General features: G+C 61.8%; 61 protein-coding genes and 1 tRNA gene (2 of these 62 running past the window's edge). 28 read left to right on the top strand and 34 right to left on the bottom strand.

The genetic code is table 11. The features are described 5' to 3' along the window. Both recQ and B6V72_RS09440 read right to left on the bottom strand, forming a co-directional pair. On the bottom strand, nt 1-1,058 hold the 5' portion of the coding sequence (gene recQ, locus B6V72_RS09435; protein WP_088735408.1) for a DNA helicase RecQ. 1,006 nt of this gene lie to the left of the window's left edge; the window shows 1,058 of its 2,064 coding nt (coding positions 1-1,058); its start codon is at nt 1,056-1,058; its stop codon lies off the left edge, out of view. After that, complete coding sequence (locus B6V72_RS09440; RefSeq protein WP_075775346.1) at nt 1,058-1,357, bottom strand: YggT family protein; 300 nt, start codon at nt 1,355-1,357, stop codon at nt 1,058-1,060. Before B6V72_RS09440 ends, recQ begins: the two co-directional genes overlap by 1 nt. Before the next feature lie 127 nt (nt 1,358-1,484). Here B6V72_RS09440 and B6V72_RS09445 point away from each other — a divergent pair, with 127 nt between their 5' ends. From B6V72_RS09445 to dxs, 9 genes are all read left to right on the top strand, one after another. After that, nucleotides 1,485-2,018: an acyl-CoA thioesterase gene (locus B6V72_RS09445; RefSeq protein WP_088735409.1), complete on the top strand. Its 534-nt coding sequence runs from the start codon at nt 1,485-1,487 to the stop codon at nt 2,016-2,018. Nucleotides 2,019-2,121: 103 nt separating this feature from the next. Further along, nucleotides 2,122-3,477, top strand: a complete 1,356-nt coding sequence (locus B6V72_RS09450; RefSeq protein ID WP_075775344.1) for an MFS transporter — start codon at nt 2,122-2,124, stop codon at nt 3,475-3,477. After that, a complete protein-coding gene (gene mepA / locus B6V72_RS09455; protein WP_088719846.1) occupies nt 3,474-4,370 on the top strand; it encodes a penicillin-insensitive murein endopeptidase in 897 nt (298 codons plus the stop codon). Before B6V72_RS09450 ends, mepA begins: the two co-directional genes overlap by 4 nt. Next, the gene (locus B6V72_RS09460; RefSeq protein ID WP_075775342.1) at nt 4,343-5,272 is read left to right on the top strand and encodes an esterase-like activity of phytase family protein; all 930 of its coding nucleotides are present in this window, start codon (nt 4,343-4,345) and stop codon (nt 5,270-5,272) included. The genes mepA and B6V72_RS09460 overlap by 28 nt, the downstream gene beginning before the upstream one ends. Before the next feature lie 87 nt (nt 5,273-5,359). Further along, nucleotides 5,360-5,992: a queuosine precursor transporter gene (locus tag B6V72_RS09465; protein ID WP_075775341.1), complete on the top strand. Its 633-nt coding sequence runs from the start codon at nt 5,360-5,362 to the stop codon at nt 5,990-5,992. A 347-nt stretch (nt 5,993-6,339) separates the two neighbouring features. Then, the gene (locus tag B6V72_RS09470; RefSeq protein WP_088735410.1) at nt 6,340-6,735 is read left to right on the top strand and encodes a c-type cytochrome; all 396 of its coding nucleotides are present in this window, start codon (nt 6,340-6,342) and stop codon (nt 6,733-6,735) included. A gap of 125 nt (nt 6,736-6,860) precedes the next feature. Further along, a complete protein-coding gene (locus B6V72_RS09475; RefSeq protein ID WP_075775339.1) occupies nt 6,861-7,097 on the top strand; it encodes an exodeoxyribonuclease VII small subunit in 237 nt (78 codons plus the stop codon). Beyond that, on the top strand, nt 7,098-7,964 hold the full coding sequence (locus tag B6V72_RS09480; RefSeq protein ID WP_088735411.1) for a polyprenyl synthetase family protein: 867 nt from the start codon (nt 7,098-7,100) through the stop codon (nt 7,962-7,964). A 19-nt stretch (nt 7,965-7,983) separates the two neighbouring features. Next, a complete protein-coding gene (gene dxs, locus B6V72_RS09485; RefSeq protein ID WP_088735412.1) occupies nt 7,984-9,906 on the top strand; it encodes a 1-deoxy-D-xylulose-5-phosphate synthase in 1,923 nt (640 codons plus the stop codon). 42 nt (nt 9,907-9,948) lie between these two features. Here the strand turns inward: dxs and B6V72_RS09490 are convergent, their stop codons facing one another. The 5 genes from B6V72_RS09490 to mbfA all read right to left on the bottom strand — a co-directional run bounded on the left by B6V72_RS09490 (nt 9,949) and on the right by mbfA (nt 13,877). Next, nucleotides 9,949-10,566 carry an HAD family phosphatase gene (locus B6V72_RS09490; protein WP_088723139.1) on the bottom strand — a complete coding sequence of 206 codons (618 nt, stop codon included), beginning with the start codon at nt 10,564-10,566 and terminating at the stop codon, nt 9,949-9,951. Beyond that, nucleotides 10,559-11,017 carry a YaiI/YqxD family protein gene (locus B6V72_RS09495; protein ID WP_088735413.1) on the bottom strand — a complete coding sequence of 153 codons (459 nt, stop codon included), beginning with the start codon at nt 11,015-11,017 and terminating at the stop codon, nt 10,559-10,561. The genes B6V72_RS09490 and B6V72_RS09495 overlap by 8 nt, the downstream gene beginning before the upstream one ends. Then, nucleotides 11,014-11,844, bottom strand: a complete 831-nt coding sequence (gene fghA / locus B6V72_RS09500) for an S-formylglutathione hydrolase (RefSeq protein WP_088735414.1) — start codon at nt 11,842-11,844, stop codon at nt 11,014-11,016. The genes B6V72_RS09495 and fghA overlap by 4 nt, the downstream gene beginning before the upstream one ends. A gap of 10 nt (nt 11,845-11,854) precedes the next feature. Next, nucleotides 11,855-12,772 carry an AEC family transporter gene (locus B6V72_RS09505; RefSeq protein WP_088725212.1) on the bottom strand — a complete coding sequence of 306 codons (918 nt, stop codon included), beginning with the start codon at nt 12,770-12,772 and terminating at the stop codon, nt 11,855-11,857. A gap of 127 nt (nt 12,773-12,899) precedes the next feature. Then, nucleotides 12,900-13,877: an iron exporter MbfA gene (gene mbfA, locus B6V72_RS09510; protein WP_075775332.1), complete on the bottom strand. Its 978-nt coding sequence runs from the start codon at nt 13,875-13,877 to the stop codon at nt 12,900-12,902. Between the two features lie 155 nt (nt 13,878-14,032). Between mbfA and B6V72_RS19180 the strand changes: the two genes are divergently transcribed. After that, a complete protein-coding gene (locus tag B6V72_RS19180) occupies nt 14,033-14,197 on the top strand; it encodes a hypothetical protein (protein ID WP_157771528.1) in 165 nt (54 codons plus the stop codon). On the opposite strand, the gene B6V72_RS09515 is transcribed toward B6V72_RS19180, so the two are convergent. After that, nucleotides 14,194-15,099, bottom strand: coding sequence for a rhodanese-related sulfurtransferase (locus tag B6V72_RS09515; RefSeq protein WP_088723141.1), 906 nt, complete (start codon nt 15,097-15,099; stop codon nt 14,194-14,196). The two genes, B6V72_RS19180 and B6V72_RS09515, sit on opposite strands and share 4 nt — an antisense overlap. A 98-nt stretch (nt 15,100-15,197) precedes the next feature. Here B6V72_RS09515 and pncA point away from each other — a divergent pair, with 98 nt between their 5' ends. Together pncA and pncB are read left to right on the top strand one after the other, a co-directional pair. Further along, complete coding sequence (pncA, locus tag B6V72_RS09520) at nt 15,198-15,797, top strand: bifunctional nicotinamidase/pyrazinamidase (protein WP_088735415.1); 600 nt, start codon at nt 15,198-15,200, stop codon at nt 15,795-15,797. 3 nt (nt 15,798-15,800) lie between these two features. Then, nucleotides 15,801-17,108, top strand: a complete 1,308-nt coding sequence (gene pncB / locus B6V72_RS09525) for a nicotinate phosphoribosyltransferase (protein WP_088723143.1) — start codon at nt 15,801-15,803, stop codon at nt 17,106-17,108. 4 nt (nt 17,109-17,112) lie between these two features. Here the strand turns inward: pncB and B6V72_RS09530 are convergent, their stop codons facing one another. The 7 genes from B6V72_RS09530 to dapF all read right to left on the bottom strand — a co-directional run bounded on the left by B6V72_RS09530 (nt 17,113) and on the right by dapF (nt 23,909). Continuing rightward, on the bottom strand, nt 17,113-18,594 hold the full coding sequence (locus B6V72_RS09530) for an inorganic phosphate transporter (RefSeq protein WP_075775461.1): 1,482 nt from the start codon (nt 18,592-18,594) through the stop codon (nt 17,113-17,115). Between the two features lie 88 nt (nt 18,595-18,682). Next, entirely contained in the window at nt 18,683-19,126 is a 444-nt protein-coding gene (locus tag B6V72_RS09535; RefSeq protein WP_088719854.1) for an NUDIX hydrolase, read from the bottom strand. After that, complete coding sequence (locus B6V72_RS09540) at nt 19,123-20,100, bottom strand: phosphotransferase (RefSeq protein WP_088719855.1); 978 nt, start codon at nt 20,098-20,100, stop codon at nt 19,123-19,125. The genes B6V72_RS09535 and B6V72_RS09540 overlap by 4 nt, the downstream gene beginning before the upstream one ends. Then, a complete protein-coding gene (locus tag B6V72_RS09545; RefSeq protein WP_088735416.1) occupies nt 20,097-21,359 on the bottom strand; it encodes an aminotransferase class III-fold pyridoxal phosphate-dependent enzyme in 1,263 nt (420 codons plus the stop codon). The genes B6V72_RS09540 and B6V72_RS09545 overlap by 4 nt, the downstream gene beginning before the upstream one ends. Then, nucleotides 21,349-21,771, bottom strand: a complete 423-nt coding sequence (gene arfB / locus B6V72_RS09550) for an alternative ribosome rescue aminoacyl-tRNA hydrolase ArfB (protein WP_075775325.1) — start codon at nt 21,769-21,771, stop codon at nt 21,349-21,351. The genes B6V72_RS09545 and arfB overlap by 11 nt, the downstream gene beginning before the upstream one ends. A gap of 42 nt (nt 21,772-21,813) precedes the next feature. Then, on the bottom strand, nt 21,814-23,076 hold the full coding sequence (mtaB, locus tag B6V72_RS09555) for a tRNA (N(6)-L-threonylcarbamoyladenosine(37)-C(2))-methylthiotransferase MtaB (protein WP_088719857.1): 1,263 nt from the start codon (nt 23,074-23,076) through the stop codon (nt 21,814-21,816). Beyond that, nucleotides 23,073-23,909: a diaminopimelate epimerase gene (gene dapF, locus B6V72_RS09560; protein ID WP_088735417.1), complete on the bottom strand. Its 837-nt coding sequence runs from the start codon at nt 23,907-23,909 to the stop codon at nt 23,073-23,075. The genes mtaB and dapF overlap by 4 nt, the downstream gene beginning before the upstream one ends. 106 nt (nt 23,910-24,015) lie before the next feature. On the opposite strand from dapF, the gene B6V72_RS09565 reads away from it, so the two are divergent. The 3 genes from B6V72_RS09565 (at nt 24,016) to B6V72_RS09580 (ending at nt 27,599) form a co-directional block, all read left to right on the top strand. Beyond that, nucleotides 24,016-24,091, top strand: a tRNA-Lys gene (locus tag B6V72_RS09565). A 261-nt stretch (nt 24,092-24,352) separates the two neighbouring features. After that, nucleotides 24,353-25,807 (top strand): ATP-binding protein, encoded by a 1,455-nt coding sequence (locus tag B6V72_RS09570; RefSeq protein WP_088735418.1) that lies wholly within the window; start codon nt 24,353-24,355, stop codon nt 25,805-25,807. A gap of 1,264 nt (nt 25,808-27,071) precedes the next feature. Then, nucleotides 27,072-27,599, top strand: a complete 528-nt coding sequence (locus tag B6V72_RS09580) for a helix-turn-helix transcriptional regulator (RefSeq protein ID WP_088735420.1) — start codon at nt 27,072-27,074, stop codon at nt 27,597-27,599. An 81-nt stretch (nt 27,600-27,680) separates the two neighbouring features. Here the strand turns inward: B6V72_RS09580 and B6V72_RS09585 are convergent, their stop codons facing one another. From B6V72_RS09585 to B6V72_RS09605, 4 genes are all read right to left on the bottom strand, one after another. Then, a complete protein-coding gene (locus B6V72_RS09585; RefSeq protein ID WP_240497711.1) occupies nt 27,681-28,145 on the bottom strand; it encodes a thermonuclease family protein in 465 nt (154 codons plus the stop codon). 286 nt (nt 28,146-28,431) lie between these two features. Then, on the bottom strand, nt 28,432-28,935 hold the full coding sequence (locus B6V72_RS09595; RefSeq protein ID WP_088735423.1) for a hypothetical protein: 504 nt from the start codon (nt 28,933-28,935) through the stop codon (nt 28,432-28,434). Between the two features lie 73 nt (nt 28,936-29,008). Next, nucleotides 29,009-29,740 (bottom strand): hypothetical protein, encoded by a 732-nt coding sequence (locus B6V72_RS09600; RefSeq protein WP_088735424.1) that lies wholly within the window; start codon nt 29,738-29,740, stop codon nt 29,009-29,011. 46 nt (nt 29,741-29,786) lie between these two features. Further along, nucleotides 29,787-30,407, bottom strand: coding sequence for a hypothetical protein (locus tag B6V72_RS09605; RefSeq protein WP_088735425.1), 621 nt, complete (start codon nt 30,405-30,407; stop codon nt 29,787-29,789). A 125-nt stretch (nt 30,408-30,532) separates the two neighbouring features. On the opposite strand from B6V72_RS09605, the gene B6V72_RS09610 reads away from it, so the two are divergent. From B6V72_RS09610 to B6V72_RS09620, 3 genes are read left to right on the top strand one after another with little or no spacing between them, the layout of a single operon-like run. Continuing rightward, on the top strand, nt 30,533-30,760 hold the full coding sequence (locus B6V72_RS09610) for a helix-turn-helix transcriptional regulator (protein WP_088735578.1): 228 nt from the start codon (nt 30,533-30,535) through the stop codon (nt 30,758-30,760). Beyond that, nucleotides 30,757-31,293 (top strand): hypothetical protein, encoded by a 537-nt coding sequence (locus B6V72_RS09615; protein ID WP_146696186.1) that lies wholly within the window; start codon nt 30,757-30,759, stop codon nt 31,291-31,293. The genes B6V72_RS09610 and B6V72_RS09615 overlap by 4 nt, the downstream gene beginning before the upstream one ends. Nucleotides 31,294-31,309: 16 nt before the next feature. Continuing rightward, nucleotides 31,310-31,597, top strand: coding sequence for a hypothetical protein (locus tag B6V72_RS09620; protein ID WP_146696187.1), 288 nt, complete (start codon nt 31,310-31,312; stop codon nt 31,595-31,597). A gap of 17 nt (nt 31,598-31,614) precedes the next feature. Here the strand turns inward: B6V72_RS09620 and B6V72_RS09625 are convergent, their stop codons facing one another. The 12 genes from B6V72_RS09625 to fliF form a co-directional block, all read right to left on the bottom strand. After that, entirely contained in the window at nt 31,615-32,307 is a 693-nt protein-coding gene (locus B6V72_RS09625) for a hypothetical protein (protein ID WP_146696188.1), read from the bottom strand. A gap of 504 nt (nt 32,308-32,811) precedes the next feature. Next, nucleotides 32,812-33,312 (bottom strand): helix-turn-helix transcriptional regulator, encoded by a 501-nt coding sequence (locus tag B6V72_RS19500; protein WP_088735429.1) that lies wholly within the window; start codon nt 33,310-33,312, stop codon nt 32,812-32,814. 80 nt (nt 33,313-33,392) lie between these two features. Then, entirely contained in the window at nt 33,393-35,120 is a 1,728-nt protein-coding gene (locus B6V72_RS09635; protein ID WP_088735430.1) for a hypothetical protein, read from the bottom strand. 300 nt (nt 35,121-35,420) lie between these two features. Next, nucleotides 35,421-35,972 (bottom strand): hypothetical protein, encoded by a 552-nt coding sequence (locus tag B6V72_RS09640; protein WP_146696190.1) that lies wholly within the window; start codon nt 35,970-35,972, stop codon nt 35,421-35,423. 90 nt (nt 35,973-36,062) lie between these two features. Further along, the gene (locus tag B6V72_RS09645; RefSeq protein ID WP_088735432.1) at nt 36,063-36,419 is read right to left on the bottom strand and encodes a hypothetical protein; all 357 of its coding nucleotides are present in this window, start codon (nt 36,417-36,419) and stop codon (nt 36,063-36,065) included. Nucleotides 36,420-36,521: 102 nt separating this feature from the next. Beyond that, a complete protein-coding gene (locus B6V72_RS19525) occupies nt 36,522-36,776 on the bottom strand; it encodes a helix-turn-helix domain-containing protein (protein WP_346394089.1) in 255 nt (84 codons plus the stop codon). 49 nt (nt 36,777-36,825) lie between these two features. Then, nucleotides 36,826-37,533 carry a hypothetical protein gene (locus B6V72_RS09655; RefSeq protein WP_088735433.1) on the bottom strand — a complete coding sequence of 236 codons (708 nt, stop codon included), beginning with the start codon at nt 37,531-37,533 and terminating at the stop codon, nt 36,826-36,828. Nucleotides 37,534-37,571: 38 nt separating this feature from the next. Beyond that, a complete protein-coding gene (locus B6V72_RS09660; protein ID WP_088735434.1) occupies nt 37,572-38,807 on the bottom strand; it encodes a site-specific integrase in 1,236 nt (411 codons plus the stop codon). Nucleotides 38,808-39,169: 362 nt separating this feature from the next. Further along, nucleotides 39,170-39,961 carry a flagellar type III secretion system pore protein FliP gene (fliP, locus tag B6V72_RS09665; RefSeq protein WP_088735435.1) on the bottom strand — a complete coding sequence of 264 codons (792 nt, stop codon included), beginning with the start codon at nt 39,959-39,961 and terminating at the stop codon, nt 39,170-39,172. A 1-nt stretch (nt 39,962) separates the two neighbouring features. Next, nucleotides 39,963-40,241, bottom strand: coding sequence for a FliM/FliN family flagellar motor switch protein (locus tag B6V72_RS09670; RefSeq protein WP_075775273.1), 279 nt, complete (start codon nt 40,239-40,241; stop codon nt 39,963-39,965). Then, on the bottom strand, nt 40,234-40,830 hold the full coding sequence (locus B6V72_RS09675) for a flagellar biosynthesis protein (protein ID WP_088735436.1): 597 nt from the start codon (nt 40,828-40,830) through the stop codon (nt 40,234-40,236). Before B6V72_RS09675 ends, B6V72_RS09670 begins: the two co-directional genes overlap by 8 nt. Then, nucleotides 40,830-42,458, bottom strand: a complete 1,629-nt coding sequence (fliF, locus tag B6V72_RS09680; RefSeq protein ID WP_088735437.1) for a flagellar basal-body MS-ring/collar protein FliF — start codon at nt 42,456-42,458, stop codon at nt 40,830-40,832. The genes B6V72_RS09675 and fliF overlap by 1 nt, the downstream gene beginning before the upstream one ends. A gap of 121 nt (nt 42,459-42,579) precedes the next feature. Between fliF and B6V72_RS09685 the strand changes: the two genes are divergently transcribed. The 10 genes from B6V72_RS09685 (at nt 42,580) to B6V72_RS09730 (ending at nt 52,431) form a co-directional block, all read left to right on the top strand. Further along, nucleotides 42,580-43,071, top strand: a complete 492-nt coding sequence (locus B6V72_RS09685; RefSeq protein WP_075775270.1) for a flagellar basal body-associated FliL family protein — start codon at nt 42,580-42,582, stop codon at nt 43,069-43,071. An 11-nt stretch (nt 43,072-43,082) separates the two neighbouring features. Then, nucleotides 43,083-43,436 carry a hypothetical protein gene (locus B6V72_RS09690; protein ID WP_075775269.1) on the top strand — a complete coding sequence of 118 codons (354 nt, stop codon included), beginning with the start codon at nt 43,083-43,085 and terminating at the stop codon, nt 43,434-43,436. Nucleotides 43,437-43,531: 95 nt separating this feature from the next. Further along, nucleotides 43,532-44,035: a hypothetical protein gene (locus B6V72_RS09695; protein WP_146696192.1), complete on the top strand. Its 504-nt coding sequence runs from the start codon at nt 43,532-43,534 to the stop codon at nt 44,033-44,035. Between the two features lie 76 nt (nt 44,036-44,111). Beyond that, on the top strand, nt 44,112-44,981 hold the full coding sequence (gene motA / locus B6V72_RS09700; protein ID WP_075775267.1) for a flagellar motor stator protein MotA: 870 nt from the start codon (nt 44,112-44,114) through the stop codon (nt 44,979-44,981). Then, entirely contained in the window at nt 44,978-47,284 is a 2,307-nt protein-coding gene (locus tag B6V72_RS09705; RefSeq protein ID WP_146696193.1) for a hypothetical protein, read from the top strand. The genes motA and B6V72_RS09705 overlap by 4 nt, the downstream gene beginning before the upstream one ends. Before the next feature lie 84 nt (nt 47,285-47,368). Then, nucleotides 47,369-48,118 carry a transglycosylase SLT domain-containing protein gene (locus tag B6V72_RS09710; RefSeq protein ID WP_088735440.1) on the top strand — a complete coding sequence of 250 codons (750 nt, stop codon included), beginning with the start codon at nt 47,369-47,371 and terminating at the stop codon, nt 48,116-48,118. Beyond that, complete coding sequence (gene flhA, locus B6V72_RS09715) at nt 48,118-50,202, top strand: flagellar biosynthesis protein FlhA (RefSeq protein WP_088735441.1); 2,085 nt, start codon at nt 48,118-48,120, stop codon at nt 50,200-50,202. The genes B6V72_RS09710 and flhA overlap by 1 nt, the downstream gene beginning before the upstream one ends. Next, nucleotides 50,199-50,987: a flagellar biosynthetic protein FliR gene (locus tag B6V72_RS09720; protein WP_088735442.1), complete on the top strand. Its 789-nt coding sequence runs from the start codon at nt 50,199-50,201 to the stop codon at nt 50,985-50,987. The genes flhA and B6V72_RS09720 overlap by 4 nt, the downstream gene beginning before the upstream one ends. Continuing rightward, nucleotides 50,984-52,075, top strand: coding sequence for a flagellar type III secretion system protein FlhB (locus tag B6V72_RS09725; protein ID WP_088735443.1), 1,092 nt, complete (start codon nt 50,984-50,986; stop codon nt 52,073-52,075). Before B6V72_RS09720 ends, B6V72_RS09725 begins: the two co-directional genes overlap by 4 nt. Beyond that, entirely contained in the window at nt 52,063-52,431 is a 369-nt protein-coding gene (locus B6V72_RS09730) for a hypothetical protein (RefSeq protein ID WP_088735444.1), read from the top strand. The genes B6V72_RS09725 and B6V72_RS09730 overlap by 13 nt, the downstream gene beginning before the upstream one ends. A 48-nt stretch (nt 52,432-52,479) precedes the next feature. On the opposite strand, the gene B6V72_RS09735 is transcribed toward B6V72_RS09730, so the two are convergent. The 3 genes in view from B6V72_RS09735 to flgA are tightly spaced (at most 24 nt apart) and all read right to left on the bottom strand, a layout consistent with a single transcriptional unit that may run on beyond the window. Next, entirely contained in the window at nt 52,480-53,010 is a 531-nt protein-coding gene (locus B6V72_RS09735) for a flagellar basal body-associated FliL family protein (protein WP_088735445.1), read from the bottom strand. A gap of 9 nt (nt 53,011-53,019) precedes the next feature. Then, the gene (gene flgH / locus B6V72_RS09740) at nt 53,020-53,745 is read right to left on the bottom strand and encodes a flagellar basal body L-ring protein FlgH (RefSeq protein WP_088735446.1); all 726 of its coding nucleotides are present in this window, start codon (nt 53,743-53,745) and stop codon (nt 53,020-53,022) included. A gap of 24 nt (nt 53,746-53,769) precedes the next feature. Further along, nucleotides 53,770-53,996 carry the 3' portion of a flagellar basal body P-ring formation chaperone FlgA gene (gene flgA / locus B6V72_RS09745; protein ID WP_088735447.1) on the bottom strand. Its footprint extends 199 nt past the window's final position, so only the last 227 of its 426 coding nucleotides appear in the window; the start codon falls outside the window, past its right edge; it ends in the stop codon at nt 53,770-53,772.

Genomic DNA, 53,996 nt, shown 5'->3' on the forward strand with positions numbered 1-53,996 from the left:
AGCCCTTCGTCGATCTGGGACCGGCGCAGCTTGATGTCGTCGGGGCCATACAGTGTCAGCGTCTCGGCGGCGGCACCGTCGCGACCCGCGCGCCCGATCTCCTGATAGTAAGCCTCGATGCTCTTGGGCAGATCGGCATGGGCGACCCAGCGGATATCGGGCTTGTCGACGCCCATCCCGAAGGCGACCGTCGCGACCACGATCAACCCGTCTTCCTGCTGAAAGCGGGTCTCCACAGCGCGGCGGTCATCGGCCTCCATCCCGCCGTGATAGTGACAGGCGAGATGCCCGGCCTCGCTCAGCGCCTTGGCCAAGCTCTCGGTCTTCGCCCGCGTGCCGCAATAAACGATGCCGGATTGCCCTTTTCGCGCGGCCGCGAAGCGCAAAATCTGTTGGCGTGGCTGATCCTTGGGCGAAAAGGCCAGATGGATATTCGGTCGGTCGAAGCCGCGCAGGAAGCTCTCGGGGGGCTGCCCGTCGAACAGGCGCGTGACAATCTCGGTCCGGGTTTCTTCGTCGGCAGTCGCGGTAAAGGCCGCAAGCGGTACGCCAAGGCTGCGGCGCAGCTCGCCGATGCGCAGGTAGTCGGGGCGGAAATCATGGCCCCATTGGCTGACGCAGTGCGCCTCGTCCACCGCGATCAGACTGACGCCTGCGCGCTTCAGCAGGTGCTGCGCCCCGCCAGAGGCCAGACGTTCGGGCGCCATGTAGAGAAGCTTCAGCCGTCCTTGGTCGATCGCGGTGAAGACCTCTTCGGTCTCCTCCTCGGTATTGCCCGAGGTCAGCGCGCCCGCCTCGACACCCGCCTGCCTCAATGCGCGGACCTGATCGCGCATCAGCGCGATCAGCGGCGAGATCACCACCGTCACGCCCTCGCGCGCCAGTGCAGGCAATTGATAACACAGGGATTTCCCGCCACCCGTCGGCATGATCGCCAGCACGTTCCGGCCGTCGATCACCGCGCGCACGATCTCTTCCTGACCGGGCCGGAAGGCGTCGAACCCCCAGACCCGCGCCAGTAGCTCTGCGGGTGCCTCGGCTGCCGCAGCCGCTGGCATCAGAAGCTGTTGCCGTAGAAGAAGGCCGCGTTGTTGAACAGCGCCTGACGGATGATGATCAGGATGATGAAGGCCACCAGCGGCGCGAGATCGAGCCCGCCAGTGTCGGGCAGGAAGCGACGGATGCGCCCGTAGATCGGCTCCAGCAGGTTATTCAGGCCGAACCAGATTTGCGCCACCAAGGGTTGGCGCAGGTTCAGTACCTGAAAATTGATAAGCCAGCTCATGATGATATGGGCGATCATGACGAACCAGATGACGTTCAGGATCAGCACCAGGGCCTGAAAGAGCGTGACCATCGAAACCTCCGCTTTGGATCGCAAAGACAGGTAAGCGAGGCGCCGCGGCATTGCAACCGCAGGCTCACGCGCATTTTCCGTAACGTCTCTCTTGACCGTCCCGCGGCGTCGCAGCACCAGTGCCCGCATGTACCCCGTTATCCGTATGGCCAAAGAGATCGTGAAGTTCCGCAACGCCCCGGCGCTGCCGATCACGGGCACGCATGTCAGCCAGCATATCTGCTGGCCGTGGGACATCGACCTCTGGATGGAGCTGAACAACGGGCGCACGCTGACGCTCTACGATCTCGGGCGAATTCCGCTTGCGATCCGCACAGGGCTCTGGGGCGCACTGAAGCGCAACAAATGGGCCATCGTGGTCGCCGGGAACACCACGCGCTATCGCCGCCGGGTGCAGGCCTTCCAGAAATTCGAGATGCGCTCGCGCTGTCTTGGCTGGGACGATCGCTGGATCTGGCTAGAGCATGCGATGTTCACCGAAAGCGGCGAATGCACCTCGCATGTGCTGATCCGTGGTGCCGTGACCTCGAAGAAGGGCATGATCCCACCGGCGCAGGTTCTGGCCGAGATGGGGCAGGACGCGACCTCGCCGCCGCTGCCCGAATTCGTGACCGCCTGGGCCGAGGCCGACCTCAAGCGTCCCTGGCCGCCGCAGATGTGACACTGCCGCGCCCGCGGCATGCCCCGACCGTCGAACCCCTTGCCAGACCGTCCTTTTTCGGGCTTGATCGCCGCAATTGCTGGCGCGGCGGGGAGAGGGCGACATGATCACGGCGAAGAAACGCATCTGGGGCTGGTGGTTCTTCGACTGGGCGAGCCAACCCTATAACACGCTGCTGATCACCTTCATCTTCGCGCCCTTCGTGAAAGACCTGATGGGCTCGGGGACCGCGGCGCAGACCGTCTGGGGTTATGGCGTGGGCATCGCGGGGATCATCATCGCGCTCGGCTCTCCCTTCCTCGGCGCGATTGCCGACCGATCGGGGCGGCGGATGCCGTTCATCTGGGTCTTCTCGGTAATGTACGTTCTGGGCGCGTGGGGGCTATGGTACGCGGTGCCGGGCGATTTCAAGCTGATGGCGATCATGATCAGCTTCGCCATCGGCATGATCGGTATGGAATTCGCGACCACCTTCACCAATGCGATTCTGCCCGATCTGGGTCCCCGCGAAGAAATCGGGCGCATCTCCGGCTCGGGCTGGGCGTTCGGCTATATCGGCGGAATGATCACGCTGTTCATCATGCTTTTGCTGCTGCAGGCGAGCCCGACGACCGGGAAAACCATGCTCGGGATCGAGCCGCTGTTCGGCCTCGACGTCGCCACGCGCGAGGACACCCGCGCGGTCGGGCCGCTCACCGCGATCTGGTACGCGGTATTCATGATCCCCTTCTTCCTCTGGGTGCGCGAGCCGCGCAAAGCCGACGCGCTGCCCATCGGCACGGCACTGCGCGGCGCATGGCCGGAACTGCGCGCGACGCTCCGCGCGCTGCCACATCGGCGCTCGCTGACCTCGTTCCTGCTCAGCTCGATGTTCTATCGCGATGCGCTCAACGGCATCTACACCTTCGGCGGGCTCTACGCGGCGGGCGTGCTGAACTGGTCGATCACCCTGATCGGCATCTTCGGCATCCTCGGCACGATCACCGGCGCGACTTTCGCATGGCTCGGCGGCAAGGCGGACGACCGCTGGGGGCCGCGCACGGTCATCATCACGACGCTCGTGATCCTCACGCTCGTGGTGCTCGGCATCGTGATGATCTCGCGCGAAAGCGTCTTCGGCATGGCCGTCACCCCCGACAGCAAACTGCCCGACATCGCCTTCATGGTACTTGGCGGCATGATCGGGGCCTGCGGCGGCGCGCTGCAATCGGCCTCGCGCACGATGATGGTGCGTCAGGCCGACCCGGAAAAGATCACCGAGCATTTCGGCCTCTACGCGCTGTCCGGCAAGGCCACGGCCTTCATCGCGCCGCTTGCAATCGGGATCACGACACAGATAAGCGGAAATCAGTCGACCGGCATCACGCCGATCATCGTTCTTTTGCTTTTGGGCCTGGTCCTGCTAGGCTTCGTGAGAAGCCACGGAGACCCTGCGCCCGAAGGACCCCCCTCACCATGATCGCGAAATTACTCGCCGCCGCTCTTTCTTTCAGCCTGATTGCCGCCCCCGGATTCTCCGAACCGCTCGCCCGCCAGCTTTTTGGCGCGGAAGCGGTAGCCTCGGCGCAGGCGCCCTCTGCCATCGGCTTCTATTCGCGCGGCTGCGCCGCCGGGCTGCAACGGATGCCCGAGAGCGGGCCGACATGGCAGGCGATGCGCCTGTCGCGCAATCGCAACTGGGGCCAGCCTGCAATGCTGACCTATCTGCAGGATCTGTCGCGCTACGCCGCGACCCTGCCGGGGTGGAACGGGCTCTATATCGGTGACATTTCCCAGCCGCGCGGCGGCCCGATGACCGGCGGCCATGCCAGCCACCAGATCGGGCTGGATGCCGACATCTGGATGCTGCCGGCCACGAACCTCAATCTCAGCCGCGCCCAGCGGGAGAAGATTTCCTCGATCTCGGTGCGCACCGCCGACCAGCGCCATATCAACGGCAACTGGACGCCGCAGCATCTCGAGCTGATGCGCCATGCCGCCGCCGATCCGCGGGTCGACCGCATCTTCGTCGCCGCTGCGGTGAAAATCGCGATGTGCAACACGGTGCCGCGCAACGACCGCGCTTGGCTGCAGAAAATCCGTCCGATGTATGGCCACAACACCCATTTCCATGTCCGCCTGAAATGCCCGCCCGGTGCGCGCTATTGCCAGACGCAGAAGCCGACCGTGGCGCAGCTGTCGAAGGGAGGCGACGGCTGTGACGAGACGCTGAACTGGTGGGTGACGGATTACCTCAACCCGCCGAAAACCGCAGCGAAGCCCAAGCCGAAAGGGCCGCCGAAAAAGAACGCCAAGACCTACGTCATGTCGGACCTGCCGAGCCAATGCCGCGCCGTTCTGTCTTCGCGCTGATCGCGGGGGCGGGGCTGGCGGTTCTCGCGGGGCTTGCGCCGGCCGGACCGGAACCGCGCGCCCGCTTCCTGCAAAGCTATCACTGGACGATGCCGGGCGTGAGCGTCTTCGGCGGCTTCTCGGGGCTCGAGCTGGGCCCCGACGGGCGCAACTTCATCACCCAATCGGACCGCACGACGATCTGGCGCGGGCGGCTGGACCGGGACGCGCAGGGCCGGATCAGCGACGTCGAAATCACCAACGGGCCGAACTGGCTTCACAGCTCCAAGGGCCGCGTGCTCAACCGCCATCAGGGCGACAGCGAAGGCTTGGCCCTGGCGCCCGACGGCTCGGTCTACATCTCCTTCGAAGGGCTGGCGCGGGTGTCGCATTTCCCGACCGACGGCGGTCCGGCCGAGCTACTGCCGCGCCCGGATGCCTTCGCGAAGATGCAGAACAACTCCTCGCTCGAGGCGCTGGCGATCGACGATCAGGGCACGCTCTACACGATGCCCGAACGCTCGGGCGCGAAGGACAGGCCCTACCCGGTCTGGCGCTATCGCGATGGCAAATGGGATCAGCCCTTCGCCATCCCGCGCTCCGATAACTGGCTGCCGGTCGGTGCGGATTTCGGGCCCGATGGCCGCTTTTATCTGCTGGAGCGCGACTTCTGGGGCCTTCTGGGCTTCCGCTCGCGCGTGCAGGTCTTCGACATCAACGGCGATTCGATCTCGGGCGGCGAGGTTCTGCTGGAAACCGGCGCGGGACGACACGACAATCTCGAGGGCCTGTCGGTCTGGCGCGACGACGAGGGTGCGATCCGCCTGACGATGATCTCCGACGACAATTTCCGGTTCCTGCAGCGCACCGAAATCGTCGAATACGTCCTGCCCAACACGCGCCGCACCGCCAAGAAGGATTGACGCGCGCGTCGTGACGGCGTATCGCGCGCCCTTGCCCGGGCTGATCCGGGCCATGTCTCCGCTACCATGTAAAAACGGTTGAACATCATGACCCGCTATATTCCTGGCATCATTGCCATGGCCGCAATCGTCGTGGCCTCGAACATCCTGGTGCAATTCCTCGTCGGCGACTGGCTGACCTGGGGCGCCTTCACCTACCCCTTCGCCTTCCTCGTCAATGACGTGATGAACCGTGTCTACGGCCCCGGTGCCGCGCGTCGCGTGGTCTTCGCGGGTTTTGTCGTGGGGGTGATCTGCTCGCTCATCGGCAGCCAGATCATGCTGCAGGGTGACGGCTTCACCTATCCGGCGGTGACGCTGCGCATCGCGCTCGGCTCCGGCGCGGCCTTCCTCGTGGCGCAGATGACCGACATCTTCGTCTTCGACAAGCTGCGCGACGGCGTCTGGTGGCGCGCCCCGGCGATCTCGACCCTGATCGGCGCCTCGCTCGATACGCTGATCTTCTTCTCGGTGGCTTTCTCGGCCGGGCTGACCTTCCTCGAGCCGGGCAACGACGTGTCCTGGGCGAATGAGACCCTGCCCCTGTTGGGCGTCGGGCCGACAGTGCCGCTCTGGGTGTCGCTGGCCACCGCCGACTGGCTTGTCAAACTTGCCCTGACTTTGATCGCACTGCTGCCTTTCAAGGCACTCGTCACGAAACTTTCTCCAAGACTTGCGTGATTTTTCTTGCCACACACAAAATCTGTGGCACGCTGTGGATAACGGCAACGCATGAAAGGAGGTGGTCCAGTGTCTAGAGTGATAGTGGAGAGAGGTGTCGGGACAGTGAGGGGGGCCGTGGCCTGAGGGCAAACCCTAGGGCAAAGAACCCTGACTGGGACGGCTGGATCCTTCGGACCCTAACCGGACCATCTCCGTAGATCTCGGAGGGTCATCTCGAATAGAGATGGCCCTTTTCGTGGGGCGCTCCGTAGCATACGGGGCGCCTTTCTTCGTTGACGCCGATCACAGACGTGATCACGTTTCGCGCCTAACCTTCCCCTGCGTCATCTTTGTGGGAGGATACAATGCGCTTCACTTACCTCATCGTCGCGGCATGTCTCGCCGCGACGCCGACCATCGCTCAGAACGCCGATGTCGGCAAAGTTCTCTACGACCAATATTGCGCCAGCTGTCATGGCGACGACGGCACCGGCACCGGGCCGATGGCCGAATATCTGACCGTGAAACCTGCCGATCTGACCGGGCTTGCCGCCGCGAATGACGGCGCGTTCCCGATGCTCAAAACGATCCACATCATCGACGGGCGCACGGGCGTGCGGGCACATGGCGGGCCGATGCCGGTCTTCGGCGAGGTGTTCATGGACCAGGGCGGGCACGGCGCGCCGTATTACACCGACGTGCTGGCCACGCGCGGGCGCGTCCTCTCCCTCGCGACATATCTCGAATCGCTCCAGAAATAGGCGACAAGACGTTCGCTGCTGGGCCGGGTTCGCGGGGTGATCTCGACTCCGCGAGCCGGATATGGTTTGCAGGAAGCTGGGCGTCAGAGCCTTATTGGACGACATATCACCGGGAATGCAGATTGATGAGCGATATTAACGCGCTGAGCTTCGAAGAGGCGATGAAGGCCCTCGAGGAAGTCGTGGGCAAACTGGAACACGGCGACGTGCCCCTCGACGAGTCGATCAAGCTCTACGAGCGCGGTGCCAAGCTGAAAGAGCATTGCGCCAAGCTTCTGAAGGAGGCCGAGGCGCGGGTCGAGAAGATCACGCTCAATGCCGACGGCGCACCGCAAGGCACGGCCCCCGCCGAAGGTCTGTAAATGTTCTCCTCCCGTTTGAAAGAGGTGCAGGCGTCCGTTCAGGTCGCGCTCGATGCCGCCGTGGCGCGCCAGCCGGAGGGGCCGTTGCGCGACCCGATGCATTACGCGCTGCAGGGCGGCAAACGGCTGCGCGCCTTCCTCGCGATCGAAAGCGCCGCGATCTTCGGAATTCCCGAAGCTCAAGCGATGCCCGCCGCCGCCGCGGTCGAGGCGCTGCACGCCTACAGCCTCGTGCATGATGATCTGCCCTGCATGGATGACGACGATCTGCGCCGCGGCCAGCCGACGATTCACGTGAAATGGGACGAGGCCACCGCCGTGCTCACCGGCGACGTGCTGCAGACGCTTGCGTTTGAGCTTTGCGCCGATCCCGTCCTCGGCCCGGCAGAGCGGCGCATCGCGCTCAGCCTCGCGCTTGCCAAAGCCTCCGGCGCGGCGGGCATGGGCCACGGTCAGGCGCTCGACATCGCGGCGGAAAGTGCCACCAATCCCCTTTCGCTGAGCCAGATCACCGCGCTGCAGGCGGGCAAGACCGGGGCGCTGATCTCCTTTGCCTCCCGCGCCGGCGCGATCCTCGCAGGCGAAGACGAGGGCCCTCTGAGCGATTTCGCCGATGCGGTCGGTCTGGCCTTTCAAATTCACGATGACATCCTAGATGTGACGGGCTGCGAAAAGGCCGCCGGGAAGCGGGTCGGCAAGGACGCCGAGGCCGGCAAGGCGACCTTCGTTTCGCTGCTCGGCCTTGCTGGCGCGCGGCTCCGCGAGGGCGAGCTGATCGACCAGGCGATAGACGCGCTTTCACCTTACGGCGAGGAAGCGGAAAACTTGCGGGCCGCTGCGCGTTTCGTTATCTCCCGCGAAATGTAGCGCGCCTAGGGGGTAGCCAATGAGCGATAACCCGAACGACCAAACGGCCACGCCGCTCCTCGACAAGGTGCGACTGCCGTCCGATCTGAAAGGCCTTTCCGATCCCGAGCTGAAAACGCTCGCCAACGAGTTGCGCGCCGAAACGATCTCGGCGGTGTCGCAAACCGGCGGCCATCTGGGCGCGGGTCTCGGCGTGGTCGAGTTGACGGTCGCGCTGCATGCCGTGTTCGACGCGCCGCGCGACAAGATCGTCTGGGACGTCGGTCACCAGTGCTACCCGCACAAGATCCTGACCGGGCGTCGCGACCGCATCCGCACGCTGCGCACCAAGGGCGGGCTGTCGGGCTTCACCAAGCGCTCCGAATCTCCCTACGACCCGTTCGGCGCGGGACATAGCTCCACTTCGATTTCGGCCGCGACCGGCTTCACGATGGGCCGCGAGCTGGGCGCCGAGACCGGCGACGCGATTGCCGTGATCGGTGACGGCGCGATGTCGGGCGGCATGGCCTTCGAGGCGATGAACCATGCAGGCCACTTGGGCAAACGCATGTTCGTCGTGCTCAACGACAACGAGATGTCGATCGCCCCGCCCGTCGGCGCGCTGTCGAGCTATCTCACGCGGCTTTACTCCGAGGCCCCGCTGCAGGACCTGAAATCCGCCGCCAAGGGCGCGGTCGGTCTGCTGCCGGTGCCGTTCCAGCTGGGCGCGCGGCGCGCGAAAGAGATGCTGAAAGGCATCGCGATGGGCGGCACGCTGTTCGAGGAGCTCGGCTTCTCCTATGTTGGCCCGGTCGACGGACACGATCTCGATCAGCTTCTGCCGCTGCTGCGTACGCTCAAGGCGCGCGCGACCGGCCCGGTATTGATCCATACGCTGACGAAGAAGGGCAAGGGCTATGCCCCCGCCGAGAGCCGCCCCGATGGCGGTCACGCCACCGCGAAATTCGACCTCAACACCGGCGAGCAGAAGAAATCGCCCTCCAACGCCCCGAGCTACACCAAGGTCTTCGCCGAAAGCCTGATCAAGGAAGCGGCGAAAGACGAGAAGATCGTCGGCATCACCGCCGCCATGCCGGACGGGACCGGACTGAAGCAATTCGCGGGCGTCTATCCGCGCCGCTGTTTCGACGTGGGCATCGCCGAGCAGCACGCCGTCACCTTCTCTGCCGGTCTCGCGGCCTCCGGTATGAAGCCGTTCTGCGCGATCTACTCGACCTTCCTGCAACGCGGCTACGACCAGATCGTCCATGACGTCGCGATCCAGCGCCTTCCCGTGCGCTTCGCCATCGACCGCGCCGGTCTGGTGGGCGCGGATGGTGCGACCCATGCGGGCTCGTTCGACGTGGGCTTCATGTCCTCGCTGCCCGGCATGGTCGTGATGGCCGCCGCCGACGAGGCGGAGCTGGTCCATATGGTCGCCACCGCCGCAGCATATGACGACGGCCCGATCGCCTTCCGCTATCCGCGCGGAGAAGGCATGGGCGTCGACATGCCCGAAGAAGGCGTGCCGCTGGAGATCGGCAAGGGGCGGATGATCGCGGAGGGTGCGCGCGTTGCGATCCTCTCCTACGGCACCCGTCTCGCCGAGGTTCTGAAAGCCCGCGAAGCGCTGCAAGCCCGCGGCCTTGCGCCGACCATCGCCGATGCGCGTTTCGCGAAACCGCTCGACACCGATCTGATCGACCGGCTGGTGGCGGAGCACGAGGCGCTGATCTGCATCGAGGAAGGCGCGGTGGGCGGCTTCGGCAGCCATGTCGCGCAATACCTCTCGGATCAGGGCGTCTTCGATCACGGATTCAAGTTCCGCTCGATGGTGCTGCCCGACACGTTTATCGATCACGCCTCGCCCGAAGATATGTATCACTCGGCGGGCATGGATGCGCCGCAGATCGAGGCGAAGGTGCTCGAACTTCTGGGCGTTGCGGTCGCGAAACGCGCCTGAGATAAGTTTTCCTTATTTTCGAGGCGGCTGCATAAGTTCAACTTATGCGGCCTCCGCCTCCTCCAGCAGCCCTTCCTCGACCAGCCGCCGCGCCCAGCCTTCGGGCCCGTCGAAGAGATGCGTCTTCCAGCCGAAGGTATGCGCCGTCGCGATATTGTCGGCGCGGTCATCGGTGAAGATCAGATCCGAGCCGGACAGTCCCGACGCGTCCTCGACCATCTGATAGATCTTCGGATCGGGCTTCGTGACGCCCATATGGCCAGAGATGAAATCGCGGTCGAACTCGCGCAGGAACGGGTAATGCGTCGCCGCGAAATCGTAGCTTTCGATCCCGAAATTCGTCAGCGAGAAGACCGGTATCCCCTTGGCCTGCAGGGCTTTCATCAGCCGCTGCGAATGCGGGATACCCGGCGAGGCCATCTCGATCCAGTCGTCGTGCCAACGCCGGATCGCATCGCGCCAGCTCGGGTATTTCTCGGCCCATGCGTAGATCGTCTCGCGGAAGGGCGCGCCGCGGTCGATCTCGTCATTCATGCCGTGCAGATCGACCTCTGTGAACATCTGCTCGCGGGTCTCGCGCGGCATGATCCGGTCGTAATGCCGCTCGGGTTGCCATTCGATCAGCACATTTCCGATGTCGAAGATAACTGCCTCAACCATTCTTAACCTCTCTTGCCGCCGCCCGCGCCACCCGGTCGAGCGCATCCGAGAACCGCGCCCGATCCGCCTTGGAGAACGGCTTGCCGCCGCCCTGCCGGAACGGATCGGCAGAGCGCAGATCCGCCATCAAATCCCGCGTTGCCATAACGTTGCCGATATTGGCGGGCGTCAGGGCCTCGCCATCGGGGCGCAGGACGCGCGCGCCGGACTCGACGCATTTTGCCGCCAGCGGAATGTCATTGGTGATCACCACATCACCGACGGTCGCCCGCTCGGCGATATACATGTCGGCCACGTCCGGCCCCTGATCGACATAGACCATCTCGACCAGCGGATTGGGCGAGGGCCGCAGCCCGCCATTGGAGACCAGCATCAGCTTGATCCCGAGACGGGTCGCGACCTTCTCGGCCTCGGCCTTCACCGGGCAGGCATCGGCATCGACCCAGATCACGCCCAGAGCGCCTCGGCGTGGAACTCGATGTGGTCGGGAATGAAAGTTGAGACGAAATAGTAGCTGTGATCGTAACCTTCCTGAATCCGGAAGGTGCCGGGCTGACGGCGCGCGGCCATCGCCTCGGCCAGCGCCTCGGGCTTCAGCAGATCGAGGAACTGATCCGAGCCGCCCTGATCGATCAGCACTTCGCCGTCGAACCCACGCTCGCGCATCAGAAGCGTGGCATCATGCGCGGCCCATGCGGCCTCGTTGTCGCCCAGATAGGCGCTGAACTGCTTGCGGCCCCAATCGCTTTGCGTCGGGTTCGCGATCGGCGCGAAGGCCGAGACGGACCGGAAGCGCTCGGGCTGGTGCATCGCCAGCGTCAGCGCGCCATGCCCGCCCATCGAATGGCCGGTGATCGCCTGCCGCTCGGTATCGATCTCGAAAGCGGCGTCGATGGCGTTCGGAAGTTCCTCGGCGATGTAATCCCACATCCGGAAATGCGGCGCCCACGGATCCTGCGTCGCGTTGACGTAAAAGCCCGCGCCCTGCCCCAGATCGTAATCCTCATGGTTGGCGACGCCCTCGCCGCGCGGCGAGGTGTCGGGGAAAACGAGCGCGATCCCGTGCTCGGCCGCAAACGCCTGTGCGCCAGCCTTGGTCATGGCGTTCTCATGGGTGCAGGTCAGTCCCGAGAGATACCACAGCACCGGAACCGGCCCGTCCTCGGCCTCGCGCGGCAGGAACAGCCCGAAGGTCATCTCGCAATCGTTGACCTTCGAGGCGTGCGAGTAGACGCCTTGGACGCCTCCGAAACAGCGGTTTTCCGAGATCGTTTTCATCAGAGCCTCCTTAGCCGTGAACCCAGTGGATGACCGCCGGAACCGTGAGGATCGAGACGGCGGTCGAGACGAGGATGGACGCCGAGACGCGCTGCGGCGCCACCCCGAAATGCTGCGCCAGAATATAGACATTGCCCGCGACCGGAAGGGCGGCGGCGGCGATCATCACGCCTGCCGCGAAGGGATCGACGTCGAAGATCAGAAGCGACGTGATCGCGATGGCCGCCGGATGCAGGAAGAGCTTGCCGAAGGACAGCCAAACCGCCGGCGCGGGTTTCTCCGCCGATTTCCCCGCGAGCGACGCGCCAATGGCGAACAGCGCGCCCGGCGTGGCGGCGGCGCCCAAAAGCGTCATGAATTCCTCAAGCGGACCCGGCATCGGCAGCTTCAGCCCCGCCCAGGCGAGCCCCGCCACCATCGAGACGATCATCGGGTTCTTCACAAGCCCCAGCGCGATCGGCGCGAGAGAGACCTTCCCGTGCCGCGCGGCGGTGATGAAGATCGTGATGATCGAGGAGAACACGATCAGATCGCAGCTCAGCACCATCAGCACCGGCCCGACCGCTGCCGGTCCCAGCAGCACCACCAGCATCGGCACGCCGAGGAAGCCGGTATTGCCGGTCATCGAGGTATGCGCCTCCATCGCCGAAAGCGCGGTGGGCAGCTTGCGCGCCTTGGCGACGGCGAAAGTGATCAGCCAGACCGCGCCCGAGCCGGTCAGATACGCAAGGATGAACTGCGGATCGACGAGCGCGTCCAGATCGAGATTGGCGGAGAATTTGAACAGCATCGCCGAGAGCGCGAAGTAGAAGACGAACTTCGTCAGCCACGCGGTCGCCTCGGCGGTGAAAAAGCGGATCTGTCCGGCGAACCAGCCAAGCCCGATCAGGGCGAAAAAGGGCAAGGTCTTCAGAAAGATCTCGAGCATGGCCAAGGGCTAGCATGCGCCTTTGGCAAGTGCCAGATACGGAATGTGACCCATGTACCCGTGGAAAGGCGGGGATGCCTCCGGCGGGGATATTTTCGCCAAGCCGAAGGCAAATCGCAGGTCGGCGTCAGCCGCCGCCGATCAAGACACCGGCCGCAAAGACCAGCGCACCACCGAGCACGACCTGGAAGGCCGCGCGCAGGAAGGGCGTTTCCATGAAGCGGTTCTGGATCCACGCGATCGCCCAGAGCTCGATGAACACGACGATGATCGCGATGGTGGTCGCGGTCCAGAAATCGGGGATCAGGTAGGGCAGCGCGTGGCCCAAGCCACCCAGCATGGTCATCACGCCCGAGGCGATGCCGCGCTTGATCGGCGAACCGCGGCCCGAGATCACGCCGTCATCATGAGCGGCTTCGGTGAAGCCCATCGAGATGCCCGCGCCGACTGAGGCCGCGAGGCCCACGAGGAAGGTGGTCCAAGGATTTTGGGTCGCGAAGGCGGTGGCGAAGATCGGCGCGAGGGTCGAGACCGAGCCGTCCATCAGCCCGGCGAGACCCGGTTGCACCCAAGTCAGGATGAACTGGCGATGGGCCTGACGGTCTTCTTCTTCCTTCTCGCTCTCGGGCAGATGCGTGCCGGTCAGCTCTTCGGCCTTCTTCTCGTGGCCGAGTTCGGCTGCGGCGAGATCGCCCAGCAACTCGCGCGTGCTGGCATCAGAGCTACGCTGGGCGGCGAGCGTATAGAACTTGCCCGCCTCGCGCTCCATCGCCTCGGCCTCGCCGCGGATCGTATCGAGTGATAGGTTCTTCGTCAGCCAGATCGGTTTGCGGTTGTAGAAGCCCGCGACATGCTCGCGACGGATCAGCGGGATTACTTCGCCGAAACGCTCCGTGTGCCGGGCGATCAGGAGGCGGCGATGCTCGTCTTCCTCTTTCGCCATCTCGTCGAAAATCTTCGCGGAACCCGGAAACTCATCGCGCAGATGCTCGGCATATTGGCGGTAGATGCGCGCGTCGTCCTCCTCGGAGGAAATCGCGAGCGCAAGCACTTCCTGTTCGGAGAGATCGTCGAAACGGCGGCGTGACGCGAAACCGGGAAGCATGGGAGGCCCTCTTTTTTAGAACGGTTCTAAAATAGGCGGCTTTGCCTCCAGTGCAAGGCAGTATTTTGAACCATTCAGTTCATTAGGTCTTGATTTCCGAACCGAACGGTTCATATTGCATTCCGAACCAAGTAGTTCAGTTATGGAGAACCGCTATGAAACGTCTCGCTTACGCCCTTGTTCTGTCCGTGTTTGGCGCGACTGCCGCGTCGGCTGGCGTCGGGGATTTCTCGCTGCCGCGTCTGGACTTCCCGACCACCGGGGCTCCGACCGTCACGCAAGGCTGCAACGATCTGACGCAGGTCTGCGCGGATAATTAATCGCGTCCAAGATGCGCTTCGCCCCGCTCGGCGGCGAGGCGCATCTGACGTTCGCGCTCGCGGAAGCGGTCGCGATCGGCATCGGAATACTCGCCGATGCAGCGGTGACAGGAGACGCCTTCCTCGTAATCGGGGTGGCGTTTGTCTTCCGCGGAAACCGGACGGCGACAGGCGTGACAGCTGTCGTAATCGCCCTGTTTCAGCCCGTGGCGCAGGCTCACGCGCTGATCGAAGACGAAGCAGTCGCCCTGCCAGAGCGAGCCGTCTTCGGGCATGTCTTCGAGATATTTCAGGATGCCGCCCTTGAGGTGATAGACCTCGGGCACCCCTTCCGAGAGCAGGAAATTCGTCGATTTCTCGCAGCGGATACCGCCGGTGCAGAACATCGCGACGCGCTTGTTATGGAAGCGATGCGCATTGTCGCGCCACCATTGCGGAAATTCGCGGAAGCTCTTCGTGCCGGGGTCGATGGCACCCTCGAAAGTGCCGATCTCGATCTCGTAATCGTTGCGCGTATCGATCACCACCGTGTCGGGCGAGGAGATCAGCGCGTTCCAGTCCTGCGGCTCGACGTAATGGCCGACGCGGGCTTTGGGATCGATATCGGGCTCGCCCATCGTGACGATCTCGCGCTTGAGCCGCACCTTCATCTTGCCGAAAGGCATCTCGGCCGCCGCGCTTTCCTTCCATTCCAGATCGGCGCAGCCCGGCAAGCCGCGGATATGCGCCAGCACCGCATCGATCCCTTCACGGGTCCCGGCGATCGTGCCGTTGATCCCTTCGTGCGCGAGCAGGAGCGAGCCTTTCACACCTTGCGCGCAGGCAAGCTTCGCCAGCGGGGCCTTCAAGGCCTCGGGAGACTCGAACCGGGTAAAATGGTAAAGGGCGGCAACGGTGAACATGGGCCTCGCATTAGCGCCGTGCAGGGGCATTAGGCAAGAGCCGTTGACCATGTGGGGCCCGCGCCCTACCCATGGAGAGACCCTGCGGGAGAGACAAAATGACCAAAGCCCTGATCGTGATCGACGTGCAAAACGATTTCTGCCCCGGCGGCGCGCTGGCAGTCTCGGGGGGCGACGAGATCCTTCCGCGCGTGAACACGCTGATGACCGAGTTCGACACCGTGGTGCTGACGCAGGATTGGCACCCGGCGGATCACGCCTCTTTCGCGAGCCAGCACGAGGGCGGCGCGCCCTTCACGCAGATTCACATGGAGTATGGGCTGCAGACCCTCTGGCCGGATCATTGCGTCCAAGGCAGCAAAGGGGCGGAGTTCCACCCCGATCTCGCCGTGGACCGGGCGCAGCTGATCATCCGCAAGGGGTTCCGGCGCGGCGTCGACAGCTATTCGTCTTTCTTCGAGAACGACCACAAGACGCCGACCGGGCTTGCAGGCTATCTGCGCGACCGGGGCATCGAGGATCTGACCTTCGTTGGGCTCGCCACCGATTTCTGCGTCGCGTGGTCGGCGCTGGATGCTGCGAAGCTGGGCTTCCGCGCGACCGTGATCGAAGGCGCCTGCCGGGCGATCGACCTCGACGGCTCGCTGCAGGAGGCGCATAGCGAGATGCGCTCTGCCGGTGTGAAGCTGGAGGCCTGATCCATGGTCGACATCGCGAGCCGCGTCTATAACCACAAGTGGAAGATCGACCCGATCGTGCGGTCTCTGATCGACACAGATTTCTACAAGCTATTGATGTGTCAGTCGATTTTTCGCAACAAGCCGGAGACGCGGGTCAAGTTCAGCCTGATCAATCGCAGCAAGTCGATCCGGCTGGCGGAGTTGATCGACGAGGCGGAACTGCGCGAGCAACTCGATTATGCACGCTCGTTGAAATTGTCGCGCGGGGAGAGCACCTGGCTGCGCGGCAACACGTTCTACGGCAAGCGGCAGATGTTCCGCTCGGATTTCATGGAATGGTTCGAGGGCTATCAACTGCCGCCCTACCATCTGGAAAAGCGCGACGGGCAATATGAGCTGACCTTCGAAGGCAAGTGGCACGAGGTCATGCTCTGGGAGATTCCGGCGCTCGCGATCCTGATGGAGCTGCGCGGCAGGGCAGTGCTGAACACGATGGGGCGGTTCGAGTTGCAGGTGCTTTATGCCCGCGCGATGACGAAGGTCTGGGAGAAGATCGAGGCGCTGCGCGAGTTGGATCACCTGCGGATCGCGGATTTCGGCACACGGCGGCGGCACAGCTTCCTGTGGCAGGACTGGTGCGTGCAGGCGATGCTCGAAGGCTTGGGCGACATCTCCGAAGGGGGCGCGTTCACCGGGACCTCGAACTGCCTGATCGCGATGCGGCGCGACATCGAGGCCGTGGGCACCAACGCGCATGAGATGCCGATGGTCTATGCGGCGCTGACCAATAGCGATGCGGAGCTGGCAAAGGCGCCCTACAAGGTGCTGGCCGATTGGCATGAGGAGCATGACGGCAACCTGCGTATCATCCTGCCCGACACCTACGGCACGAAGGGTTTCCTCGATCACGCACCGGATTGGCTGGCGGGCTGGACCGGTATTCGCATCGATTCGGGCGATCCGGCGACCGGCGCGGATATCGCGATCGACTGGTGGAAGGCACGCGGCGAGGACCCGCGCCAAAAGCTGGTGATCTTCTCGGACGGGCTGACCGTCGACAAGATTCGCGAGTTACACGCGCAGTTCGCCGGGCGCGTGAAGGTCAGTTTCGGCTGGGGCACGCTGCTGACGAACGACTTCCGCGGGCTGGTGCCGCATGACGCGCTTGCGCCGTTCAGCCTCGTCTGCAAAGCGGTCGAGGCCGATGGGCGTCCGACGGTGAAACTGTCGGACAATCCCGAAAAGGCGATGGGGCCGGAGGCGGAAATCGCCCGCTACAAGCGCGTCTTCGACGTCGGCCAGCAGCAGGCGATGAAGGTCATGGTCTGAGCGATCAGGTCATCGCGTTGAGGATCAGGTAGAACACCGCCGAGAGCGCGGCCGAGGCCGGGACGGTCACGATCCACGCCGTGGCAACAGTCATCATATGCGAGCGGCGCACCAGTAGGCGGCGTTTGCGCTCTTCCGGCGGGACGGGTTTGCCCTTGCGGGTGCCCAGCTCACGCGCGCGTTTCTCGGCGTGCCACTCGCGGTAGAAACCCACGCCGAAGATGCCGCCGACCGCGATATGCGTCGAGGAGACCGGCAGACCCAGCCAGGACGCCACGATCACGGTGATCGCCGCCGACAGCGCCACGCAATAGGCGCGCATCGGGTTGAGCTTGGTGATCTCGTTGCCGACGAGGCGGATCAGCTTGGGCCCAAACAGCAACAGACCGAAAGAGATGCCAAGCGCACCCACGGCCATCACCCAGAACGGGATGTCGACCTGCGCCGCGATATCGCCCTGCTCCACCGTGTGCACGATGGCGGCGAGCGGACCCACCGCATTGGCGACGTCATTCGCACCATGGGCGAAGCTCAGCAGCGCAGCAGAGACGACGAGCGGCAGGCCGAACAGCGTCTTGAGGGACTTCTTGCGATTCTCCATCCCCTCGGATTGGCGGCGGATCATCGGGATCGTGATCAGCCAGCCCACAAGACCGACGACGAGCCCGATCAGGACGGCCTCGACGATCGTGATCTTGAACAGGTGCTTCAGGCCTTTGAGCGCGAGATAGGCAGCGAAGGCCCCCGCCATGATCCCGATCAGGATCGGCACCCATCGCCGGGCGGCCGCGATCTTGTCGTCGACATAGATCACCTTGGACTTGATAAGTGCGAGGAAGGCCGCCGCGATCACCCCGCCGAGGATCGGCGAGATCACCCAGCTTGCCGCGATCATCCCCATCGACGCCCAGTCGACCGCGCCGAAGCCCGCGGCCACGATGCCCGCGCCGACGACGCCGCCGACGATGGAGTGCGTGGTCGAGACCGGCGCGCCCAGCCATGTCGCGAGGTTCAGCCACAAAGCCGCCGCCAGAAGCGCCGCCATCATCGCCCAGACGAAATGCCCGGAATCGGGCAAGGCGGTGGGTTCGATGATGCCTTTCGCGACGGTCTTGACGACATCGCCGCCCGCGACGAGCGCGCCCAAGCTTTCGAAGATGGCGGCGACGATCAGCGCCCCGATCAGCGTCATCGCGCGTGAGCCCACGGCGGGGCCCATGTTGTTGGCCACGTCATTGGCGCCGATGTTGAGCGCCATATAGGCCCCGATCGCGGCCGCGAAGATCACCACCAGCTGGCCAGGCTGACCTCCCACCAGCACCGCGGCCACCAGTCCGGCGAGCACGATGAAGGCCAGCGCGACTCCCGGCGCAACCATGCCGCGCGCCACGAATTGCGCGGCGCTTTCGACACGACCGATCCGCTTGAGATCCTTGTCGAGCGTTTTCCACTGATTGACGCGGGACTCGTTGTCTTGATTGGCCACCGTCACGAACCTGTCATCTAATTGTCAGAACCCGCGCGGGGTAACGGGTTTGACCCGCTGTGACAAGGCGTCAGGCCCGTTTCGGCGCTCAGAGCTTGCGCAAAATTTTTTGCAGCCCCTCTTCCGCCACAAGCTTCGCGGCCTCCTTCGGCGCGAACCATTTGCGCTTGCGCTGATGTTCTTCGGGATAGGACTTCATCAGGGTCTCCACCCGCAGCGGGAAGACGACGACATCGGTGGGCGTCGCCAAGCCGCTATCGAGGATCTTGTCATAACGGAATGCCCCGGCGGGCTCCTTGTCGATCTTGCCGACGACTCCGGCCTCTTCCCACGCCTCCTGCTTGGCTGCGCCGGACAGCGAGCGTCCCCGCATCGGCCAGCCTTTGGGGATGACCCAGCGCCCGGTATCGCGGGAGGTGATCAGCAGAACCTGGGTCTTTCCGTCACGGATGCGCAGACAGAGCGCGCCCACCTGCAAAGAGGCGGGACGATAGCCCAGCAGGCCCTTGGCGACGGATTTCGCCCATTTCATCGACTGGTCTCCCATGGCGGCGTACGGTTCTCCAAATGCTGTGCGAGATCAAGCGCACGTTCTACATATAGTTTTTGGCGCGGATCGGAAGGCAGGGCCCGGGTCACAATCCAGCCAGCGGAGGCGAAGGCCCTCAGCGCCACGAAAAGCGGGAGGAGTGCCTCCTGATCGGGCGGAAGCGGTCGCAGGCTGCGATAGCCCTCGACGAGCCCTGCCGCCTGTTCGCCCCAAAGCGGGTCGCCCCAGCCCTGCACCAGCGCCGTCGCGAGGTCGTAGAGCCGGTAGCCCGGCCCGCAATCGTCGAAGTCGATCAGGGCGAGCCCGTCCGGCGTCGACAACACGTTCTCACGCAGGCAATCGGCGTGGATCGGACCATAGTCCTGTGCCTGTGCCAAAAGCACACGCGCAAGGTCGCGGCCCGAGGACAGCGTTGTGGCCTCAACTTCCGAAAGCTGAGGATGTTCCCAGAAACGACCCCAAAGCGGACGCTCCCCCAGAAACCCCTCGCCATCCCACGGGTTCCGGTCGAACCCGTCGGGCGGGGCGGCATCGCTGCTGATGTGAAGCTGCGCGATGAGGCGACCCAGCGCCTGGGCCTCGGCGCGCACTGCTTCTGGCGTCCCGGCGAGGGGCTGATCGCCCGCGCCGATCGGCGTCCCATCCAGCCAACCCACGCAAGAGGTGACGCGGTCCTCCACGAGCCCTGTCAGAGCACCCTCGCTCGTGCGCACCGGGCGCGGCACCGGCATCCCCTGATCGGCGAGGCTTTCGCACCAGCGCAACTCGGCCTCGACCCCTTCGCGGCCCTGATAACCGGGCCGGTGCAAACGCAACGCGACATGGCGACCATCCTTCAGATGCGCCTCGAAGACGATATTCTCGCGGTTCTTCACCAGTCGCGGCGGCTCGGGCGCACCTCCCCATGAAGCGAGGGCAGACTCCGCCATCGCGCGTGCGGTCTCGTCCGAGATCATGCAGGAAGCTCCTCGAAACTCTGCGAAAGCTTCTCCAGCATTTCATCGGCATCGCTGCGATTGAAGACCATCGGCGGGCGGATCTTGAGAATGTGTTGTGCCCGGCCCACCCGGCCCATCAAGACATGGCGCTCGCGCATCGCTTCGACGATCCGGCCCGCGGCTTCGCTGGCGGGCTTGCCGTCCTGCGCCAGTTCGATCCCGAGGAACAGGCCAAGGCCCCGCGTGTCGGCGATCAGCGGATGGGACAGGTCGCGCAGCCCTTGCAGAAGGTAGTCGCCGACCTGTGCCGCGTTCTCCTGCAAGCCTTCGTCCTCGATCACCCGCAACGTCTCCATTGCGGCTGCGACCGAAACGGGATTCCCGCCGAACGTGTTGAAATAGCCGAAAGCCTCGCGGAAGGCGCCCATCACCTCGGGCGTCGCAACAAGGCCAGCAACCGGGTGCCCATTGCCCATCGGCTTGCCCATCGTGACCACGTCAGGCGTGACGCCCAGCCATTCGTGCCCCCAGAAATGCGAGCCGATCCGGCCGAAACCCGGCTGCACCTCGTCGCACAGGATCAGCCCGCCCGCGCGGCGGATCGCCTCGACGGTCGGGTCTAGGAAACCGGGCGCGATGCCGGGCATCCCCTCATTGGCGAAGATCGGGCAGAGCATGAGCCCCGCGAAGCCGTGGCCGCTCTCTTCCAGCTCGGCAATCGCCTGCGCGACGTTGGCCGCAAAGGCTTCGGACTGCGCCTCGAGCGATCCGCCCAAGGGGGTAAGACTGTCGGGCGCCGGCACCCGGCGGATATGGTCCGGCCAGCCTCCGATCGGCGGGCGACGCGTCGACAGATGCGCCACGGCGGTGGTGTTGCCGTGATAGGTGTTGTCGGTCGCGATGAAGCCGCGCTTGCCGGTCACCGCCTGCGCCATGCGCAAAGCGACGTCATTGGCCTCGGACCCGGTGCAGGTCATGAGAAGCTGACCGTCGAAGGCGAACTTGCCCAGCAACGCCTCGGCATAATCCAGAATGCCCTCATGCAGATAGCGCGTGTGGGTGTTGAGCGTCGCGGCCTGTTCGCAGATCGCCTTCACGATGCGCGGATGGCAATGGCCGCAATGGGCGACGTTGTTATAGGCGTCGAGGTAGCGCTGGCCGTCGGCGTCGAAAAGCGAAGCGCCCTCTCCCCGCACGATCTCCACCGGGCGGTCGTAGAAGGTCGGCACGTTCGGCCCTAAGAGCCGTTCGCGCCGGTCCAGCAGATCACTCCCCATCCGAGACCTTCCCGCGCAGCGCTTTCTTCTCGCCGTGAATCGCCTTCGCCTTCAGACGCCGCTTCTTCGAGCCGAGCGTGGGTCGGGTCGGGATGCGTTTCTTGGGCTTTTCGCAGGCCTTTCGGATCATCTCGGCGAGGCGGTCGCGTGCGATCTCGCGGTTGCGCGCCTGACTGCGCGTGTCCTGCACCAGCAGCAAAAGCGCGCCGTCGCTGGTCCATCTGCGCCCCGCGATCCGGCGCAAGCGGTTCTTCACCGGTTGCGGCAGGTGCGGCGAGCGTTCGGCCTCGAAGCGCAGTTCCACCGCGGTCGAGACCTTGTTCACATTCTGCCCCCCTGGACCTTGCGCCCGGGTGAAGGTTTCGGTGATTTCCCAATCCTCGATGGTTATCTGATCGTTGATCCGCAGCATGGGCCACAAGCTAGCTCACGCTGCGAAAAACGAAAGCCCCCTTCAGCCCGCCAGCAACCGCGCCCCGTCATGGCCAGTGATGCGCACGCTCATCAGCGTGCCTTCGGGCTGGTCCGCCTCGAACGTCACCTCGGCAAAGCCTTCGGTGCGCGCGACGCGCGGGGTCTCGGTCAGCACGCGCTGTTCGGTGCCGACCTGCGCGTCGAGATGAGCGGCCAGCGCGGCCTCGCCCTTCGCGCGCAGCCGGGCCGCGCGCTCCTTGACGATCGGGCCTTTCACGGCGGGCATCCGCGCGGCGGGCGTGCCCTTGCGCGCGGAGTAGGGGAAAACATGCAGGAAGGTCAGCCCGCAATCGTCGACGAGCCGCAGGGAGTTTTCGAACATCTCCTCGGTCTCGGTCGGGAAACCCGCGATAATATCCGCGCCGAAGACGATCCCGGGGCGCAGCTTGCGCGCTTCCTCGGTAAAGGCGATGGCGTCGTCGCGCAGGTGGCGGCGCTTCATCCGCTTGAGGATCATGTCGTCGCCCGCCTGAAGGCTGAGATGCAGATGCGGCATCAGACGCGGCTCACTCGCGATCGCCAGCATCAGGTTCTCATCCGCCTCGATCGAGTCGATGGAGGAGATGCGCAGGCGCGGCAGGTCCGGCACGAGGCGCAGGATTCGCATCACCAGATCGCCCAGACGCGGCTCGCCCGGCAGGTCCGCGCCCCAGGAGGTCAGATCGACCCCGGTGAGGACGACCTCGTTGAAGCCGCGATCCACGAGGCGCTTGATCTGCTCGACCACGACGCCCGCCGGGACGGAGCGCGAATTGCCGCGCCCGAAGGGGATGATGCAGAAGGTGCAGCGGTGATCGCAGCCGTTTTGCACCTGCACATAAGCGCGATGGCGGCCGAACCCATCGATCAGGTGACCGGCGGTCTCCTTCACCGACATGATGTCATCGACCATCACCCGCTCGGTCTCGCCGATGAAATCGGGGCCTTGCGGGGCGAGCTGCGCCCAGGTGTCGGCCTGCATTTTCTCGTGATTGCCGATGATCTTGGTGACCTCGGGCATCGCGGCGAAGGTGTCGGGCTCGGTCTGCGCAGCGCAGCCGGTCACGATCACCGGCACGTCCGGATTCTCGCGCGCGAGACGGCGGATTTCCTGCTTGGCCTTGCGCACGGCCTCGGCCGTCACGGCGCAGGTATTGACGACCACGGCCCCTTCGAGCCCGGCGCCTGCAGCCAATTCCTTCATCGCCTCCGTCTCATAGGCGTTGAGACGGCAGCCGAGAGTCGAGAAAACGGGCGGTTTCATATCGCGTCCAGAAAATCTTGGGTGAGGGTCGCATCGAACACATGCGCGGTTGGGCCGGTCATCCAGACGCCATCGTCGCGCCAGTCGATCTCCAGCTGGCCGCCATCGACATCGACGAGGACACGCTTGCCGGTGAGGCCACGCAGATGCGCGGCGACGGCGGTGGCGCAGGTGCCCGAGCCGCAGGCCAGCGTGATGCCGGTGCCGCGCTCCCAGACGCGCATCCGCAGATGGTCGAGGCCGATCACGCTGGCAAATTCGACATTGGTGCGCTCGGGGAACAGGGGATCATGCTCGATCACCGGGCCCTGGCGATCCACTTCGACCGCCTCGGCATCGTCCACGAAGAAGACGCAATGAGGGTTGCCCATGCCGACCGCGATCGGGTCGCCGCCCAGCGGCAGATGCGCGGGATCGATGCCGGGCAGAATCGGAATTTGCACCGCTTCGAGAATCGGCGCGCCCATATTGACCGAGACCATCCCGTCCTCGCGCCGCACCGCGCTGAGGTGCCCGCGTTCGGTGAGCAGCGTGACATCGGCCCGGTCGAGCTGACGCATCATGTAATCGCTCACGCAGCGGGTCGCATTCCCGCAAGCGCCGGCCCGCGTACCGTCGTTGTTCCAGAAATCGAGCGTGAAATCAGCCCCTTGGGCGAGGCGGATCACGGCGAGCTGGTCGAATCCCACGCCGCGATGCCGATCACCGAGCGCACGCGCGAGCGCAGGCGTGACCGGATCGTCGCCGTTCCGGGCGTCGATCACGACGAAGTCATTGCCGAGCCCATGCATCTTCATGAAGGGCAGTCCGCTCTGTATGCGCTTTGTATTCATGGCGCGCGATATACGCCCGCGCCAAGGTTTTTTCCAGATGTGCAATTTTTGTGAATTTTATGCCTTGACCCCCCCGGCGGGGGTTTGTAGAGACGCGCCCTGTGATGGGCCGTTAGCTCAGTTGGTAGAGCAACTGACTTTTAATCAGTGGGTCGCAGGTTCGAATCCTGCACGGCTCACCATCATTCTCAAGGGCTTAGCCGTAAAAGGCTGAGCCCTTTGAATTTTAAGTCCCCCGCTGGGGGACATATGGGGGACAATTTGCTCCCCTTCTCCACCCAATTCATCTCCTTACTCTCTCAAGCTGTTCGATCCGGCACTTTGATTCTGATCGAGATGCAGCTATCCCGAAATTGAGGCTTCGAATTCCGTTTCGAGCCCCTTGCCAGGAGCAAGCATTTGCTCGGCAGGGAACATTTTGGCGTCTTCGGAGAAGGGAACAAGTGGATCCTCAGCGCGACATTGATTTGATAGACGAACTTCGCTCTCAAGCTACGGAGACAGCTTGGCTTGAGTTCAAAGAGAACTTGGGTGACGAAAACCGCATCGGAAAGCTCATCTCTGCCCTTTCAAACGCTGCGCGCCTCGAGGGTAAAGAAAATGCGTTTCTCGTCTGGGGCGTTGAGGACGGCACGCACAACGTCGTAGGCACCACGTTCAATCCGTTCACCAAGACGATTGGCGCGCAACCTTTCGAACTATGGCTGCGTCAAAGGCTAAGCCCAGCGCCCGTGCTCAAGTTTCGTTCCGTGGATCATCCGGAGGGCAAGCTGGTTCTTCTCGAGATTCCGGCTCCGACCATGGCGCCAACTGCATTTGAGAGCGTTTCCTATGTTCGCGTCGGAAGCACTACACCTAAGCTGACCGACGATCCTGCTAGATACCAAGCTCTCATTGAGAAAATGAGACCCTATACTTGGGAGCATGGCATCGCAGCGACCTACGTGCCTGCGTCGGACGTTCTGAAGCTGATAGACTTTGCTTCCTATTTCAGGCTCACGGGGCAATCGGTCCCGACCAATGACGAAGCGATTCTGTCCAAGCTGCAATCCGATAAGCTTATTCAGGCCGATGTCGGAGGCCGCTGGAACATCCTCAATCTCGGCGCCATCTTGTTCGCGTCTGATCTGGACGAGTTTGAAACGAGCTTAGCGCGGAAGGGGGTAAGATTCGTCCGATATGCAGGCTCCGACCGCACCGCCACGGTGAGCCACAGGCGGGATGGTAAGAGGGGCTACGCTGTTGGCTTTGAGAACCTTCTCGAGTTCGTAAATGGCCTGCTTCCGCAAAACGAACACATTGGGCAAGCGCTCCGTGTCGCTCAGCCTCTTTTCCCCACTCTCTCGATACGCGAGCTGGTCGCGAATGCTCTGATCCATCAAGATATGACCATCTCCGGCGCTGGCCCGCAGATAGAACTCTTCGAAGATAGGATCGAGATTACGAACCCAGGGCGCCCTTTGATGGAAACGGAACGTATGATCGATCAGCCCCCACGCTCACGCAACGAAGCAATGGCTTCTCTTATGCGGCGTATGGGTATGTGCGAGGAACAAGGGAGCGGGCTTGATAAGGTGTTCAAAGAGGTGGAGGTGTGCCAGCTGCCGGCACCACTTCTGAAAGCCGGTGATAGCTCTATGCAAGTCGTTTTATACGGGCCGAGGCGATTTGCGGAAATGAGCGCTGAAGAGCGTGTTCGAGCTTGTTACTTTCACGCGGTCCTACAGTTCATGGGAGGTGAAAGGATGCGGAATAACACCCTGTGCGCTCGCTTTGGCATCGACGCCAAGAATGCCGCCCAAGCCTCTGGCGTAATCCGAAAAGCACTTGAGTTGGAGCTCATTAAGGTTGCTGACGCTGAGCATCCTAGGGCGGGCTACTACCCTTGGTGGGCTTAGGCCAACTAAGACCTTTTAACTGGATGCGATGGACTCTTGACCCACTCTTGATTCATTGCGTCAAACGAAAGGTGGCGCCAAGAAAATTTTTAGCATCTTCAAACGCTTATGCCACATTGGAGTTTCAATTTTTTCTTGATTCAGTTTTTACGCCCATCTCTACCTTGCCGAGCGGCAGGCTAAAAAACCCCAATAGGTTGGGCAATCGGAGTGATCTGCTACAAGAAGTTGTCAGAAACTTTCTTGATCCACTCTTGATTGTCCCCAACCTCTCAAGCCAAGCCGGAACAACTTGTTCGAGGAGCTTACTAGCCAGAACGGCTGAAACAGAAGATGGTGGCGGCGGCCCACCAAGCACTCCCCCTTCACGCAATTCCGTATGGCTCATAAACTCGGTGGAGGAGCCATATCGCTAGCCGGGCTAGTGCTCGTGCCAACAAATGCAGCAGATTGCAATCGACTGCAGCGATCAATGCCCGCGGAAAACCGAAGCGAAGGTGGTGGCTCATCAACCAATGATCGAACGCGGAACTCGGGGATCTGCGGGTCCGAACTTTCCTGGTCGGTTTGTAGACGGGATCCATGGCTTCGGCGCCTGAATCGAACGACGCTCTACATGAAAGCGATCCGTTTTCTGGGGACGGCGGGTCGTCGCTGGCAACCTCAAGGCCATATGAACTTAGCTCCCTATGGATTCGCGACTTCCCACCAATTTTGAGGAGCCACTTGTGACTCCTTCCCTAGCGTCCCCATGGTCTGCGCGGTGACTTGGCCTGGGTCCGCGTTGGGTGTCCATCCAACGGAAATGCGTCGAAGCGTTGAGTCGTTCGGCGAATACCGCCCCCCCTTCGCTGCATGAACATTGGCGCCTATCCAAAGCATTTGCTGTAGTGGGTCTCTTGCGAAGGCACACTACATCTTGCAAGAATGACTCACATGTTAACCGCGATGCTCGAAAAAGTGCTACTTGATGCGCGCCGCAGTTGACAATTGTTTACGACACATCCATTTCAAGAGACGCAATTGACTAGACCAAGACATCAAAACAAGGAGATTGAGCAGGCATTACAGCATGCCGAGGATCTTGGTTGGCGTGTGGAGAAAGCCTCAGGGTCTGCTAAGGCTTGGGGGCGTATGTTTTGCCCGAATGCAGATCGAAGTGGGTGCAGAATGTCTGTCCACTCGACACCTCGTGTGCCGGAACATCACGCGGCAAAACTCGTTAAAGCTGTAAACAACTGTTCTTGTCCTGAAGGAGAAGATGATGACTGTACATGATTTCGCATTCATCCTGGATGCCGACCCTCATGATGAAGCGGTCGAGGATATCTTCATGGAGCATCCATTCGATGATGCAACTCTAATACTGCAAAATGGTGCCCTCGCGCTTTCGTTTGATAGGGAAGGCGAGAGCTTTAAGAGTGCAGTTCTCTCTGCATATCAAGACATCCGCAATACTGATGTTCCGATCCTTAGCTTTGAACCGGACTACTTGGTGACTTCGGCTGAAATTGCACGCCGCGTGGGGCTTTCACGCTCGGCGATCAGCAAATATGAGCACAGTGACATCGGGTTTCCCGCACCTGTGAAGCAAGTCCTCGCAAAGCGCCCAATGTATGACTGGGTGAGAGTTTCGCGTTGGTTCGTAGGTCGCGGTGAAATGTCAGAGGTAGAATATCATAAAGCGCTTATCTCTCGAGTAATGAATTTTGGCACTCAGGCGCAGAGCACCATGAAGCTTCCGGTCGATGTTCCGAAATTGGTGAATGATGCGCTGGAGGCTGCTGGATAGGAAGCGCTCTAAGTAAGATAGAAGCCTTGTTATCTGTAGACCTAAAGAAATACGAGCGGCCTACAGGCGCTTGGAAAGTATCTACCGCCGCCTCCAATCCCAAGGCATCATAAACTCGCTCGCCCAAATCCCAGCGCGCCGCTTACGTGCGAGTTCCTCGTCGCGCACATAGTCCTGGCCATAACGGCGATACGCGACCGCCCATCCGTTGCGGACGAGCCAACCGTTCAGGTCTTCGCCGTGCTGGCTGCAAACCGCGACGTAGCGCCCATATCGATCAACGTCACTGACTTTGCAGGAGACCGGTGAACGGCCAATCTTATCGGCGAGCGCGAAGGCCGAATCTTTGCCGCAGTTCCACAGTTTCCCGCTCGGCAAACGGCAACGTTGGCGGCTTTCGATGGCGTCGATGGCCTGTAGGCGGATCCGGTTGCCGTGAATATCGATGGTATCGCCATCGATGACAGACGCTGTCCCGGTGATCGTCTGCGCGTGCAGCGGCCCACATAGAGCCGCTGCGATGATTAGGCCGAGAGTAAACCTCAATGGCAATGGACCCTGCCCACGCTGTTATCCATGTGACAGCACTGCCCAGGGGGCGAGCTCTTGCGACACCCTCCACCATGAGCAATTTCGTCTTGGCTCAATCCTGCTGCGGTAGGCATAGCCTGCAGCGGCATCGAAAGCGCGAACACCGTCGCCAGAAACGTAAGAACAACCTTCACTTGAATCCCTCCCTTACAAGTCAATGCGATGGATCGTAATGGGGCGTTCTTAATGGGCAAGCAAAATGATCGCGCTTTCGTGAACTTCGCTTGCAATCGAATGTATGTCAGTGCCTCCTGCCTGACGCGACGATGAGAGGCGGATCGTTCGGAAACGATCGAATGTCGAACCATTTGAAGCAGGTGCCGTCAGCGTTAGCCTTGTCCCCACACCGAATGGGGAAGCCATTAGCGCTACGCCTGATCAGCGCGGCGCGGAACGCGCGTAGGTCGATGAGCCACCACAAATCCAGTGCGCGGCCATCTTCGCTGGCGTGGCCGTAGAAGAGCCAATCCCCCTCGCCGTTCACTATCTTCGCCAACTCCGTCATGGCGCCGGATGCAACCTGCGAGCGGATCGTGAACTCATAGGGATAGCGGGAGGCGTAGCCAGGTCGCCGCACCCGTGCTGCAATCCTCAAGTCGCGACCATCGAGCATCAGCAGGTCTGTCGCATGGTGTCGATCGAGGTGATCGGGCGCGACCTGCAGCAAGTGAGCGCCGACAATCCGCCGTATCTCGGGCAGGTATTGGTCGGACCACTGGCGATTGATGCTGTAAGGCACGTTCATTTTTCAGCCTATTTTAGGCAAAGAAGGCCCCACCCAACGCGGAGCCTTCGGGAATTGTATCAGTCAGCTACGATCATTCGGCGGCAACCAGCGTCGGGCGGCTGGGCTTCGCCATCTCGACTTCCTCGATGGCCTCTCCCAGCACTTCCTCAGCCACTGCGAGAACTTCGGCCACCCCCTTCCAGTCAAGCCCGGAAGTCTCATTCTCTTCCGCAACCATAGCGCACCGGATCAGTGCATTGACCTGCAGAAGGCGGCTCTCTGTATCATGACGCTGAGAGCGCAGTTCGGCGCTGTGCCGCTGCCTGATCATCGACGTAACATCGCCAGAGAAGATGTAATCAAGGCTCGAGCCAGTCTCGCGGCAGAATGCCAACACCTCCTGCGAAGGCCCACCATCAGCCGCCACGAGCTTCTCAGGGGCTTTGACGGCGAGCGTGGCCGCGATGAACGAGACCCTCTCCCGCGCGGTTTTCGGCGAGGAATGCTCGTCGCCTTCACCAAACTTTGCGGACTCTTTGTGCAGGGCTTCCATCGCGCCGATGGGCATGTCGCCATCCTCGAGGAGTGCGGTCACCTTGGCCAACACGTCCCGTGCGGACAGACTCGGAGCCGCGATGACGCTTGCTTCCGCTTCGCTGACGGCTCGATGTGCCGGTTCGACACTTTCGCGATCATAGTGCTTCGCCTCAGGGCTGTCCGAGCCGTGTGCGCTCTCCAGCTCCCCATAGGCCTCCACGGCACGGTCGCGGACTTCGCGAGCATTCTTGAGCGCACGCAGAGCGATTTCGAGTTTATGGTGCATTGGTCTTTCCTTTCGAATGTAGATTTTGAAGGTTCACGCGCTGAGTTCAGCAGGCGCGGAATTCATGGGTAACACCGTTCACCTTGATCTGGCTGACGGTCGCGAGGTTCACAGAGCGCGGAGCCTTCTTCTCCGCATCCCAAACCGGCAGAAGGTTGGGATGGCGCTGAGCGCGCGTCTCAGCGGCTCTACGGCCAGCTTCGGAGGCATCGGCGCCTTTGAGATGCTGGCGCAGCGTGGCAGGCTGGACCCGCATCACACGGCGCGTGCCGTCTTTCTTGGTGAAGGTGATCGAGGCGAAGCGGCCTTTGGCGCTCGCGATCAGCTTGCGCTTCTCGATGTAGTCCGCAGCCTCGCGTGCCTCTGCCTTGCAGAGAGCAGCTTGCAGTTCTGAGAGACGGGCACGCCCCGCGCCACCCAACACGTCGGCGTTTTCGAGGGTCACAATTTTCGCCATGAGATCCGCGCTGGAGCGTTGGGCGAGGGCGTCAGCCTCGGCGCGCTTCGCAGCGACCACCTTGGCGACCTGAGCCTCTTGCTTTGCGTCCGACCATGCGAGTTTGAGGGAGCGGGACAGGAGCTGAGAAAGCGTTTCGTGAGTGCGCCCCATAAAGCGGCGAACAATCACCCAGGCGGCTCTCATGATGGCGGCACGGTCGTAGGTCATGGCGGCAACTCCGTTTGCGTTTTCGCTTACTGTGTTATAGATATGATACAGGGTAAGCACTTTGTCAATAACCCTGTTAGCGAAATCTATAACAAGGTATGCAAATGAGGCCGGAGCAGGTAAGAATGGCACGCGCAGCACTACAGCTTGGCGTGCGAGAATTGGCGGAAATCGCGGGGGTGTCGTTCACGACGATCAGCCGCTTTGAGACGGGCAAAAGCGGCCTGCAGCATTCAACCGCAGAAGCGATCAGGAAGGCATTGATGGAACGTGGAATTCAGTTTCTCGAAAGCGGGCAAGTTGCGGACGGTTCAGGCGTCACAGTCCGCGCGGATGGGGGCCACACAAGATGAGACGCACCGTTCTTTTCGCACTCTTGATTTCACTGGCTAGCCCAGCCATCTCAGGACCGGACGCCACATCCAAACGGTTTCTGAGTCAACCAGCATCCATGATGGATTTCGGCATCTACAAACTTCAGCGAGAAGTTCTTGAGCAGATGCCGAGTGGCTATCCTAACGTAGCTTATGACTGGGACGCTGATGCGATTAAGGTCACGCGACACGCTCCATTCGACAGTGAAAATGTAGAAGAAAACGAGCGTCTTTGTCGCTTGTGGATATTCGGAATGCGCCGGTTCGCTTTTGTGGATCCCGAAACCGGAAAACCATTCAGTTCGACCGGAACGAGCCGGTTTGCGGAGCTCTTCCTTAACGCTGGATTCGAGACTACGGTCGATGGCGTGCCGGATACAGAAGCGATCAAAGAGCTCGACAAAAAGTTTGTTCTGGAAATGGTTTTCTTGGACGATGAGGATGGTTCATTCGCGCCGGTTTTGACCTGCAGGGGAGCATTGCTCAGCGACAAAGTTGCGATTGAGGATTAAGCCAATGAAGGACGCTATGAGCTTCGAAGACAACGACTATGGGATTAGTGACCAAATCAAACGGCTTGAGAAGGGGATGACCAGAGAGCCGCTCGCTGTGACTATCCTGCTAATCGCTGCGAGTTATTTCTATGGCGACCAACTTTCAGGCGGATCAAAAGCCCTGATCGTGGCCATCGCGGTTGCTACCGTTTTTGTCTTTGTTGAGATCCGTGGGATGCGTCTCGATGCGTTGCGGGTTGAGCGTCGCCGACTCATTGAGAGGCATGCGGCGCAAGACTTCGAGTTGGAAGAGGGAGTTTAGGGCTTTCTGCTTCGTCGTTACTCGCGGTCGCGATACTCTTCGATAGGCCAAGAGGTAGGGACGAAGATTTCGTGAAAATCCTTGTCCAAGTTCGCAGCCATACGCGACAAGAGGCTAATAAGCCGATGAGCGTTCTCTCGGTCCTCCCGCAGCAAGTTTCCCACTACCGCTTCTTCGTCACCACTTCGATCAACATATCTCTGATCAATTACGCCAGCGTTGTGTTCATAGACATGGCGTCGCTCCATCATCAGCTTAATGAATCGTGTGTCCGCGCCCTGAATGCCTCTTAGCGGGTCCAGATCAAAAAACTCCTTCAACCGCCGAAAAGTTGGTGACTCGATGTCGTGAAAAACCAGTCGCGACAGCTCTGCTTTCCGGGGCCCCTTCATTGGAATACGATTGACTAACTGGGTAGCAAAGTCTCGGGCGGCAGAGTCGAACGAAGCTACACTTTGCCCAACCGCATTCTCCGGCCTTGTCTGACCTCCGTTGAGGGCGTCCCTAATCTCAGAAAAACGTAGCGCAAGCATTTGGGCGTTGTTGCGCCAACCGCATGACGCACAGTATCCGTATAGGCCCCGGATGTCGTTGAACTCTCCGCAATGCTCGCAGTCATATCTCGTTTGCTGAGATTCCGCGGAATAGTAAAAGTCGGGTTTAGGCTCGTCGGCGCTTTGCTCCACAACTGAAGCCATATCAATTTCCACCTGGCGCTCAGATCCAGGCTCATCTGGCTTATTTATCTCGATACCAAGGGTATCTGCTACGTGCGCCAGAAAAGTCCTCTGCGCGGGGGTCAGGAACTGAAACGCGGCGGTTCGTATGCCGCAGTAAGGGCACGTAAGCGGGAAGGTCGCGGGGTGTGTCTTGTTGCGGAAATACCCGCCGCAACGCGGACATTGGTGCCCCCAACACCCTTGTGAATCAGACCCAAGGATTACGGGCACGGTGCCCTCGGGCGGAGGTGGATCGAACGCCTCTCCAATACCACCTAATTTTAGGTCTGAAATCGGGATTCCCTGCGGAAGCAAGATGTAAACACCTACCGCTGTCATCGGAACGGGTCGCCGCGCAATTATCCCGAAGGAAAAGCTTCTTTGTCCTTCATCGTTACACCTGATGCCGATCAGCGTATTAGCGCCACAGTGGGCAATCTCTCTAAAGTCCTGATCGTAGTAGGGCACAGCGTAATGGTTCCGTTATTCGTAGAGTTAGCCCACGATAGGCGCGCAACTCTTTCTTGTCTCCCGATACCTTCGCCAACGCCGCTTTTGAGCCTCGCGGATGCGTTCAATTCCTTCCGGGGTCTTCGCTCCTGTGGAGCTACCCCCATGGAACTTGCATCTGCGCTTCCCAGGTTCGCTCAAGCAGCGGCAGGGGTCGCCTTTTCTGGTCTTCGCCCCGCACCTAACTCGGCGTTTGGCCGCTCTGGCGGCTGAGCGTTCAAATGCTGCGGATAACTTGGCTTCGATCGATGCAGTGAATGCCTCATGCCCACTAACACCCCACCCCGTGCGCGCGCGTATTGGTGTGGCAAAATACGGCAGCGGTAGGATCTCGCCCATCTTCCGGACGGCCCAAGAGTTCAAATCGACCTCTGCCTTGTTCTCCCAGTAGCTCACAGCGTGACGCCCGATGCCCGCCTTGCGAGCTAGGCTCGACTGCGAGAGGCCCGATGCTTTTCTGATCTTTGCAAGCTCCGCTCCGGTCATCGGGATTTCCCTTCATATCTCGCGAGTATGGTCGATAGCACGGCCCGCGAATGGGCCGCACTTAGCTGTGTTGGAAGGGGTCACTGTGCCATCGTGCCAGGAATGACCGTGGTCGCGGCGAGAGCATTGCGCGGAGCTGTCCTCGCGACCCCGCTCGCGATGAAGTCTCTGGCCTGCTGAGCGCTCGCCTTCGTCATCGCATTGGCTGCGGATTTCGCGGTCATACCGGCGAGGGGAATAGCTGCAGCGCCAAGCCCAGCGCCACCGAAGGCAGCGCCTCCCGTCAATGCTGCGCCGCTGATGCCGGTCGGGGCCATGAGCTTTCCGAGGCCACGTAGGGCATGTTCAAGCGGGGCCCCTTTAGCGACGGCCGAGATTGCTTTGCGCTCAGCTTCCGAGAAACCCCGGAGACGCTTTGGATTGCGCAAGAGGGCCTTGAACTGGGTTCGTAGACCCCGCGCAAAATCATCGGTCAGGCTTGCTTTCTCTATAGCGGTTTCCACCGTCTCCAGGCGCCGCATCTGAGCCCATACCTTGCGAGCCTCCTTCAGCCCTTCAGAGCCGGACAACCGCGCCACAGTGTTGTCGATATGATCGATGACCTTTCCAGCCAGCCTACGCTCGTCGGGTTGCAAGCTGGCAGCGGCATTGCTTGCGACCCTGCGCAAGATTTCCATGTCCGCGAGAGACTTCGGGCCAGCTTCATTTTGAAGCCTGTTGAGCGTGGCTGCTATGCGGGGGTGCAACTGAGGATCGAAGCCTTCATTTCGCAGCGTCTGTGAGACTTGACCAACCAGAAGCTTCATACGCCCTTCGTTGACGACACCGCCGGATTCCTTGGCGGCTTCGTAGAGCTGCCCTGCCTTCTCACGCATGGTTTCAAGCGTTGGAACCACGCTCTTTGCGCTGGGCGAATTGGCAATCTTGGGAATTGCTCGGGCAATGCCTTCTCCGAGACCTGTGAGAAGACCGCCGCTGGCGGCGCCAATCGCGCCACCCGTTAGCGCGGAGGATGCACGGGCATCCATCCCGCCTTCGCCTTCTCCGAAGCCGTATAGACCGCCTGCAGCGCCGCCCGCGACGATACCACGGGCAATACGCCCGCTTGTCTTCGTTGCCCCGTTCACGAAGGCTCCCGCGCCCTTGCCGGGGCCGATCAGTGATCCCGCGATTTCAGCGCCCATCGAAGCGCCGGGGTGCGCCGCTTGAAATTGGCCCTGTTCTTTGCGGATCGCATCGAGAGCGGTGTTGTAACGGTCTCCGATAGGCTGCGAGTAGTCGAACCAGTTCGCCCCGCCGTTTCCGTCCGGCTGCACGCCCAGCGCCGCCGACAGGCCTGCGAGGTATTCATCCCCGAAGCCAAAGAGCGCACCGTCCGCTGCAGCGCCGCTCATGCCGCCGACCATGGACGGAGTCTCAGCATCTCGCGGCCTCTGGGTAGAGGGCCCATGCGTGCCTTCATCCCGACGCGCTTGATTGCCTCCATCTGGAGGATAAGCGGCCTGGCCGGGCGCCATCTGTTCGTTGTTTTGGTTTTGTGCGTCCAGTTCGGGAACCATCTTCCTAAGCGCAGCCAGCGCCCCGGCTTGATTTTCACCGGACACTTTGAACTGTCGCCCATCTGGTGCCGTGATCAGCCAAGTTTTTGTGGCTGTGGAAGGCTGCGGGGCGCCCGTCACTCTCTGCTCCCCTCCGGCATTTCCCGGAAGCATCGAGCGGGCCAGATCCGCGAGTGACTTTGCGGCCTTGGTGTCTCCAGCAGCGTCCGCATTTGCTACAGCACTCATGATTTCGTCAAAGGTTGCCATCCGTCTTATTCCTTTCGCTCGATAGCTTGATTTTCTCTTGATTGAACTTTGGTCGAGCCTCCGGCGGCCAAACATCTCTAGGAGGTTCAGTCGGAGGCTTTCCAAGATTGTGTCTTCGGTAGATGCCGCGCGCATTTCGCCCGCACTTTCGCCGCTGCATGCCAGCCCATGAAGAGTTCAGAAGAGGCTTTCCCGGTTCACTCGCCAGTCCGAGGAGATGGCTATTAGATATGTCCCCTATTCGGGCACACTGGTTGCGCCGAAACAGGGCAAATCCGTATCCGATTCGGTCACGCTTTCTCATGTCGCGACCCGCAAGTGTGCCCCATTCGGATACACGACTGTGCCCGAATGGGGGGGTGGGTTTTGTTTTTTCGACAGGTTCGCGGCACGCTGCTTTCGCGGCTTTGGCATGTAGCTGCGATACACCGTGACAGGGTAATCGTGCCCTGGCTCCCAATGCTTTGGCTCGACGGTAGGAGGGCGTTCTTTCGATGACATCATGGTCAGCCGAAACTTTGCCGCCCTGCCTTTGCCATCCATCCCTCTGACCCAAGGATCAGTGCAGACGATCCAACCTTTGGCTTGAAGATCCGCGAGAGCCGCGCCTGCGGTCTTCGTGGTGCATCCCATGTCTTCGGACAGCTCGCGGAGAGACCGAAATACCTCTCCGTTATTGTTTCGCACTTTGCCGTTCTTATCTGCAGTTTCCGCCATGCAGCGCACCGCGAGGTGAAAGTATGCGTCGCGGGCCGGGAAGGTCAGAGCCTTCCAGGCCGGAAGCAGGCGATGAGCGTAGATCCACTTCGTGAACTGCTCTGTCCGGTGCTCGTTTTTCTTATCTCTCGCCAAAATGGCCTCCCCACACCATGGAAGCCAAATCATGAGAAAGCGGGCCAGATACGCCGAGTAGACGACGAAGGCGAGCAAGGCGAAGTGAGGTCATGCCGCCACCTCCCGACCATCGAGGCGGCGCACACGGCTACGAAGAAAGTAGACGCCGAAATCTCCGGCGCCGGTCGCGCGGTCGCCTGGATAGAACTCGGTGTCCACTTCCAAACCGATTTCGCGCTTTAGCACATGAACGATGTCGGAAATCCGAACAGGCGAGGCGCAGTAAACTGGGCCGATGGTCAGCAGTTCGAGAATCTGACGGCGGCGCTTGTCGAGGATCACAATGCGGCATTTGCCGTGCTCGTTAACAATCTCGAACGTCGCCGGATTGCGGTCGCTCGGAAGATCAGAAACGCGATTAACGCGCTTTGCGTGACGCGGAGGTGACTTTTTGCTCTTTGTCATATTCGGTCCTTTTCCTTGCAGGACCGGGATTGAGTGGCTACTCTCTCTTGTGTCGCATAAGAGAATTTGCCCTCGCCCGGTCGGTGACTGAGCGGGGGTTTCTTATGCGGCGCTTCGGGATTGCGCAGCTTTGCTGATGACCTCTTCGATGTCCTTGAAGCGCCACCGCGACATGCCACCAATCTTGATCGCCGGGGGAACAGTCCCGTCAGCGACACGCCGCCAGAAAGTTGCCTTGGAGCATCCGAGCATATAGGCCGCGTCGGCGTCCCGAATGAGAGGATTCTTGGCCACAAGCTCGCTAATGCTAGAAAGCTTTTGACGCGCTGCCGTCGAGTTTTCTGAAGAACAAACCATCGGTCATCCCTTTGCTTGATTGCGATGGGATGAAGTTGGTTGATCTTCGTTATCCGCGCATACGGACCATTGTCGTTAATGGTTCGCACACGCTTTTTCCGCTAAGCACACCAAGCTCGATGAGCTGCATGTCCTTCAGGAAATTTGTGAGCAAATCTGCGCGCTTGCGAAATCCGCTGTGTTTGTGATGTGCGCACCAGTCTCTTAGCGTTCGAAATGATACGTCTTCACCAAGTTTCGTGGCGACGAGAGAAACCACGTCGCAGGCACTTATCTCGGATGATGATGCATCATTGCGCGTCAGGTTCAAATCGAAGGCATCGCTGACGTATTGCGCGCACCATCTTAAAATCCACCTCCTCGAGAAGTCAGAAGAGCGCGCCGGACCGCGTCTCTGTTTAGCAGGGAAGGTGCCGTGGATCATGCTGAACGCAGTTTTGCGCAGCGAAGGAGGAAGCGGGTAGCCTTCGAAGACGTTCGACGCGCAAATCTCCCGAACGGCGAGTGCAATTTCCTGCTCTCCAAGGGCGTAGGACGTGAGCAAAAAGCCGGTTCTATCATCGACCTCGTAAGCGACACCGCCGGTCGGAAGAATTAGGGTTTTGATATTGGGATGAAACGCGATCAGAAGTCGCTCGAAAGAGCTTCGAAAGAGGTCGCTTAGTGGCAAGCCTGTGAGCGAGATGAATTCGCGCAGCAGCTCTTCGACTACCTCTGCAGCAGCGTCGAATTTCTCTTCTTCATCTTCTGAGATCAAGAAATTGCTCCGATCCGTTCACTGCAGAGGACACGACATCAATGCATCGCTCTACGGAAAATGGGGACGACTTTGTCATCGTCCTCTTCACAGTCGCTGGTGAGCAGCTCGGCCCATTGGTCTAAAATTTCACGCCTCTCAGGAAGATGTTTTGCACGATTATAGATCCTTGCGACCGCACTCGGAGCCGAGCCAGCTGCAGCGTGGTTAAGAATGCGGTCGACAACGGCTTCGGCCGCACCACGCTCGGACATGTGGGTGGCGAAGCTGGTTCTAAAGTCGTGAAATGTCCACGGCTCCATGTCGTCCGGAAGATGCTTTAAAAGTGCAAGCTTGATCTTCGTGAAGCCTGAAACGGGAGTAGTTCCGGTTGAGGAGAAGACGTATTCACAGGTCGAGAGTTCACGTCGGATCGCAAGCTCTTCGAGCGCTGCAGCGGACAAGTGGGTAATGTGCCAATTGCCATTTTTCATTCGTGACCCACTAAGCAGGATCCTGTTACGCTTGAAATTGATCTCACTCCATTTGAGCGCAGCAATCTCGGTTCGGCGCTGACCGGTCAGCATCAGCAATCTAACCAGCGGCCCGGTGAGCGAAGACAGGGTATATGTCGCCTTCCAGATCAGCTTCATTTCTTCCAGAGTAAGCACGCGTTCGCGAGGTTCCTCTCGCACGGCGCTTTCAAGACCGCTTCCAATATCCACTGGAATGTGGCCACGCCTCTTGGCGAACTTAGATAGTTTCGTGAGATAGGCTTTCAGGCGGTTTGCCATGACCCCTGCACCTGTCGCCGCTTTTTCATCGATCAAAGCCTGCAAATCCGCCTCTGTAAGATCAGCAGCCTTCTCCGTGAGTCTATCGGCAAACTCGAACCTCAGGACTCTCTCTACCTCTTTTCCCGATCGAAGGTTCTTGAGGTGGGTCGCGGCAAAGATGTCGAGCAGCTCTCCGATGGACTTAGCTTTGCGATCCTCCTCTTTCTTCTCCGCCGCTAGCTTCTTGCCTTCTGAGACGCGGTCAAACCCTCGCGCGGCCTCAAGTTCAATGACCAAGGCAATGTTACGTGCTTCTTTGATCGAAAGTTCCGGATACGTCCCAAGCGTGTGCTTCCGCTTAGGCCCACCTTTGACTCGCTTCTCGAAGATCCAAACACGACCTCCACTAGCGGACACTCGAAGCCGAAGACCGACGCGAATCGTGTCTGAAATCTCAATGCGCCCCGCCTCCGGGGGCTGCGTCGAACGGACCAAAGTATCTGTCAGCTGAACCTTCATGGTGGCCAATCACCCAATTCTCCCCCAGCGGATCGAAAAGTGAACGGATCGCGCCGGGGGACTCATGGGGGACAAAACGCCTGCGCTGGACTGATCCATCTTGAGACGAAGATATATGCAGAGCGAAAATGAGTCAAGTATTTGATTTTGTGCGAAAAAGTATTTCGCAAACTTTGCGTAATATGCGCTGAGAACGGATGATTATGCGTGAGAATGATCGCTCAGACAGAAGACCTTCTGACTTTTAATCAGTGGGTCGCAGGTTCGAATCCTGCACGGCTCACCATCACCCTCAGAAACCCGGGCTTCGGCCCGGGTTTTTGCGTTTCTGGGCCCGCGGTTAAGCAATGCGCACCCCAGGGTCAGAAATAGCTACGCACCAAGGCCCCCGAGAGCAGCACCCAGCCGTCGGCCACCACGAAAAAGGCGAGCTTGAACGGAAGCGCCACGACCGCGGGCGGCACCATCATCATCCCCATCGACATCAGCACCGCCGAGACGACGAGGTCGATGATCAGAAACGGCAGGTAGACGAGGAAGCCGATCTGGAAGGCGCGCGTGACCTCGGACAGCATGAAGGCGGGCACGAGGGTCGAGAGCGGCGCGGCATCGAGGCTTGTCGGGGCTCCCGTCGCGGCGGTGCCGTTGCGCAGATCAGCCAAGGCCGCGAAGGTGTCGGGATTCGTGCGCCCTGCCATGAAGATGCGGAAAGGCTCTATCCCCTTCGTAAACGCCTCCTGCCAGTCGACCGCGCCTTCGACCAGGGGCTGGCCCGCGACGCGCCAACTCTCAAGGAAGACAGGCTCCATGATGAACCATGTCAGGAATAGCGCGAGGCTGATGATCAACATGTTTGGCGGCGACTGCTGAAGCCCGAGGGCTTGGCGCAGAATCGACAGCACCGTGACGATGAACGGGAACGCAGTCACCATGATCGCGAGCCCCGGCGCGAGGCTGAGAAGTGTGATTGCCGCGATGATCAGCAGCGAGCGCCCGGCGAGGCTGTCGCCCTCCCCGACAGAAAGCGTGATGTCCTGGGCCTGCGCCGGCAGGGCCGCGAGGATTAAGGTTAAAACTGCCAGCAGGACAAACCTTGGCGCGAGAGAGCGCGCGAGGGGGACGTCAGGAACGGCAAAGGGTAGGCGGCGAGGCATGTCACAGGCCGTTTTGCAGATCGGCCACCTCGGTGAGCCGTACCGCAAGCTGCCCGTCGCTGCCGTCAATCTCGGTCAGCTCGCCGCGCGCGATCAGCTTGTCTCCCACGTAGAGTTCAACCGGGTCGTCCACTTTCCGGTCGAGGGACAGCACCGCATCGCGCTTCAGGCGCAGCAAATCGCGCACCAGCGGGCGGGCCTTGCCGACCGAGATGGTGATCTCGATCGGCACCTGCGTGAAGGGATTGGCGGTCGAGGCATTCGGCGCGGTCTCATTCATCGGGCTTGTCCTTCGCGGTGGCGGTGAAATAGGTCGTGACCGCGCGCGAAATGGCGGCGATGACGGCGTCGAGATCGACGCGGGTCTCGGTATCGGCGAAGCGCAGATAGACCTGCCCTTCGCCAAGGCTGGGCTCCGCGACGAATGCGAGCGGCAAGTCTGCACGCGGCGCCAGCGCCTCTTGGATCTGCGGCAATGCGGTCGGATTGCCGACCACCGTGATCGGCCTAGCGCAGAGATCCCCGGCAATCGGCATCAATTGCTCGGCCACGACGGCGCTAAGCGACGCACGCGCGAGCTCGGGCAACAGTTTTCCGCAAATCTCGAGCAGAAGCGGCTCGAGCGCACCGAGCATGTGCTGGCGCGCCTCGTTATAGGTGAAGCCCAGCGCCTGCAGGTTGCGCCCGAGATCGCCGTGAAGTCGCGCGGTTTCGGCGTTTTGCGCGGCGACCGCATCGTCCCAGCCTGCCTGGTAACCGGTCTCGAACGCGGCCAGCTTGGTCTCTTCCAACTCGGCCGGGTCGAGCGCGATTTCACCCGCCTCGCTCGCCTTCGGCTCAAAGGATTCGAGTTTCAGCCTTTGGCCCATCACGCTTTCTCCGACGGTTCTTCCATCCAGCTACGCAGGATTTCGACGGTTTCGGCCTGACGCTCCTCGATCATCTTCTTGAGGCGGTCAACCGGATCGGCAGGGCGGTCGAGATCGAAATCCGTCTGTCGCGCCATCGGTAGATCCCCGAGGTCGAAGTCGGACACCAGCTGCATGTTCATATCGGGCATCTCCCCATCGTCGATTTCACCGGTGAGCGTCGTTGAAGACCGGGAGTTCTCCTCTGACGTGGCATTTGGCGCCGGCAGTTCCGCGGCTCCTTCTCGGGTTTTCTGCAGCAGGATCGGGCGCGCGACGAAGAGGCCGAGCACCAGCGCAACGATTGCGAGCACCGCGATCTGGATGATCTGCGTCAGATCGAGGGCCATGCTGTCGATGAACCCGGCGTCAGCGAGGGTCCCCGCTTCCGGCAGCGCCTCGAACTGCATGGAGCGCAGCGTGATCACGTCGCCCCGCGCCTCGTCGAATCCCACCGCGGAGGCCACGAGCTCGCGCAGATCGGCCAGTTCGGCATCGCTGCGCGGCGTCCAGCTAGGTGTCCCGTCGGGATTGGTGCCGCGCACCCCGTCGACCAGCACCGCGACGCTAAGCCGCTTGAGAGCGCCGGGCTTGCGAAGCAATTCACGACGCGTCTCAGAGACTTCGAAGTTGGTGCGCGCGCGCGTCTCGCTCGTACGGCTTTGCGACTTGCCGGTCGCGCCAGTCCCGTTGTCGGGCAGGTTGGAGGCCACGGTCGTCGCCGGGGGTGTCGTCGAATCGGAGGTTTTCGAGGTTTCGGACGTGTCGGTCGCGATCGCCACCCGGCCCTGCGGGTCGAAGCGACGCTCGGTGATCGCCTCGCGCTCTGTCACGGTGTCGAGCGCCACCTCGACCACGGCATTCCCGGGACCGACGCGCGCCTCCAGCAGCCGTTCGACGTTCCGCTTCAGCGCCAGAGCGCGAGTCTCCCCGCCGCCGGGCAGCGCGGGATTGTCGCTGAAGGGAATGAGCCCACGCGCCGAGTCGATTACCGAGACATCTTCGGGCGTCATGCCGGTTACCGCCGAGGCCACGAGATAGCGAACGGCCTTCGCCTGCGCAGCGCTCAGCCCCGCAAGAGCCGGCGTGATCGTCACAGAGGCCGTCGGCTCAGGCGTTCCGCGAAAAGGCGCATTCGTCGGATGCGCGATATGCACGCGCGCCGACCGAATAGACGGCACCGCAGCGATGGTTCGCGCCAATTCCCCTTCTTTCGCGCGCCAATAGGCGGCGTCAAACATCTGCGAGGTCGTGCCGAAGCCCGAGAGCGAATCGAGCAGCTCATAGCCTGCGCCACCGGTCGCGGGCAGACCTTGCGAGGCGAGAGTCATGCGCAATTCGTCCCGCTTCGGCGCGGCGACAAAGATCGAATCGCCACGCACCTCGTAGGCCACCCCGCGCTGTTCGAGCGCGGAGATCACCTCGCCCGCCTCCGCGCTGCCGAGGCCCGCGTAAAGCAAGGCCAGCGTCGGCTTCGACGCGATCGATCCGATTGCTAAGACCGTGGCGACCATCGCAATCACGCCGAAAACCGCGGCGAGTTTCCGGCGCATATCCAGGCCAGCCCAAGTGTCGATGAGTTGCTGCAAGACGAACCTCCAGAGAGCGGGCGTTCTGCCCGGCGTCACGGGCACCTTCCTTCATTGCGATTAACAATCGGTTAGTCCGACTCGGCTATTCCAAGCCTCGACCCGACACAGCGAGGCCCCCATGACGGAAGCCACTGCCGAGGCGGACGAGCCGCCTAAGAAGAAGACCAAGCTGATGCTCCTGATCGGCCTCGTCCTCATGCTTATGCTGGGGAGCGGTGGGTTCTACGCGGTCTATTCGGGGCTGGTTCTCGCGCCTCCAGAGGCCACGCATGCCGCCGCTGCGCCGGAGGCCCATACACCGGAGGCACTTCCCGACATCGCCTATGTCGCACTCGACCCGCTCGCAATTACGCTGAGCGGCGCCTCCGCGCGCCATCTGCGCTTCGCGGCGCAACTCGAAGTGCCGAGCGCCTATGAACATGACGTAGAGCTGCTGAAGCCGCGCGTGATGGACGTGCTGAATGGGTATCTGCGCGCCGTCGACGTCAGCCTTCTGGAAGACCCGAGCGCGATGATGCGCCTGCGCGCGCAGATGTTGCGACGGATTCAACTGGTCACCGGAGACGGGCGCGTGCGCGACCTTCTCGTCATCGAATTCGTGCTGAACTGAGGGAGAGGCTGATGCAATTCCTTGCCGAAATCACATCCGGACTCGCAGCCTTGGCGGCGGCGACCTATTGCTTCGTGCTCGCGCGCAGGCTCAAGCGATTCAACCAACTCGAAACCGGGATGGGCGGGGCCATCGCCGTGCTGTCCGCGCAGGTCGACGACATGACTCGCGCGCTTGAACGGGCGCAGGCCACCGCGGGCACATCCGAGCGACAATTGCGCGCGCTGACCGAACGCGCGGAGGCGGGGGCGGAGAAGCTCGAGCTGCTTCTGGCCTCCCTGCATGATCTTCCCGAAGACGGTGAACCACGCCGCCGCGTGCTGCGCCGGCGGCAACGCGAAACGGATATCGAGGCCGCGCAATGAACCGCGCAGCCGAACGCAAACCCGGTAGGCGCAGGCCCCGCCCGGGCCGCGGTGCCCTCTGGATCATCGCTGCGCTTTTTGTCCTCTCCGGCGGCATGCAGCTTGCACAGAGCGGAGCTTGGGCGCGCGATACCGCGGAACCAGCGCACGAGACACAGGCGACAAAACCGCAGGACGGTTGTATCGACGACGCCGGGTTCACGGCGATGCTCGCCGATCTCAAGGCGCGGGAAGCGAAACTGGTCGAACAGGAAGGACTGCTTACTGACCGCCGCAATGCGCTCGCCCTTGCCGAAACCCGCTTGGAAAAGCGACTGAACGATCTCGTCGCGGCGGAAGAGGCGCTGTCCAGGACCGTCGCCGTGGCGGAAGAGGGTGCCGACAAGGATGTCGGAAAGCTCGTTGCGCTGTACGAGAACATGAAGCCGAAACAGGCCGCGCCGCTTTTCGCCGAAATGGACCCGAATTTCGCCGCCGGTTTCCTCGCGCGCATGCGCCCCGCCGCCGCCGCTGCGGTCATGGAGAGTCTCGAACCCAAAACGGCCTACGCGATCAGCGTGCTGATGGCAGGCCGCAACGCGGGCGCACCGCGCAACTGAGCGATGTTTGAGGCTCTTGGGCCTTTCTTAAACCGAATCATCCAAAGTCGCCCGAGAGAAACGGAAGAGGCTTTCCATGATCGGCGTCATCGGGATCGTGATCATCTTCGTGATGGTGTTCGGCGGCTATGTCGCGGCGGGCGGCAAGATGGGGATTATTCTCAAATCCCTGCCTTTCGAGATGATCATGATCGGCGGCGCAGCCGTGGGCGCCTTTGTACTCTCGAACGACCTGGCCTCGATCAAGCATACGCTGAAGGATGTCGGGAAGGTCTTCAAAGGCCCCAAATGGAAACCCGACGACTATCGCGATCTTCTGTGCCTTCTGTTCGAATTGATCCGGCTCGCCCGACAGAACCCCGTCGCAATCGAAGAACATATCGAAGATCCGGAAAAATCCTCGATCTTCGGAAAATATCCGAAAATCCTCCACGATCACGAGGCGGTCGACATCATATGTGACACGATGCGATCGGCTTCGATGAACTACGACGATCCCATGCAGGTGGAAGAGGTTCTCGACAAGCAACTCGAGGCAAATTACCACCATGCCATGCATTCGAGCCACGCTATGCAGTCGGTGGCCGACGCGATGCCCGCCCTCGGGATCGTCGCGGCAGTGCTCGGGGTGATCAAAACGATGGGCTCGATCGATCAGCCTCCGGAAATTCTCGGCAAGATGATCGGCGGCGCGCTTGTCGGAACCTTTCTCGGCGTGTTCATCGCCTACGGATTCATCGCCCCTTTCGCGAGCCGGATGAAAGGGGTGACCGACGAAGACAGCCACTTCTACAAGCTTATCCGCGAGGTGTTGATCGCCAACCTGCACAACCACGCGACCAATATCTGCATCGAGGTCGGTCGCCAGAACACGCCCCACCATATTCGCCCCAGCTTCTCCGACCTTGAGGAGGCCTTGAAGTCGGTGAAGTCGGAGGCGGCATGAGGCTCTGGTTCGCACTTCTATTTCTGCTGCCCCTCGCGCCGGCACATGCAACGGTGATTCCGGTCAAATCGGGGGAGCATGACGGCTTTTCCCGCCTTGTCGTCTATCTACCGGCATCGGCGAGCCGGGCGATTACGCCTGTCGATGGGGGGATACGGATAGATACTGACGCCCCCGAGCCGCAATTCGCGACCCAGAACGTTTTCGAGTTGATACCCCGTGACAGATTGCAGGCGCTCGCGGCACAAGCCGATGGCGGGTTGTTTCTGAAACTCGCGCCCGGGGTCGCGCCTGAAACCTTCTCGCTCGAGAGCGGCGCGTTTGTCATCGACCTCAAGGATCCTTCTCCAGGTCAAACCGTCCCTCCGGTAATTGCGACGGGTGAAGATCGATCGCAGACCACGTCAACGAAGCCCCCACCAGCCTCTCGGCCCCGCCCGAAAACCGTTCAACCCGTGAGGATCGGAGACGACTACCTCGACCTGTTCTGGCGAGCTACGACTGCACAAGAGGAGCCTGCCAACGCGCCGGTGAATATCTCTGATGGCGCGCCCAAACCGCCCCTCCCCCCGAAACCCGATCCACGGCTCGATGGCATTGAAGAGCGCCTTCTACGCCAGATGTCGCGCGCGGCATCGCAGGGGCTCGTCACGCCACAGATGACGCCGACCGTGGAAAAGCCCGCGCAAGGGCGACACGCTGCACCGCCCACAGGCGACAGGGCCGCCGAAACGGCTGAAATTCCGCAGGCGCCTCAGGGCCCGACACCTCCACCGCATCTTGCGATCGACTCGGTTACAGCGATCGACCGTGACCAACTTGCCACAGGCCTTCAGGCGCCTTCCGAGGTATCCGGGTGCCCGCCCGACCGATATTTCGAGCTCGCGAACTGGGTCGACGAGCGTCCGGCCTTCGCTCAGATCAGCGATGCGCGAAAAGGCCTCTTGGGCGAATTCGACGCACCCAATCCGCGTAAGGTGACAGCATTGGCGCGGCTTTACATCGCCTTCGGCTTCGGGACGGAGGCCCGCGCGCTGTTGCGCGATATGGGCAAGGATGGACCGAGCAAGAATGCGCTGCTCTTCGTGGGAGCGGTGCTCGACGCCGATCCTGCCGCCGGCACCTCGCCGCTTGCTCAGCTCACCGATTGCAATGGCGCGGTCGCGCTTTGGGCCTTCCTCGCAGCTGACCCGCTTCCCGAAAAACGCGATGTTGCCTTCGCGGCGCTTCGCCGACATTTCGAGGCGCTTCCAGCCGATTTGCGACGGTCTCTGGCGCCAAACCTTGTGGCCCGCCTCACGCAGATCGGAGCGGCGGATGTGGCACGATCGCTCGAGCCGGCTGTCAGCCGGATCACGACCGGGGATCGACGTGCGCTCGACACGATGGAAGCCGAAATCCAAGTGGTGGAGGGCGATCCGCAAGCTTCGGGGCGCCTTGAAGCGCTTTCGAAGACGAACTCGGCGCAAGGGCTGCGCGCGTTGATCTTGTGGCTCAACAGCCAGATCGACGCGGGCGGAGCGGTCGACCCGGCAGCTCTTGCGAATGCAGAGGCCTTGGCTTTCGAACTCGCCGACGCGCCGGAGGCTCCGGAATTGCGTCGTATCGCCGCGATTGGCCACGCCGCGAATTCCGAATTCGGCAAAGCCTTCGAGATTTACTCAGATGCGACCGAGATCGCGGATTCGAAGGGCACGCTCGAAGCGATATTCACGCGGTTGGTTGGGCAAGCCGGCGACGGGGATTTCCTTCGAACCCTTTATGACCAATTGCCCCTAGCTGAGAAAGCCGCGCAGACCTCCGGGCTGCGACAAGAACTGGCCGGACGTGCAATATCTCTGGGAATGCCTGCCGTTGCCGTGCGCCTTCTCGGACAGGCCGATCCGTTGTCGGTGCAGGACAAAACTCTGCTCGCGCGGGCCGCGCTCCTCGAACTGGATCCAGCTGCCGCCGTCGCGCATCTGAAGGATTTGGAGGGTAAACAGATCGAGCAGATCAGAGCCGCTGCCTTGTCTCGACTCGGTCGCCACGACGAGGCGCGCGCCGCCTACCTTCGCGCGGGCAATCCGGAAGGGGCCCGCGCGCAATCCTGGCACAAGGGCGATTGGTCAAGCCTGGACGCCCCTCCAGATGCGGTAGAACAGCGTTTTCTGGAAACTTTCGGGGCGACGTCCTCACAAACGAAGGAGGTGAAAGGCGGGCCGCTCACGCGGGCCCGCAGCCTGTTGGAGCAAAGCCAGGCAGAACGCGAAACGCTGTCGAAAATGCTCGATCGCCTTGCTTTGCCCCCTGTTCAGCAGTGACGGGCAAAATCTTCGGAAACGGATTCTAAAGCTTTGCCCGCTAGGTTTGGGGTCGCAAGAATTGCACTGCAAAGGGAAAATCCCATGCCTTGGTTTCGGCGGGCACTTTATATCTTATGTCTGACCCTCACCCCGCTATCCGCGGCGGGACAGCCCCAGCTATGCGAGGCCGCCACGAAACAAGCGTCGCGCGAAAGCGATGTGCCTTACGCGGTGCTCATGGCGATTTCGTTGAATGAGACGGGTCGCAAGGGAGCAGGTGGCTTCCAGCCCTGGCCCTGGACCGTGAACATGGAGGGGGCGGGACACTGGTTCGACTCCCGGGATTTGGCGCTGGCTTATGTATTCAAGGAATTCAAACGCGGCGCGCGAAGTTTCGATGTCGGCTGTTTCCAGATCAACTTCAAATGGCATGGGCAGCATTTTTCTTCGATCGAAGACATGTTCGACCCGCTGACAAATGCACGATATGCGGCTCGGTTTCTGAAATCTCTCTATGCCGAAACTGGGGACTGGACGAAGGCTGCCGGGGTCTATCATTCGCGCACGCCGAAATATGCGAGGCGCTATTCTGCACGCTTCGCGCGTCTTCATGCCCAGCTCGCAGGCAAGGTCGAACCTGAAAAGGTGGTGAATACCTCCGCCACGCGGGCAACCGCCGGGGCACCTGAGATTCCGGAGATAATATTGGCAGGAACCGAACCTTCGGCGCAAAGCAGGGATAACCAATATCCCCTCCTGCTTCGCTCGGAAGGAACAGAGCCTCCAGGCGTGGGCGGTGCTCCGGGAGCCTCGCTCTTCATCCGAGCCGCGCAAAAAGCGCGAGGAATGTGATGGCGTCGCCGCTCGTGCACCGTGCGTTTCAACCCACCATCATGCTGGCGCTCGCACTGATGGCGGTCATCGCGATGATGATCCTGCCGGTGCCCTCCTGGATTCTCGACATCGGCCTGGCGACCTCCTTCGCCCTCGCGATCCTGATCTTCACTGTCACCTTGTTCATCGAACGACCGCTCGATTTTTCCGCCTTCCCGACGATTCTCCTCGCAACGCTGATGTTGCGGCTCTCGCTTAACGTTACCTCGACGAAACTCATCATCGGCAACGGCCATACAGGCACCGGCGCGGCGGGTGGCGTGATCGAGGGGTTTGCGAATTTCATCATGAGCGGCTCGGTCCTGATCGGGCTCGTCGTGTTCTGCGTGATCCTGATCGTGAATTTTATCGTGATCACGAAAGGCGCCGGGCGCATGGCAGAAGTCGGCGCGCGTTTCGCGCTCGACGCCATGCCGGGCAAGCAGCTTGCGATCGATAGCGACATGAATGCGGGCGCGATCGACCACGCCGAAGCGCGGGAGCGGCGCGAACGCGAACAGGCGGAAACCACTTTTTTCGGCTCGCTCGATGGCGCGTCCAAATTCGTGAAAGGAGACGCGGTCGCAGGTTTGTTGATCACGTTGCTCAACCTCGTCGTCGGTCTGATCATCGGCACGGTGGTGCATGGAATGCCGCTCGATCGCGCGCTCGAAACCTATGCGATCCTCACGGTCGGCGACGGCCTCGTCAGCCAGATACCCGCGGTCATCATCTCGATCGCAGCGGCGATCCTGCTTTCGCGTGGCGGCGCGAAAGGCTCCACCGATCTGGAATTGTTTCGCCAGCTTGGTAAATATCCGGCCGCGCTGACCACCGTGGCGGTCCTGATGGCGCTGTTCGGTCTCGTGCCGGGGCTGCCTTTCGTGCCCTTCACCGCGGGAGCCGTCCTCCTTGGCGGGGCTGCCTTCATGCTGCGGCGCGCAGAGCGGGCGCGCACCCGGCGCGAGGCGATGAAGATGCCCACGCCCGAAACCGGGCCGAAACAGAAGTCCATGGGCGACGTGCTCGACATCGACGACATCCATGTCGAATTCGCCCCCGATCTGGTGAAGATGGCGCTCGATCCCGCCACAGGTCTCGACGCGCGGATTTCGAACATGCGCAACCATGTCGCGGCGAGTTTCGGGCTGATCCTGCCGGAAATTCGGTTGACCGACGACGCGACCTTGCCGCCTGGACATTACCGAATCCGCGTTCAGGGGGTGGAGCAGGCGCGCGACCGGTTGATGCCGGAGCATGTGCTGGCACTGATCGCGGACAATCGCGATTTCCTGCCCGACGGGGAAGAGGTGCGCGAACCCGTCTTCCACGCCCCAGCCCTTTGGGTGCCCGCTCATCAGCAGGAGGATGCGGCGCTCGCAGGCTCGACGGTGGTCGGGCCGACGGAGGTGCTCGCGACGCACCTTCTCGAGGTAATCAAGGCGAATTTCTCGCGTTTGATGACGTTACGGGCGTTGCGGCGGCTGCTAGACGAGGTCGCGAACCTCTCCGATCCGACGCGCGCGCAGGCAAATCGGCGCGTCCTCGACGAGTTGATACCCGACAAGGTTCCGATCGACCTGCTTCTAGCGGTCCTGCGCTTGCTGCTCGATGAACGGGTCTCGATCCGAAACCTTCTTTTGATCGTCGAGGCGATCTCGGAGGCCCGCCACCTGCAAACCCCGGAGCAGATTTGCGAGCACGTTCGCCAGCGTCTCGGTTTCCAGCTCGTCGCCGATCTGCGGCGCGACGACGGCACGATCCCCCTGATTCAACTGGCGCCCGATTGGGAGGAGCGGTTCGGCAAATACACGATCGGCGGCGACGCGAGCGGCGATGTCGCTTTACCGCCCGATCTGTTCAACAAACTCGCTGCGAATATCGCCGAAAAACTTGCTGGCGCGGCACAGGCGGGCACGTTCCCGGCGCTCGTCTCTTCGGGACGCAGGCGACGGTTTCTGCGCACCGTCATCAACGCAAAAGGTCTGAACGCGCCGGTTCTGAGCTACGAGGAAATTGGCCTCGAGGCGCGGCCCGCGATGGTCGGGCAGGTTCCGGCATGAGCCCGCCGCTTCTAGATCAACTCGCAGAGATTCTGCAGAAAACGCAAAGTTTCTTGTTGATAGGTTTCGTCATCTTGCTTCGGGTCGGCGGGATCGTCGCAATGGCCCCGGGATTTGGCGAAACCAGCCTGCCGGCGCGGATCAAGACCGGCGTCGCACTCGCGATAACGCTCGTGATGATCCCGGCTCTCGTCCCCAGGCTCGCCACTGTCGATCTTGGGGCAAGCCCGCCGATCTGGCTGATCTCGGAAATCGCGATCGGCCTGTTCCTTGGGTTCGGCTTGCGCGCTTTCGTATTCGCCTTGCAGATTGCGGGCACGATGGCGGCACAGTCGAGCTCGCTCGCGCAACTGCTTGGCGGTATGAGCGGCGAGCCGCAACCCGCGATCGGAAACCTGCTGATGATCGCCGGAATCGCGGTGCTTATGAGCCTCGGGTTTCATGTCCGGCTCATCGAGTTCATGATCGGCACCTACGACGTTCTGCCCGTCGGCGAGTGGCCCAACCCCGAGGCATTGCGCGGCTGGGGCGTCTCGGGCATCGCGCAAGCGTTTTCGCTGGCCTTCACGCTTGCCGCCCCTTTCGCGGTCACCGGGTTGATCTACAACGTCGCGCTCGGCGCGATTAACCGTGCCATGCCGCAGCTCATGGTGGCTTTCGTCGGCGCTCCGGCGCTGACAGGGGGCGGGCTGATCCTGCTCGCGCTTTGCGCTCCGACCGCGATCGCGATCTGGCGCGAGGCGGTCATGGCCTTCCTCGCCAACCCGTTCGGAGCGGTGCGATGAGCGAGGACGAAGGCGGCGAGAAGGAATTCGACCCGACACCGCACAAGCTGGAGGCCGCGCGGCGCAAGGGCGATCTGGTGCGCTCCTCCGATATTTCGGTCGCTGCCGTTTACGGCAGTTTTCTCGCGACGCTCTTTGGCCTTGGCATCTTCAGCCTCACGCGGTTCGGCAGCGGCGCGATGGCAATGCTCGATCGCGCCGATGAGATGGCCGCGCAGTTCTTCGGTGGCGGGACGGCCATGGGCGGGCGCGTGATCGGAGAACTCCTGCTGCCGCTCGCCCCGTTTTTCGTGGTGCCGATGGTCGCCGCGCTGGTCGCCTATTGGGCGCAACGCGCGGTCGTTGTCGCGCCTGACAAGATCCAACCGAAGCTCAACCGGATCAATCCGCTGAAAAATGCTGCGCAGAAATTCGGCCGCAGCGGATTGTTCGAATTCGCCAAGAGCGTGACGAAACTCGCCGTGATCGCGACGACTCTCTTTCTCTACCTCAGGGCGCGCGCGGAGCTGATCTTTCTGACGCAGCATCTCGAACCGGTGCAGATCGCGGGCGTGTTGTTTCGTATGATCGCCGAGTTCCTGATGATCGTAACCGCGCTCGCCGCAGCGATAGGCGTCGTCGACTATCTCTGGCAACGAGTGGAATTCCTGCGGCGCAACCGGATGACGCGCAAGGAACTGACCGACGAGATGAAGCAATCCGACGGCGACCCCCATCTCAAGGCGCAGCGGCGCCAGAAGGGGATGGAGCTTGCGATGCGGCAATCGGTTCCCGAAACCGCCAAGGCCGACGTCGTGATCGTCAACCCGACCCACTATGCGGTCGCGCTGAAATGGAATCGCGCCTCGGGTCGCGCCCCGGTCTGCCTGTCGAAAGGGGTCGATGCGGTCGCGGCGCGGATACGCGAAATCGCGGCGGAGAACGCGGTACCCGTTCATTCGGATCCGCCGACCGCGCGCGCGCTCTTCGCGGCAATCGAGATCGGAGAGGAAATCCGTCCCGAGCATTACAAACCCGTCGCGGCCGCGATCCGCTTCGCGGAGAAGATGCGCAAGGCGGCGGGTAGAGGCGCGGCATGGCGCAAATGAGCAAACTGCAGGTCGCGCGTCTAACGAAACTCGCCCGGTTGACGCGCATGCAAAGCGAGGCGGAACTCGCCGCGCTCGCACGGCTGAACGCCCAGGCCCGCGCGCTCGATTTGCGCATTGCGAGCCTGCAAGCAGAAGAGCGGTCGAGCCGGGCGACGCTCGCGCTGGACCCGACATTCAGGCAAAACACGCTCGCTTATCTCCGGTATCTCTCGCTGGAAGAAACGCGGCTTCGCGCTGCGCGTGACGAGCTGAATCCCGCGATCGCGAAGCAGCATGACGCGACTGCACGCGCGGTCGGCCGACATGACGTCGTCACGAAACTGGGTCGCCCGAAACGCGAAATGCCCCGCTGAGGCGCGGAGGCTCTGGTTTTTCGCGGTTCGCCGCTGGGCGGCCTGCGCTCAACTGTCCTGACGCACGATATCAGAAACCAGAACCGCAAGAACACTCGGGCCCAGAATGTTGCGGGCCGTCTCGGTCAGGGCCCGGCGCAAGCGCGACATGTTCGCAGAATCGGTGAACAGACCCTGAAACCCGCCGGTATTCGCGTGATCGAACAGCACCTGAAGGAACGCATCACGCAGTTTCGGCTCGGCGCGATAAACGGCTTCGGTTTCGCCCGCCGTCACCTCGAGGCTCAGCGAAAGGATAACCATTCCGGAGATGTGCGACTCGGTCACCAGCGGCACGATGAACTGGTTGTTGAGCTTGACGAATTCGGAGGTGACTTCGCCTCCGGCGCCATTAGCGACGGCGACCGGGTCACCATGCGCGTCGGTTGCGGCAGCAGACTTGCCCGCCCCCGCCTCCGCAGCGGCGGGGGCCGTCGGGGGGGCTGCGGGCGGCGGAGCAGGACGCAGAAAATAGCCAGCCGCGCCACCGCCGGCGAGGCCGATCAGACCAAGGAGAAGCGGGAGAAGTTTGCCAAACATCAAGGCACCTCAGAACGGCAGAAGAACATCGGCGATCTGCTGGCCGTAACGCGGCTGCTGCACATCGGTGATCTGCCCGCGCCCACCATAAGAAATCCGCGCCCCCGCGATCTTTTCATAGGTGATCTCGTTCTGGCGGCTCACATCCTCGGGGCGCACGAAGCCGGTGACGATCAACTCGCGCACTTCGAAATTCACTCGCACCTCCTGGCTCCCCTGAATGCGCAGCACGCCGTTCGGGAGTGTCTCGATGATCGTGGCGGCCACGCGAAGGGTCAGCTTCTCGTTGCGCGACACTTGCCCGTCGCCGGAATAGGAGGAGTTCGAATTGGTCGCGACGGCATTGGCCATGCTCGCTCCCGCAGGCAGCCGCTTGTCGATGCGCTGCGGAATGCCCAGCATCGAAGGCACCCCCATCGTTTCGGAGCCGTTACGCGAGCGGCCTGTGGAATTCGAGATTTCAGCCTTGTCGTTAATCTCTATCACAACCGTGAGAATGTCACCGCGCTGGGCGGCGCGCTGATCGCCCAGAAGCGAGTTGCGCGCGCCCGACCAAAGCGAAGCTTCCTGCTCGGGCGTGCGGGCCACGGTCGTGGCGGGCAGCGGCGAGGAGGCCATGGCATAGAACTCGTTCCCGCCTTCGACCGGCGTGAAATCGGGGGCCTTACCGACCTGTTGGAGCCGCCCGCAGGCGACAAGCGCAATCGAAAGAAGCAACAGTGCAGGTGATTTCATCGCGAATTCCTCTTTCGGATCCCGTCATCTCGCGACATGGGCGGTTCCATCCGCGCCAAGCGTTGCGGACACCACGGTTTTGGAGGCCGCGTTCATCACGCGGATCGTCTCTCCGATCCCGGCACGGTCGAGCGCGCGGCCTTCGGTACGGATCTCAAGCGATCCGAGGCGGAACAGCAGCGGGATGATCTGGTTACGCTCGACGATCGCGGGTTGGCCGAGATCGCGCGCGCGGATCGGGCGCCCGGCAT

The organism is Thioclava sp. F34-6 (assembly GCF_002213235.1).
GTDB classification, from domain to species: Bacteria; Pseudomonadota; Alphaproteobacteria; order Rhodobacterales; family Rhodobacteraceae; genus Thioclava; species Thioclava nitratireducens.

Excerpts from the sequence above, each read along its gene's own strand:
- B6V72_RS09475 (WP_075775339.1), top strand. The coding sequence starts at position 6,861 with ATGAGCGATATTAACGCGCTGAGCTTCGAAGAGGCGATGAAGGCCCTC.
- B6V72_RS19525 (WP_346394089.1), bottom strand. The coding sequence starts at position 36,776 with ATGGTTTGTTCTTCAGAAAACTCGACGGCAGCGCGTCAAAAGCTTTCT.
- mbfA (WP_075775332.1), bottom strand. The coding sequence starts at position 13,877 with ATGCTTCCCGGTTTCGCGTCACGCCGCCGTTTCGACGATCTCTCCGAA.
- B6V72_RS09535 (WP_088719854.1), bottom strand. The coding sequence starts at position 19,126 with ATGAAATGGGCGAAATCCGTCGCCAAGGGCCTGCTGGGCTATCGTCCC.
- fliP (WP_088735435.1), bottom strand. The coding sequence starts at position 39,961 with ATGCCTCGCCGCCTACCCTTTGCCGTTCCTGACGTCCCCCTCGCGCGC.
- B6V72_RS09690 (WP_075775269.1), top strand. The coding sequence starts at position 43,083 with ATGCAATTCCTTGCCGAAATCACATCCGGACTCGCAGCCTTGGCGGCG.
- B6V72_RS09670 (WP_075775273.1), bottom strand. The coding sequence starts at position 40,241 with ATGAATGAGACCGCGCCGAATGCCTCGACCGCCAATCCCTTCACGCAG.
- B6V72_RS09720 (WP_088735442.1), top strand. The coding sequence starts at position 50,199 with ATGAGCCCGCCGCTTCTAGATCAACTCGCAGAGATTCTGCAGAAAACG.
- pncB (WP_088723143.1), top strand. The coding sequence starts at position 15,801 with ATGGTCGACATCGCGAGCCGCGTCTATAACCACAAGTGGAAGATCGAC.
- B6V72_RS09540 (WP_088719855.1), bottom strand. The coding sequence starts at position 20,100 with ATGATCTCGGACGAGACCGCACGCGCGATGGCGGAGTCTGCCCTCGCT.
- B6V72_RS09710 (WP_088735440.1), top strand. The coding sequence starts at position 47,369 with ATGCCTTGGTTTCGGCGGGCACTTTATATCTTATGTCTGACCCTCACC.
- B6V72_RS09735 (WP_088735445.1), bottom strand. The coding sequence starts at position 53,010 with ATGTTTGGCAAACTTCTCCCGCTTCTCCTTGGTCTGATCGGCCTCGCC.
- B6V72_RS09470 (WP_088735410.1), top strand. The coding sequence starts at position 6,340 with ATGCGCTTCACTTACCTCATCGTCGCGGCATGTCTCGCCGCGACGCCG.
- B6V72_RS09600 (WP_088735424.1), bottom strand. The coding sequence starts at position 29,740 with ATGCACCATAAACTCGAAATCGCTCTGCGTGCGCTCAAGAATGCTCGC.
- B6V72_RS09605 (WP_088735425.1), bottom strand. The coding sequence starts at position 30,407 with ATGACCTACGACCGTGCCGCCATCATGAGAGCCGCCTGGGTGATTGTT.
- B6V72_RS09545 (WP_088735416.1), bottom strand. The coding sequence starts at position 21,359 with ATGGGGAGTGATCTGCTGGACCGGCGCGAACGGCTCTTAGGGCCGAAC.
- B6V72_RS09440 (WP_075775346.1), bottom strand. The coding sequence starts at position 1,357 with ATGGTCACGCTCTTTCAGGCCCTGGTGCTGATCCTGAACGTCATCTGG.
- B6V72_RS09725 (WP_088735443.1), top strand. The coding sequence starts at position 50,984 with ATGAGCGAGGACGAAGGCGGCGAGAAGGAATTCGACCCGACACCGCAC.
- B6V72_RS19500 (WP_088735429.1), bottom strand. The coding sequence starts at position 33,312 with ATGACCGGAGCGGAGCTTGCAAAGATCAGAAAAGCATCGGGCCTCTCG.
- B6V72_RS09685 (WP_075775270.1), top strand. The coding sequence starts at position 42,580 with ATGACGGAAGCCACTGCCGAGGCGGACGAGCCGCCTAAGAAGAAGACC.
- B6V72_RS09580 (WP_088735420.1), top strand. The coding sequence starts at position 27,072 with ATGACTGTACATGATTTCGCATTCATCCTGGATGCCGACCCTCATGAT.
- B6V72_RS09480 (WP_088735411.1), top strand. The coding sequence starts at position 7,098 with ATGTTCTCCTCCCGTTTGAAAGAGGTGCAGGCGTCCGTTCAGGTCGCG.
- fghA (WP_088735414.1), bottom strand. The coding sequence starts at position 11,844 with ATGAAAACGATCTCGGAAAACCGCTGTTTCGGAGGCGTCCAAGGCGTC.
- B6V72_RS09615 (WP_146696186.1), top strand. The coding sequence starts at position 30,757 with ATGAGACGCACCGTTCTTTTCGCACTCTTGATTTCACTGGCTAGCCCA.
- B6V72_RS09695 (WP_146696192.1), top strand. The coding sequence starts at position 43,532 with ATGCAGCTTGCACAGAGCGGAGCTTGGGCGCGCGATACCGCGGAACCA.
- B6V72_RS09635 (WP_088735430.1), bottom strand. The coding sequence starts at position 35,120 with ATGGCAACCTTTGACGAAATCATGAGTGCTGTAGCAAATGCGGACGCT.
- arfB (WP_075775325.1), bottom strand. The coding sequence starts at position 21,771 with ATGCTGCGGATCAACGATCAGATAACCATCGAGGATTGGGAAATCACC.
- B6V72_RS09460 (WP_075775342.1), top strand. The coding sequence starts at position 4,343 with ATGCCGCGCCGTTCTGTCTTCGCGCTGATCGCGGGGGCGGGGCTGGCG.
- dxs (WP_088735412.1), top strand. The coding sequence starts at position 7,984 with ATGAGCGATAACCCGAACGACCAAACGGCCACGCCGCTCCTCGACAAG.
- mtaB (WP_088719857.1), bottom strand. The coding sequence starts at position 23,076 with ATGAAACCGCCCGTTTTCTCGACTCTCGGCTGCCGTCTCAACGCCTAT.
- B6V72_RS09610 (WP_088735578.1), top strand. The coding sequence starts at position 30,533 with ATGGCACGCGCAGCACTACAGCTTGGCGTGCGAGAATTGGCGGAAATC.
- motA (WP_075775267.1), top strand. The coding sequence starts at position 44,112 with ATGATCGGCGTCATCGGGATCGTGATCATCTTCGTGATGGTGTTCGGC.
- B6V72_RS09620 (WP_146696187.1), top strand. The coding sequence starts at position 31,310 with ATGAGCTTCGAAGACAACGACTATGGGATTAGTGACCAAATCAAACGG.
- B6V72_RS09465 (WP_075775341.1), top strand. The coding sequence starts at position 5,360 with ATGACCCGCTATATTCCTGGCATCATTGCCATGGCCGCAATCGTCGTG.
- mepA (WP_088719846.1), top strand. The coding sequence starts at position 3,474 with ATGATCGCGAAATTACTCGCCGCCGCTCTTTCTTTCAGCCTGATTGCC.
- B6V72_RS09595 (WP_088735423.1), bottom strand. The coding sequence starts at position 28,935 with ATGAACGTGCCTTACAGCATCAATCGCCAGTGGTCCGACCAATACCTG.
- B6V72_RS19180 (WP_157771528.1), top strand. The coding sequence starts at position 14,033 with ATGAAACGTCTCGCTTACGCCCTTGTTCTGTCCGTGTTTGGCGCGACT.
- B6V72_RS09705 (WP_146696193.1), top strand. The coding sequence starts at position 44,978 with ATGAGGCTCTGGTTCGCACTTCTATTTCTGCTGCCCCTCGCGCCGGCA.
- B6V72_RS09490 (WP_088723139.1), bottom strand. The coding sequence starts at position 10,566 with ATGGTTGAGGCAGTTATCTTCGACATCGGAAATGTGCTGATCGAATGG.
- dapF (WP_088735417.1), bottom strand. The coding sequence starts at position 23,909 with ATGAATACAAAGCGCATACAGAGCGGACTGCCCTTCATGAAGATGCAT.
- pncA (WP_088735415.1), top strand. The coding sequence starts at position 15,198 with ATGACCAAAGCCCTGATCGTGATCGACGTGCAAAACGATTTCTGCCCC.
- B6V72_RS09675 (WP_088735436.1), bottom strand. The coding sequence starts at position 40,830 with ATGGGCCAAAGGCTGAAACTCGAATCCTTTGAGCCGAAGGCGAGCGAG.
- B6V72_RS09450 (WP_075775344.1), top strand. The coding sequence starts at position 2,122 with ATGATCACGGCGAAGAAACGCATCTGGGGCTGGTGGTTCTTCGACTGG.
- B6V72_RS09445 (WP_088735409.1), top strand. The coding sequence starts at position 1,485 with ATGTACCCCGTTATCCGTATGGCCAAAGAGATCGTGAAGTTCCGCAAC.
- flhA (WP_088735441.1), top strand. The coding sequence starts at position 48,118 with ATGGCGTCGCCGCTCGTGCACCGTGCGTTTCAACCCACCATCATGCTG.
- B6V72_RS09515 (WP_088723141.1), bottom strand. The coding sequence starts at position 15,099 with ATGTTCACCGTTGCCGCCCTTTACCATTTTACCCGGTTCGAGTCTCCC.
- B6V72_RS09730 (WP_088735444.1), top strand. The coding sequence starts at position 52,063 with ATGGCGCAAATGAGCAAACTGCAGGTCGCGCGTCTAACGAAACTCGCC.
- B6V72_RS09660 (WP_088735434.1), bottom strand. The coding sequence starts at position 38,807 with ATGAAGGTTCAGCTGACAGATACTTTGGTCCGTTCGACGCAGCCCCCG.
- B6V72_RS09645 (WP_088735432.1), bottom strand. The coding sequence starts at position 36,419 with ATGACAAAGAGCAAAAAGTCACCTCCGCGTCACGCAAAGCGCGTTAAT.
- B6V72_RS09505 (WP_088725212.1), bottom strand. The coding sequence starts at position 12,772 with ATGCTCGAGATCTTTCTGAAGACCTTGCCCTTTTTCGCCCTGATCGGG.
- flgH (WP_088735446.1), bottom strand. The coding sequence starts at position 53,745 with ATGAAATCACCTGCACTGTTGCTTCTTTCGATTGCGCTTGTCGCCTGC.